Source organism: Vibrio pacinii DSM 19139 (assembly GCF_000711795.1).
GTDB classification, from domain to species: domain Bacteria; phylum Pseudomonadota; class Gammaproteobacteria; order Enterobacterales; family Vibrionaceae; genus Vibrio; species Vibrio pacinii.
On record NZ_KL543977.1, the window covers coordinates 115344 to 173014 of the forward strand.

56 protein-coding genes (2 of these 56 cut by a window edge) are annotated in these 57671 nt (G+C 45.5%); 11 read left to right on the forward strand and 45 right to left on the reverse strand.

All coding sequences use genetic code 11. From position 1 onward, the window contains the following. The 5 genes from tssE to BS19_RS17095 form a co-directional block, all read right to left on the reverse strand. On the reverse strand, window positions 1–10 hold the start of the coding sequence (gene tssE, locus BS19_RS17075) for a type VI secretion system baseplate subunit TssE (RefSeq protein ID WP_038176975.1). Its footprint begins 428 nt before the window's first position; the window shows 10 of its 438 coding nt (coding positions 1–10); the start codon lies at window positions 8–10; the stop codon falls past the left edge of the window. Between the two features lie 5 nt (window positions 11–15). After that, entirely contained in the window at window positions 16–1491 is a 1476-nt protein-coding gene (gene tssC, locus BS19_RS17080; RefSeq protein WP_172953568.1) for a type VI secretion system contractile sheath large subunit, read from the reverse strand. 49 nt (window positions 1492–1540) lie between these two features. Continuing rightward, the gene (gene tssB / locus BS19_RS17085; protein ID WP_038176978.1) at window positions 1541–2038 is read right to left on the reverse strand and encodes a type VI secretion system contractile sheath small subunit; all 498 of its coding nucleotides are present in this window, start codon (window positions 2036–2038) and stop codon (window positions 1541–1543) included. Between the two features lie 311 nt (window positions 2039–2349). Beyond that, window positions 2350–3354 (reverse strand): hypothetical protein, encoded by a 1005-nt coding sequence (locus BS19_RS17090; protein WP_051686571.1) that lies wholly within the window; start codon window positions 3352–3354, stop codon window positions 2350–2352. Then, complete coding sequence (locus tag BS19_RS17095) at window positions 3338–3622, reverse strand: type VI secretion system PAAR protein (protein WP_038176979.1); 285 nt, start codon at window positions 3620–3622, stop codon at window positions 3338–3340. Before BS19_RS17095 ends, BS19_RS17090 begins: the two co-directional genes overlap by 17 nt. A gap of 605 nt (window positions 3623–4227) precedes the next feature. Here BS19_RS17095 and BS19_RS20055 point away from each other — a divergent pair. Further along, the gene (locus BS19_RS20055; RefSeq protein WP_084186063.1) at window positions 4228–4476 is read left to right on the forward strand and encodes a YkgJ family cysteine cluster protein; all 249 of its coding nucleotides are present in this window, start codon (window positions 4228–4230) and stop codon (window positions 4474–4476) included. Between the two features lie 95 nt (window positions 4477–4571). On the opposite strand, the gene recR is transcribed toward BS19_RS20055, so the two are convergent. From recR to BS19_RS17125, 7 genes are all read right to left on the reverse strand, one after another. Beyond that, on the reverse strand, window positions 4572–5171 hold the full coding sequence (gene recR, locus BS19_RS17100; protein ID WP_038176980.1) for a recombination mediator RecR: 600 nt from the start codon (window positions 5169–5171) through the stop codon (window positions 4572–4574). A 14-nt stretch (window positions 5172–5185) separates the two neighbouring features. Next, window positions 5186–5515, reverse strand: coding sequence for a YbaB/EbfC family nucleoid-associated protein (locus BS19_RS17105; protein WP_038176981.1), 330 nt, complete (start codon window positions 5513–5515; stop codon window positions 5186–5188). A gap of 78 nt (window positions 5516–5593) precedes the next feature. Then, window positions 5594–7690 carry a DNA polymerase III subunit gamma/tau gene (gene dnaX / locus BS19_RS17110; RefSeq protein ID WP_038176982.1) on the reverse strand — a complete coding sequence of 699 codons (2097 nt, stop codon included), beginning with the start codon at window positions 7688–7690 and terminating at the stop codon, window positions 5594–5596. Window positions 7691–7719: 29 nt separating this feature from the next. Further along, window positions 7720–8265 carry an adenine phosphoribosyltransferase gene (apt, locus tag BS19_RS17115; protein WP_038176983.1) on the reverse strand — a complete coding sequence of 182 codons (546 nt, stop codon included), beginning with the start codon at window positions 8263–8265 and terminating at the stop codon, window positions 7720–7722. A 176-nt stretch (window positions 8266–8441) separates the two neighbouring features. Next, window positions 8442–8834, reverse strand: a complete 393-nt coding sequence (locus BS19_RS17120; RefSeq protein WP_038176984.1) for a YbaN family protein — start codon at window positions 8832–8834, stop codon at window positions 8442–8444. 23 nt (window positions 8835–8857) lie between these two features. Further along, window positions 8858–8989: a hypothetical protein gene (locus BS19_RS20705; protein WP_157631207.1), complete on the reverse strand. Its 132-nt coding sequence runs from the start codon at window positions 8987–8989 to the stop codon at window positions 8858–8860. Window positions 8990–9146: 157 nt separating this feature from the next. Next, window positions 9147–10247 carry a response regulator gene (locus BS19_RS17125; protein WP_038176986.1) on the reverse strand — a complete coding sequence of 367 codons (1101 nt, stop codon included), beginning with the start codon at window positions 10245–10247 and terminating at the stop codon, window positions 9147–9149. Window positions 10248–10486: 239 nt separating this feature from the next. Between BS19_RS17125 and BS19_RS17130 the strand changes: the two genes are divergently transcribed. Then, on the forward strand, window positions 10487–11362 hold the full coding sequence (locus BS19_RS17130; RefSeq protein ID WP_038176988.1) for a LysR family transcriptional regulator: 876 nt from the start codon (window positions 10487–10489) through the stop codon (window positions 11360–11362). 37 nt (window positions 11363–11399) lie between these two features. Here the strand turns inward: BS19_RS17130 and BS19_RS17135 are convergent, their stop codons facing one another. The 3 genes from BS19_RS17135 to fadI form a co-directional block, all read right to left on the reverse strand. Further along, window positions 11400–11948, reverse strand: a complete 549-nt coding sequence (locus BS19_RS17135; RefSeq protein ID WP_038176990.1) for an NAD(P)H nitroreductase — start codon at window positions 11946–11948, stop codon at window positions 11400–11402. A 100-nt stretch (window positions 11949–12048) separates the two neighbouring features. After that, on the reverse strand, window positions 12049–14172 hold the full coding sequence (gene fadJ / locus BS19_RS17140; RefSeq protein WP_038176993.1) for a fatty acid oxidation complex subunit alpha FadJ: 2124 nt from the start codon (window positions 14170–14172) through the stop codon (window positions 12049–12051). Continuing rightward, complete coding sequence (gene fadI / locus BS19_RS17145; protein ID WP_038176994.1) at window positions 14172–15479, reverse strand: acetyl-CoA C-acyltransferase FadI; 1308 nt, start codon at window positions 15477–15479, stop codon at window positions 14172–14174. The genes fadJ and fadI overlap by 1 nt, the downstream gene beginning before the upstream one ends. Before the next feature lie 682 nt (window positions 15480–16161). Between fadI and BS19_RS17155 the strand changes: the two genes are divergently transcribed. The 4 genes from BS19_RS17155 (at window position 16162) to BS19_RS17170 (ending at window position 20566) form a co-directional block, all read left to right on the forward strand. Continuing rightward, window positions 16162–16668, forward strand: a complete 507-nt coding sequence (locus BS19_RS17155) for a sigma-70 family RNA polymerase sigma factor (protein WP_245609306.1) — start codon at window positions 16162–16164, stop codon at window positions 16666–16668. Further along, entirely contained in the window at window positions 16661–17395 is a 735-nt protein-coding gene (locus tag BS19_RS17160) for a DUF3379 domain-containing protein (RefSeq protein WP_038176998.1), read from the forward strand. Before BS19_RS17155 ends, BS19_RS17160 begins: the two co-directional genes overlap by 8 nt. A 266-nt stretch (window positions 17396–17661) precedes the next feature. Beyond that, entirely contained in the window at window positions 17662–18975 is a 1314-nt protein-coding gene (locus BS19_RS17165; RefSeq protein ID WP_038176999.1) for an outer membrane protein transport protein, read from the forward strand. A 319-nt stretch (window positions 18976–19294) separates the two neighbouring features. Further along, window positions 19295–20566, forward strand: coding sequence for an outer membrane protein transport protein (locus BS19_RS17170; protein ID WP_038177000.1), 1272 nt, complete (start codon window positions 19295–19297; stop codon window positions 20564–20566). A 77-nt stretch (window positions 20567–20643) separates the two neighbouring features. On the opposite strand, the gene BS19_RS17175 is transcribed toward BS19_RS17170, so the two are convergent. The 23 genes from BS19_RS17175 to sixA form a co-directional block, all read right to left on the reverse strand. Then, window positions 20644–21402, reverse strand: a complete 759-nt coding sequence (locus BS19_RS17175; RefSeq protein ID WP_038177002.1) for an MlaA family lipoprotein — start codon at window positions 21400–21402, stop codon at window positions 20644–20646. Window positions 21403–21469: 67 nt separating this feature from the next. Further along, entirely contained in the window at window positions 21470–22687 is a 1218-nt protein-coding gene (ccmI, locus tag BS19_RS17180) for a c-type cytochrome biogenesis protein CcmI (protein ID WP_038177003.1), read from the reverse strand. Further along, window positions 22687–23169, reverse strand: a complete 483-nt coding sequence (locus BS19_RS17185) for a cytochrome c-type biogenesis protein (RefSeq protein WP_038177004.1) — start codon at window positions 23167–23169, stop codon at window positions 22687–22689. The genes ccmI and BS19_RS17185 overlap by 1 nt, the downstream gene beginning before the upstream one ends. Beyond that, the gene (locus tag BS19_RS17190; RefSeq protein ID WP_038177007.1) at window positions 23166–23720 is read right to left on the reverse strand and encodes a DsbE family thiol:disulfide interchange protein; all 555 of its coding nucleotides are present in this window, start codon (window positions 23718–23720) and stop codon (window positions 23166–23168) included. The genes BS19_RS17185 and BS19_RS17190 overlap by 4 nt, the downstream gene beginning before the upstream one ends. Continuing rightward, window positions 23720–25678 carry a heme lyase CcmF/NrfE family subunit gene (locus BS19_RS17195; protein WP_038177008.1) on the reverse strand — a complete coding sequence of 653 codons (1959 nt, stop codon included), beginning with the start codon at window positions 25676–25678 and terminating at the stop codon, window positions 23720–23722. The genes BS19_RS17190 and BS19_RS17195 overlap by 1 nt, the downstream gene beginning before the upstream one ends. Beyond that, the gene (gene ccmE / locus BS19_RS17200; protein WP_038177009.1) at window positions 25675–26160 is read right to left on the reverse strand and encodes a cytochrome c maturation protein CcmE; all 486 of its coding nucleotides are present in this window, start codon (window positions 26158–26160) and stop codon (window positions 25675–25677) included. Before ccmE ends, BS19_RS17195 begins: the two co-directional genes overlap by 4 nt. After that, window positions 26157–26363: a heme exporter protein CcmD gene (gene ccmD / locus BS19_RS17205; RefSeq protein WP_038177010.1), complete on the reverse strand. Its 207-nt coding sequence runs from the start codon at window positions 26361–26363 to the stop codon at window positions 26157–26159. The genes ccmE and ccmD overlap by 4 nt, the downstream gene beginning before the upstream one ends. A gap of 3 nt (window positions 26364–26366) precedes the next feature. After that, window positions 26367–27119, reverse strand: coding sequence for a heme ABC transporter permease (locus BS19_RS17210; RefSeq protein WP_038177011.1), 753 nt, complete (start codon window positions 27117–27119; stop codon window positions 26367–26369). A gap of 98 nt (window positions 27120–27217) precedes the next feature. Beyond that, a complete protein-coding gene (ccmB, locus tag BS19_RS17215) occupies window positions 27218–27886 on the reverse strand; it encodes a heme exporter protein CcmB (protein ID WP_038177012.1) in 669 nt (222 codons plus the stop codon). A 2-nt stretch (window positions 27887–27888) separates the two neighbouring features. Then, window positions 27889–28509: a cytochrome c biogenesis heme-transporting ATPase CcmA gene (ccmA, locus tag BS19_RS17220; RefSeq protein ID WP_038177013.1), complete on the reverse strand. Its 621-nt coding sequence runs from the start codon at window positions 28507–28509 to the stop codon at window positions 27889–27891. Window positions 28510–28696: 187 nt separating this feature from the next. After that, window positions 28697–29191: a DUF2802 domain-containing protein gene (locus BS19_RS17225; RefSeq protein ID WP_038177014.1), complete on the reverse strand. Its 495-nt coding sequence runs from the start codon at window positions 29189–29191 to the stop codon at window positions 28697–28699. After that, window positions 29191–29685: a chemotaxis protein CheW gene (locus BS19_RS17230; RefSeq protein ID WP_038177015.1), complete on the reverse strand. Its 495-nt coding sequence runs from the start codon at window positions 29683–29685 to the stop codon at window positions 29191–29193. The genes BS19_RS17225 and BS19_RS17230 overlap by 1 nt, the downstream gene beginning before the upstream one ends. A gap of 37 nt (window positions 29686–29722) precedes the next feature. Next, the gene (locus BS19_RS17235; RefSeq protein ID WP_038177016.1) at window positions 29723–30760 is read right to left on the reverse strand and encodes a chemotaxis protein CheW; all 1038 of its coding nucleotides are present in this window, start codon (window positions 30758–30760) and stop codon (window positions 29723–29725) included. After that, window positions 30753–31529 carry a ParA family protein gene (locus tag BS19_RS17240; protein WP_038177017.1) on the reverse strand — a complete coding sequence of 259 codons (777 nt, stop codon included), beginning with the start codon at window positions 31527–31529 and terminating at the stop codon, window positions 30753–30755. Before BS19_RS17240 ends, BS19_RS17235 begins: the two co-directional genes overlap by 8 nt. Window positions 31530–31538: 9 nt before the next feature. Further along, window positions 31539–32648, reverse strand: coding sequence for a protein-glutamate methylesterase/protein-glutamine glutaminase (locus tag BS19_RS17245; RefSeq protein ID WP_038177018.1), 1110 nt, complete (start codon window positions 32646–32648; stop codon window positions 31539–31541). A gap of 24 nt (window positions 32649–32672) precedes the next feature. After that, the gene (locus BS19_RS17250; RefSeq protein WP_038177019.1) at window positions 32673–34871 is read right to left on the reverse strand and encodes a chemotaxis protein CheA; all 2199 of its coding nucleotides are present in this window, start codon (window positions 34869–34871) and stop codon (window positions 32673–32675) included. A gap of 9 nt (window positions 34872–34880) precedes the next feature. Next, entirely contained in the window at window positions 34881–35603 is a 723-nt protein-coding gene (locus BS19_RS17255; RefSeq protein ID WP_038177252.1) for a protein phosphatase CheZ, read from the reverse strand. A gap of 37 nt (window positions 35604–35640) precedes the next feature. Then, the gene (gene cheY, locus BS19_RS17260; protein ID WP_038177020.1) at window positions 35641–36009 is read right to left on the reverse strand and encodes a chemotaxis response regulator CheY; all 369 of its coding nucleotides are present in this window, start codon (window positions 36007–36009) and stop codon (window positions 35641–35643) included. 52 nt (window positions 36010–36061) lie between these two features. After that, the gene (locus tag BS19_RS17265) at window positions 36062–36790 is read right to left on the reverse strand and encodes an RNA polymerase sigma factor FliA (RefSeq protein ID WP_038177022.1); all 729 of its coding nucleotides are present in this window, start codon (window positions 36788–36790) and stop codon (window positions 36062–36064) included. Next, window positions 36783–37670, reverse strand: coding sequence for a MinD/ParA family protein (locus BS19_RS17270; RefSeq protein ID WP_038177023.1), 888 nt, complete (start codon window positions 37668–37670; stop codon window positions 36783–36785). The genes BS19_RS17265 and BS19_RS17270 overlap by 8 nt, the downstream gene beginning before the upstream one ends. A 13-nt stretch (window positions 37671–37683) precedes the next feature. Beyond that, complete coding sequence (gene flhF / locus BS19_RS17275) at window positions 37684–39180, reverse strand: flagellar biosynthesis GTPase FlhF (RefSeq protein WP_038177024.1); 1497 nt, start codon at window positions 39178–39180, stop codon at window positions 37684–37686. A gap of 29 nt (window positions 39181–39209) precedes the next feature. Beyond that, complete coding sequence (gene flhA, locus BS19_RS17280; protein WP_038177026.1) at window positions 39210–41303, reverse strand: flagellar biosynthesis protein FlhA; 2094 nt, start codon at window positions 41301–41303, stop codon at window positions 39210–39212. 192 nt (window positions 41304–41495) lie between these two features. Continuing rightward, window positions 41496–41960 carry a phosphohistidine phosphatase SixA gene (sixA, locus tag BS19_RS17285; protein WP_038177027.1) on the reverse strand — a complete coding sequence of 155 codons (465 nt, stop codon included), beginning with the start codon at window positions 41958–41960 and terminating at the stop codon, window positions 41496–41498. A gap of 363 nt (window positions 41961–42323) precedes the next feature. Here sixA and BS19_RS17295 point away from each other — a divergent pair, with 363 nt between their 5' ends. After that, a complete protein-coding gene (locus tag BS19_RS17295; RefSeq protein ID WP_038177030.1) occupies window positions 42324–45098 on the forward strand; it encodes an insulinase family protein in 2775 nt (924 codons plus the stop codon). Here BS19_RS17295 and BS19_RS17300 read toward each other — a convergent pair. Further along, a complete protein-coding gene (locus BS19_RS17300) occupies window positions 45090–45689 on the reverse strand; it encodes a VOC family protein (RefSeq protein ID WP_038177032.1) in 600 nt (199 codons plus the stop codon). The genes BS19_RS17295 and BS19_RS17300 overlap by 9 nt on opposite strands. 247 nt (window positions 45690–45936) lie before the next feature. On the opposite strand from BS19_RS17300, the gene argS reads away from it, so the two are divergent. Next, on the forward strand, window positions 45937–47670 hold the full coding sequence (gene argS, locus BS19_RS17305) for an arginine--tRNA ligase (RefSeq protein ID WP_038177033.1): 1734 nt from the start codon (window positions 45937–45939) through the stop codon (window positions 47668–47670). A gap of 104 nt (window positions 47671–47774) precedes the next feature. Further along, complete coding sequence (locus BS19_RS17310) at window positions 47775–48203, forward strand: HIT family protein (RefSeq protein ID WP_038177034.1); 429 nt, start codon at window positions 47775–47777, stop codon at window positions 48201–48203. A gap of 37 nt (window positions 48204–48240) precedes the next feature. Here BS19_RS17310 and BS19_RS17315 read toward each other — a convergent pair whose 3' ends face one another. From BS19_RS17315 to znuA, 5 genes are all read right to left on the reverse strand, one after another. Further along, window positions 48241–48471, reverse strand: a complete 231-nt coding sequence (locus tag BS19_RS17315; RefSeq protein WP_038177036.1) for a FeoC-like transcriptional regulator — start codon at window positions 48469–48471, stop codon at window positions 48241–48243. After that, window positions 48468–50744 (reverse strand): Fe(2+) transporter permease subunit FeoB, encoded by a 2277-nt coding sequence (gene feoB, locus BS19_RS17320; protein WP_038177037.1) that lies wholly within the window; start codon window positions 50742–50744, stop codon window positions 48468–48470. The genes BS19_RS17315 and feoB overlap by 4 nt, the downstream gene beginning before the upstream one ends. Continuing rightward, a complete protein-coding gene (locus BS19_RS17325) occupies window positions 50744–50971 on the reverse strand; it encodes a FeoA family protein (protein ID WP_038177039.1) in 228 nt (75 codons plus the stop codon). The genes feoB and BS19_RS17325 overlap by 1 nt, the downstream gene beginning before the upstream one ends. A gap of 499 nt (window positions 50972–51470) precedes the next feature. Next, window positions 51471–54776: a helix-turn-helix domain-containing protein gene (locus BS19_RS17330; protein ID WP_038177041.1), complete on the reverse strand. Its 3306-nt coding sequence runs from the start codon at window positions 54774–54776 to the stop codon at window positions 51471–51473. 201 nt (window positions 54777–54977) lie between these two features. After that, a complete protein-coding gene (gene znuA, locus BS19_RS17335; RefSeq protein WP_038177042.1) occupies window positions 54978–55859 on the reverse strand; it encodes a zinc ABC transporter substrate-binding protein ZnuA in 882 nt (293 codons plus the stop codon). A gap of 79 nt (window positions 55860–55938) precedes the next feature. On the opposite strand from znuA, the gene znuC reads away from it, so the two are divergent. Both znuC and znuB read left to right on the forward strand, forming a co-directional pair. Beyond that, window positions 55939–56724 carry a zinc ABC transporter ATP-binding protein ZnuC gene (gene znuC / locus BS19_RS17340; protein WP_038177044.1) on the forward strand — a complete coding sequence of 262 codons (786 nt, stop codon included), beginning with the start codon at window positions 55939–55941 and terminating at the stop codon, window positions 56722–56724. Then, window positions 56717–57502, forward strand: a complete 786-nt coding sequence (gene znuB, locus BS19_RS17345) for a zinc ABC transporter permease subunit ZnuB (protein ID WP_038177045.1) — start codon at window positions 56717–56719, stop codon at window positions 57500–57502. Before znuC ends, znuB begins: the two co-directional genes overlap by 8 nt. 72 nt (window positions 57503–57574) lie before the next feature. Here znuB and purF read toward each other — a convergent pair whose 3' ends face one another. Further along, window positions 57575–57671, reverse strand: the 3' end of a protein-coding gene (gene purF / locus BS19_RS17350; RefSeq protein ID WP_038177046.1) for an amidophosphoribosyltransferase. 1418 nt of this gene lie beyond the right edge of the window; 97 of the gene's 1515 nt are visible here — the last part of the coding sequence; its start codon lies beyond the right edge, outside the window; the stop codon is at window positions 57575–57577.

Below are 57671 nucleotides of genomic sequence, written 5' to 3' on the forward strand. Positions count from 1 at the left end.
AGTACGTCATGATGGTTATGCCTGATCTAATCGGCCAACCAGTGACAATTCAAAGTTTGCACCCATGTACTTGAAGTGAGGACGGACAGAAAGAGAAACTTGGTACCAACCTGGATTACCATCCACATCAGCCACTTCAATCTTCGCTGCACGTAATGGACGACGACTACGAACATCTGCTGGTGGGTTCTCTTGGTCAGCCACAAACTGCTTGATCCAAGTATTCAACTCACGCTCTAAATCTTGACGCTCTTTCCATGAACCGATCTGCTCGCGCTGCAGTACTTTAATGTAGTGAGCAAGGCGGTTAATGATCATCATGTAAGGTAGCTGAGTACCCAACTTGTAATTGGTTTCCGCTTCTTTCCCTTCTTTAGTATTAGGGAAGATTTTCGGCTTCTGGATTGAGTTTGCCGAGAAGAACGCTGCATTATCGCTGCCTTTACGCATTGTTAGGGCGATAAAGCCTTCTTCTGCTAATTCAAACTCTTTACGGTCAGTAATGAGGACTTCGGTTGGGATCTTCGCCTGAAGCGCACCCATTGACTCGAACACGTGGACAGGAAGATCTTCAACAGCACCGCCACTTTGTGGGCCAATGATGTTTGGACACCAGCGGTATTTGGCAAAACTGTCGGTTAAACGTGTCGCAAACGCGAAAGCAGTGTTGCCCCAAAGGTAGTGTTCATGAGACTGAGAAACACTCTCTGCGTAGTTAAATGACTTAATTGGGTTTTCAGTTGGGTCATAAGGTACACGCAAAAGGAAACGCGGCGCTGCCAAACCTAAGTAACGTGCATCTTCAGATTCACGAAGTGAACGCCATTTGGTGTACTTCGGGCTTTCAAAGATAGATTTAACATCTTTAATATTTGGTAATTCTTCGAACGAATCAATACCGAAAAACTCTGGGCCAACGCTTGAGATAAAGGGAGCATGAGCCATAGCTCCGAGTGACCCCATGTATTGAAGTAACTTCATATCAGGTGTTGATGGCGTAAAGCTAAAGTTACCCACAATCGCACCTGTCGGTTCGCCACCAAACTGGCCATAGCCCGACGAATATACATGTTTGTATAATCCTGACTGGGTGGTTTCTGGTGCAAACTCAAAGTCTTCAAGTAGCTCTTCTTTAGTCACGTGAAGAAGATCAATTTTGTTGTTCTCACCAAAATCGGTACGATCAACCAGTAGTTTTAATCCACGCCATGACGATTCCATCTGTTGGAATTTTTCGTCATGGAGAATTTCATCCATCTGAGCGCTGATTTTTTTATCTAACTCAACCAACATTTGGTCAACGAGAGATTTATTCACGGCTTCGTCAGTTTGTTGCGAGCCAATGAGGTTCTCAATAAACGCAGCGACGCCTTTTTTGGCAATATCGTAGCCTTCTTCACTTGGCGCAATTTTCGTTTGTGCCATGATTTCATCTAGTAAGCCGCCTTCAGCTAACTGGGGTCTTTCTAGTACCGTTTCTGTAGACATCAGGTATTTCCTAATCCATTAAATGACGAATGTTGTTAGTTAGTCTCTTGTTCTATTTTGGCTCTTCGCCAACGATGCTGAGCTCTTCAAGTAATTTGTCGCGTGACTCCTGAGAGTGCAGCAGTTCTTGCAGACGTTCGCGGAACGCAGGGATATTGCCAAGAGGACCTTTCAGAGCCACAAGCGCTTCGCGCAGTTCAATCAACTTGTTAAGCTCTGGGACTTGACTTGCAATTGAATCTGGAGAGAAGTCAGCAAGTGAATTGAAACTCAGCTCAACAGGAAGTTCTGCATTTTCGTCGTCGCTTAACTTACTCGCTACCGAGGTAGACAAGCTAAGTTCACTTTCACGCATCACTGACTCAAAGTTGTTTTTATCAACTGAAACGGTACTACGCTCTTCGACAGGTGTTTCTTCGGTATGGCCTTTAAAGTCACCGACTACTAATGTTTTTAGTGGCAGTTCAACTTCAGCCTGAGCATCGCCGGTAGCAGGAATATATTTAATATTAATCCGCTCTTTAGGAGCAACGCTTCCTTCCTTAGACATAATCAAAGTTCTCCGATATTAATTAAATGGATGGTGGTATTTATGACAAAAGAACCCCGAACCTATATTTTCCAATACAGGCTAATTATTCTTTTTATCAAATATTTTTATTTACGCTTATTTGGTCGATAAGATAATCATAATTAAATTATCGATTGCTGATAAAAGTTATGGAATAGACATCACACATAACCCTTAACAACACTAAATGAGGGAATAAGTTATTACGAACCAAGTAAATCAGTCTTTAGGACCACTCTTAAAGTTGATCCTTGCCATAATATCTAACCCTAAATTCATTCTTTTATGACTTAATCAAGCCATAAATAGTCATGATGAAAATACGTTTCTTGTTTAACCAGTTCTGCTTTCATTAACTCGGCCTGAGCAATTTCTTGCTCGGAAAGCGTATCAACAATGTCTTTGTAATCTTGCTCTACTTTCTCGTAGGTTTGCAGCAAACGATCTTGCCCTGCTGTCTCTAGGTAAAGCTCCAAGTACGCTTTGGCTTTGATAAGGTCTCGCTCAATAAACCCATAGCGCTGACTTTGACCACTGTATATCTTAGCTAGTGTGACCAATGACGTCACATCGCCCTGCTCCAAGGCCTTTTGTCGCCATTCAAACGCTCTGTTTAGCTTGCCCTGCTCTTCAAGCAAACTAATGTATTTCTTAGTGGCAGGTATGTACCCAGCCTGCGCTGCTTTTAAATAACTCTGATTCATCGCGGTAATACGATCGCTATCAAAGAAAAACTCACCTTCACCTTGCTCTAAGCGCGCTGCATAAGTCATCTCTGCCTTAGGCAGTTCAAATAGACGGGCTTTATCAAGGTAATATTGAGATAGTGGTCGATCGCTGTGGTAAAAATAGCCAGATAACAACAACAACGCACGACCAGGATCATCTGCTCCCAATTCAATGAGTTGGTCATGATACTGGCGTTGGTAAAGGTCACGTTTCGCCGCACTAATCCAATCACCAAATTGGTAGATATAATTAAGTGCAAATAAACTTTGACCTTCTGCCGCCTTCTCTAAATAGCGCTGTGCTTGTTGATTAATACGTTCAGTGTGTCTATAACCCAAAGAATCAAGGGCGTAAACATACGCAGCATCCGCGTTGCCTTTATCAGCCGCATACTTGAGGTATTGGCGTGCTTCGCTATTTTTAAACTGCGCTCGCAACAGTGCACCCGTTGAGTAGGCTTCGTCAGCGCCCATTTGCTCAATGTGATAATTATTTGATGCAAGAGCGGGATAGCTGAAGCCTATGAAAACCAAAATATAGAGCCTGAACTTAACCAATATTGACACTACTTCCACCTTGTAAAACACCACCACAACTCACGGCATCACCTGCTCTTGCTGCCGGTTTACCATCAATGTTTACTGTCCCTGACCCTGCGGCAATTGTCCGTCCATGGGGAGGGTTATTAGGTTTATCATGCGGAGCGAGTGGATCGCCCTGCCGAGCTGCGGGTATCCCATCGATTTTCACGCTTCCAGAACCAGCAGTCACTGGCGTTGGTGGAAAACCATCATGCTCAGTGCCGATGTGTCCAACAATAATTCCATTACCCATATTGGTATTCTTCTCATTAAATAACTAAGCAGAATTAAATAGCAAATACCGCACCAACATTAATACGGCTAATTATTAATACGAAAGCGATTATTTGTGGTATATCCTTAAGCAATAACCTGTATATATCAAGCAATTTTTTACCACACGATGGGCAATAAGTTGCCAAAAAAATAAATCAGCCAGCTAAATTAGATTAATATAAATTAGATAAATCAAATTCACAAAATTATCACTATTTAATTAATCATGAATTTGCAAACTATCAATAAGCCACCTTAAAAACAATACTATTAATAAGGCGGTGTAATTTCGTTACACTGATTCAGTGAAATTTACTACGAACGCTGTTTACAGTACGGTGTTATTAGTCAACCCTTTATAAGAATATAATGATAGTTCAATAAATAGCTTTAATGCACTCCCATTTTTCGGCTAATAATTTACTGAATTAATCGGATTGTTTAAGTACATTTACCTCAATAAAATACTCATCCGACATCTAATTTTGAGGTGTTTTTACATAGCAATCAGACATAACCCAAGTGACACAGATCACACTCAGTGATAATATTTGGTCTATTATTGTTTGAGGATATAAAAAGATGGACTGTCGTTTAGGTTGTGGGGCTTGCTGTATTGCTCCAAGTATCTCTTCTGCTATACCGGGAATGCCGGATGGCAAACCGGCCGGAGTGAGATGTGTTCAGCTTAACGAGGACAACTTGTGTAAGCTGTTTGGTAAAGCAGAAAGACCGAAGGTTTGTCACCAGTTTAAACCGTGCATCGAGCTTTGCGGAACTTCGAACCAACAAGCTTTGGCCAATATTATTGAGTTAGAGAGCCTCACCTAAAACGAGTGGCAAGCCAATGCATGTCAGCTACTCATTGTAAATTAATAAAAAAAAGCGATGCTCAGTGGCATCGCTTTTTACTCTGTATTGAGGCGCTATAGCTTTAACCTGCCCAGCAGTGAGTGAGACAGTGTAGTGCCGTCAACCAATTCCAGCTCGCCCCCTACCGGAACGCCATGAGCAATACGACTCGCTTGCACCTGATGTGCACGGCATAGTTCAGCGATGTAGTGAGCGGTCGCTTCACCTTCTACGGTCGGGTTTGTCGCAAGGATGACTTCGTTAACATCACCTCGGCGTAACCGATAGTCTAATACATCAAGACCGATATCACTGGGGCCAATACCATCTAGGGGTGACAGGTGGCCCATCAACACAAAATAGCGACCAGAAAACTGGCCCGTTGCTTCTACTGCTGCAATATCTGCAGGGCTTTCAACGACACAAATCTGGCCATTTTCTTGCCGTTTCGGGTTGGTACAGATGTGGCAAGTCTCTTCTTCTGTAAAAGTACGACACTCATTACAATGACCAATTTCTGTCATCGCTTGACTCAGAGCATCCGCCAGTTGAAGGCCGCCTTTTCTATCACGCTGTAACAAATGAAAGGCCATACGCTGCGCCGACTTGGGGCCAACCCCAGGTAGACAACGTAAGGCCTCCATCAATTGCTCCAGCATATGACTGGTGCGCATTATTTTTTACTCGATTAGAATGGCATTTTCATGCCTGGCGGAAGTTGCATACCACCAGTCACACCAGCCATTTTCTCTTTTTGTGTTTCTTCAACACGGCGAGCAGCATCATTGAACGCCGCAGCGATCAAATCTTCAAGCATTTCTTTGTCATCTTCCATCAAGCTCTCATCGATCTCAACGCGACGAACGCTATGGCTACCAGTAATGGTTATTTTCACTAGTCCAGCGCCTGACTCGCCAGTGATTTCCATATTTGCGATTTCTTCTTGAAGCTTTTGCATGCGATCTTGCATTTGCTGGGCTTGCTTCATCAAGTTACCCATACCGCCTTTACCAAACATGTTTATCTCTCTGGTTATTTTATTTAGCTTGTTTTGTTATTAGATGGGGCCAAATCACTTAAGTTCAACCCCAGTAAATTAAATCGGTCGTACGCTGTCTTTGTCGAGTTGAGCACTAAAGCGTCGCTCGATAAACTGTACATTTTGATCGTTATCCAAACTGTTAAATGCCTGTTGAAGTCGACCTTGATAAAGTCTGTCTCGTAATTCCAGCGGGGTTTCACCGCTTTCTCCCACTTCAACACTCAAGTGACACTCTTCACCCAGCACACGATTAAGTTCTTCAAGAAGTTCACTTTGTGCCTTGTCGGTATCTAAGTGTGCTTGAGACGATCTCAATGTCAGCGCAATAGATGCACCGTTTTTTTGATAGCTAGAGTTCAGCGCAAGTTGCTCGGTGAGTTTTGCCGTATTAAGTTGGCTGATCAATTTAGCCCACTCATCTAAGGCTAAGCTCTCATCGACCAACTTCTGTGCCATTTCAGGGGTCTTTTCATGTTCCAATGCTTTTTTTAGTAGCGTTGGCGTCAGCTGTGACACTGGCTTTTGTTTTGGAGGCTGTGTCGGCTTCCACTGATAAGGTTCATCCTTAGCTGACTCAGAGACTTGAGCAGATTGCGTGGAAGACGGTGACGACACCTGCCCTGAACCGGCGTGCTTTTTCGCAACGCGCTCAAGAACAGACTCTGTTTTTTTTGCAGATGCCGTATTAGCCTTTTTTGGCGAATTACTCTGTCCTGGGGTCAACCCTTTACGTTGAGAACGTAATTGGTGTCGCAGGCCACTTATTGGCGATGAAGAACGCGGCTCCTCAGGTTGTACTGATGGTGGAGCTTGAGGCGCCATCTGATTGGGTGGCTGTGACTCATTAGTCGCAGGCATAGCATAATCAGGATCATCATATTGAGGTGGCCCAGACATATAGTCCGGAACAGGTGGAGCCTGGTCATTGTTAACAAATGGCGCCGACTGAGGGACTGGAGGCGTGTCAACTCGGGCAACTGTTTGAGCCTGTGGCGCTGACGCTACAGGCGCACTTGGCGCAGATATCGCAGGGGCTGCCTGAGTGGAAATCATCGCCGCTTGCGGCTGAACGGGTCTAAACGCCATCATGCGCAAAATAACCATCTCTAAACCAATTCGTTCAGAAGGTGCCAAAGGTAAATCTTGACGTCCTTTCAATACGATTTGGTAATAGAGCTGAACATCTTGTGGCGTTAATGCTCGACTGAGTAATTCAATTTTTTCGGCATCTGGCTGAGTCATATCAAGCGTGGCAGGCAATGCGTGGTACATAGCAAGACGATGCAGTTGAGTAGCTAACTGTTGTAGTAAACCATCCCACTCAACCCCATTTTGTGCCAATGAAGAGAGACAATCCATAGCAACTTGGGGTTGCTTTGAACTGATCGCTTCGAGTAAATGTATTGCTTGATCGGTATCGAGTGTTCCCAACATATGGGTAACACTGTCAGTCATCACCTTCCCGTTACCCAATGCAATCGCTTGATCAGTCAAACTTAATGCGTCACGCATACTGCCATCAGCGGCATGGGCAATCATACCAAGGGCGCGCGTCTCTGCTTCGACCTGTTCTTTTTGTAATGTTTGCTTAAGCTGTTCATGAATCGTATCAACACTGATCGGTTTAAGATGAAACTGTAAACAACGAGACAAAATCGTCATTGGTAACTTTTGCGGATCCGTCGTCGCAAGAAGAAACTTCACATACTCCGGTGGCTCTTCAAGCGTTTTCAACAGTGCATTAAAACTGTGACGCGAGAGCATGTGCACTTCATCGATCAGGTAAACCTTAAATCGGCCACGCGCTGGTTTGTACTGCACGTTGTCGAGTAATTCACGAGTATCTTCAACTTTGGTACGCGATGCTGCATCTATCTCTAGCAGATCAACGAAGCGACCTTGATCGATTTCCTGGCAAGTATCACAGACACCACAAGGGGTAGCAGTAATCCCCGTTTCACAATTTAGCCCTTTCGCAAATAATCGACCAATGGTCGTTTTACCCACACCACGCGTACCACTAAATAAATAAGCATGATGAAGACGATTTTGAGCCAATGCATTTTCTAATGCAGTTAAAACGTGGGCTTGACCGACGACTTGATCAAATTTAGTCGGTCGCCACTTTCGCGCTAAAGCAAGATAACTCATGAAACTGTACCCATATATAGCCTAGCCGATTAGTGACCTTCAAATTCACAGATGCTATAGACGTTGAGGCCAAGGCCTTCAAGACGTTTATCACCACCAATTTCAGGAAGGTTAATCACAAATGCAGCGTGTTCCACCACACCACCGAGTTGTCGAATTAGCTTAGTTGTGGCTTCAATCGTGCCGCCTGTCGCTAGTAAGTCATCAACAACCAACACTTTGTCGCCTTCACGGATTGCATCGACGTGAATTTCTAGTGTATCTGTACCGTACTCTAACTCGTAAGATTGAGCGATGGTTTTACGTGGCAGTTTGCCTGGTTTACGTACTGGGACAAAACCGACACCGAGCTCTAGCGCAAGCGGTGCACCAAAAAGAAAACCACGCGCTTCGGTACCAACAATTTTAGTAAACCCCATCTCTTTATAGCGGTCTACGAGCAGTTGAATGGTGGCCTGATAAGCCTGGGCATCTTCCATCAAGCTAGTCACATCACGAAACAGAATGCCTGGTTTTGGGTAATCGGCAATGCTTTGGATGCTAGATTTGATTTGCGCAATAGTTTCAGTTGTCATAACTCTTTACTTAGATTGGCTAATTTATCCATCGATTTGGTCAACAAATGACTGGAGGCGTTAGCACAGTTCTCAGCACAACCTAACCTAGGGTTTCACCAGAAACAGCGACCAAGGTTTATTGTGCCTAAAAAAACAAACGCCCACTATAAAAGCAGGCACACTTCTCAGCAATCTTAGTGATTTTCTTCGCTATCGGCAAGGTACTCAATCACAGGCAAACGAATAAACCAACTGAGCAGAACCACAAGCATGGCCACTAGACCAATCTTTAGCCAGAAATGGGGAACAATCCAAATCGAAAATGAAAAACTTAACACCATACACACCGCACCGCGTGCTTTTACTTTGCGTGATATGGCGCGGTGTTGATGCCAATGTGTGATGATAGGCCCGAAGGTATTGTGTTGATGAAGCCAACGGTGAAAAACAGGGCTGCTGCGCATAAAGCATGCACTGGCTAATAAGATAAAGGGTGTAGTTGGTAAGAGAGGAAGAAAAATACCAATGACGCCTAACACTAGGCTGAGCATGCCAACAAAACTCAGAGCAATTCTACGAATGATGATGGCATACTCCTATCGCATGAGTATTAGAAACCCGAATATCCATTCATTACGCGGATCCAAGTCAGCGTCGCTGGAAGCGTCGGGATCAGTAATACCGCGATAAATCCAAGAAAGTAGAAAATATTATAAGGTTCTTTAAAGTCTTTGTCTGCCATGAGCTTGCTTCTCTAATATAAAGGTGACGAAACGTATGCCCAATTGATTAATCAGATGTTAATAGGTTGGGCTTTTTTTGTTTGTCGCGACTATACCTTAATCACTCGGTGAAAAACACCGGGTGATTATAGGGTTATTAAAGTGCTCATAAAACGTTTAGGCATTTGCTGCACGTCGAATATCGAGGCAAAAACTGCTCGAACCAAGACAACTAAGTGTCAATTGACAAGCCGAGTGAATTGGCAAATCTGTAGTGATAAAGTTCTTCATACAGTTGTCACCAAGAAACACTCCTGCAGGGATGTGCTGAGAAAAGTAACCATTGGCCCATTGCGCATCAAGACCAGCAGGCAGCAGTTCTAACGTGCCTTCAGACAAGTCTGCGACACCAAAAAGTGCCTTGACTGGCGTACTACAATCAGAACACTTGATGCCTCTTTCAAGTAGAGTGGCAAGATCTTTCAAGTCGGCATTAAAAGACTTGAGGTTACGCAAATAGTCATGGAATAACGCTCTGACCAGCAAGGTCGTTGCCGCACCGTGCTTTTCTTCGCTCGCAGAGTCGACCAGATAAAAAACAAACTGTCCGTTTATCAACCATGCGTAGTCAAAAACCAAGGGCATGACGTCCGTTGACTGCAACAGACGGTAGCTGCACTTCCAATCACCTTGGGTGGTATCTTTATCAGGCAATAGCGCATGCAATAAGTCTGTTGCAGCGCTTGGATTATCATCTAAGTACTCTAAGTGCCAATGCAACTCTTGTTCTTCTGGCACATCACCACTATCGATACGAAACCATTGACTAGAAAAATCCCGCTGGTCACTGAGGTGGTTATCAGAGTCATCTAACGTGTTCTCAATAGCACAAGCCAAGTGTTGATGATTGCTAATGGGCTTAGCGAGAAAGTCTTTGATGCCATATCTGAGTGCTCTGGCCACATCGGCTATCTCATCAGTCGCAGACACAACAATAAGCGGCAGCGAGGGGTACTCTAAGCTGACTTCTTCGACGAACTCGATACCATCAAGAATGGGCATCGAAAGATCGCACAAAACCAGATCGGGTTCATTGGTCCTTAATTTCTGTAAGCCATCTAATCCATCGTGAGCTTCGACGACTTGATAGCCTTGTGCCAATAGAAAACCCGACGTTATGCGACGAAAAACCGGGTCATCATCTACCAACATAATCATTTTTTGACCCGCATTAGCGAGTGTCGTCGTGTTAGTCGCAACGTCAATTGTTTTATGCATACATCTTCGCCTCACACCTAAAAAGAACGACTGCTTATATTATTATTGTTATTTGTAGTTAAATCGCTCTTTAAAAGTAGCCCCGAAAGCTAATTTATACAAATCTTCCACTTTTGTTCTAGGTTGCATACTATATGTATGGAATATCAAATTTCGCCAAAGTTGTTGATGTGACTCAAGCTTTGACATTTGATATAGATATAAATTAATCAAATTGGTAAAAGTGTGTGTCGAACGCAATGAAATTAGATGATCTCAACCTGTTTAGATTGGTGGTAGAAAATGGGAGTTATACCGCAACTTCCCGTAAAACCATGATTCCTGTCGCTACTATCACGCGACGTATTCAAGCTTTGGAGGAGTCGCTCAATCTACGACTGCTCAATCGTCATGCGCGTAAACTGTCTTTAACAGAAGCTGGCGAACGTTTTTATAGCGAGTGTTCTCCACTACTCGACCGCCTCACCTCTGCCGCAGAAGAGATTACCGACGAATGTCGTGGGGCTGCGGGCAAAATTCGCATTAACTCGCCATCGAACTTAACCAAACGCATGATGATGCCGATGTTTAACGCTTTCATGTGCCAATATCCCGATATTAACATCGAGCTGACCACCAGCAACCACGCCGATCAACTCGATCCCACCGAATGGGATGTTATTTTCCGAGTCGGGCCACAACGCGACTCAAGTTTAATTGCACGTAAGATTAGCTCGGTGGTAGACATTCTGGTCGCAAGCCCAGACTATTTGAACAACAAACCAGCGCTAAGACACGCCGAAGAGCTACACCAACACTCATTACTCAAAGGCGCACCACTGCTTAAATGGCAACTGTCGAATAATAGTGGTGAAACCGTCATTAATAATGACAAAGGACGCTTTCAATCTAATACACTCAATGTGGTAAGGAGCGCCTGTTCTGACGGTTTAGGGATTACTTTGATGCCAGATGTGATGATAAAAGAGTACATCGACGATGGTAGCCTAATCCAAGTACTTGAAGACTGGATCGCCAACCCTCGTGATATCTATATGCTCTACAATCACAAAGATCACCTCCCCGAGAAGGTACGTCTTTTTATCGACTTTGTTATCGCATACAACCTTCACTAAAAAAAAGAGCTTGGCAGTTAGCCAAGCTCTTTTTCCGTTATAGGTATTCAACAAATTGGCTTAAATCTCTTTCAGGTACTTTCATTGGAGTACAACCCGGCGTCCCCAAATACAAAAAGCCAACAATTTGGTCTTCGCCTTGCAGGTTAAACGCTTGATGGACTTGCGGGTGGAACATCCACTTTCCTGAGCGCCAAAACGCCTGAAAACCTTGAGCAACTGCGGCCATTTGCATCGCTTGGACAGCGCAACCCGCCGATAAATGTTGCTCAAACGCTGGCACTTTGTCATGTTCAGTCACCTTGGCAATCACGGTGATCACCATTGGTGCGCGAAATGGGGCATTTTTGACCTTTTCTATCAGGCTCACATCACTGCTTTCAGACTCTGCAGCTGTCACTAGAATTTTCGATAGCTTATTCAGCCCTTCACCTTGTGCAATTGAAAAGCGCCATGGTGTGAGTCCGGCATGATCAGGAGCGCGTAAACCAGCGCGAATGATGTTTTCTAGTGCTTTACCTTCTGGCGCTGGCTCAGACAATTTTGCAATTGAGCGACGGTTGAGCAAGAGATCGAGAGCATCCATTTGGTATCCTTTTGAACGTATTGTTGTTATTTCTTCTTGATAATAACTCTCATCAACAAAAAAGGCGAACCGATTGGCTCGCCTTTGTCTTTAAATGTGATTATGAATAAAAGCGTGCATCAACCCCAGCTCGAGTTAACAAGCCATCACAAGGGGCAAAACGATCACCGTACTTCTGTGCATGCTCGTTCATGATCTCAACAAGTTTCTTGATGCCTATCTGATCCATATACCGGAACGGACCACCTAAGAACGGCGGGAAACCAATACCGAATATAGCACCGATGTCGCCATCACGTGGGCTACGGATAATGCCTTCATCAAGACAGCGAACCGCTTCATTGAGCATTGGTAATACGCAGCGCATAGCGATCTCTTTCTCTGCCATCTTTGACTCAGGCTTCAAGCCTAGCAGTTTGTAAACCGACTTATCGACATCTTTCTTCTTGCCTTTATAACTATAAAAGCCTTTGCCGCTCTTACGTCCTTTACGACCATCATTAAGCAGCTTGTCGAATACATCTGGCCCTTGGAATCGTTCACCAAGCTCTGCAACCAAGATAGGCATAATTTTAGCACCAATATCAACGCCCACTTCGTCGAGTAGCGTTATCGGTCCAACAGGGAAACCGAAGTTGAGCAGCGCAGTATCGAGTTGCTCAATGGGCTCACCAGTCATCAACACTTGAGCGGCTTCATTCATATAAGGCGCCAGAATGCGGTTAACATAAAAACCTGCACAATCTTTGACCACAATCGGCGTTTTGCCTTGCTTACGCGCAAACTCAACCACGGTTGAAATGGTTTCATCAGAGGTACCTTGATGAGGAATGACTTCGACCAATGGCATCTTTTCTACAGGGCTGAAGTAGTGTAAACCGACCACATTTTCAGGACGCTGTGCTTTCTCAGCAATCTGATGAATTGGCAGTGACGACGTATTAGTCGCAAAAATGGTCTCGGGCTTGGCGTTTTGCTCAACATCGGCCACCATCTGCTGTTTAAGCGCTAAATCTTCAAATACCGCTTCAATCACCATATCGGTATGATTAAACGTCGTAAAATCAGTCCCTCCCGATAATTGCATCATCTTATTTTGCAACTGCACTTTTGAGATAATGCGGCGTTTTCTTTGTTTCTCAAACAACTTGAAGTTGTACTTGAGCGCGTTTAAAACACCGTCATTGGACACATCTTTAATGCGTACCGGTACTTTGGCTTTGGCTACGCTGACATGGCTTATCCCTGCCCCCATTAAACCACCACCGAGTACGGCCGCACGCGCAATGGTTCTTGGCTCGGCGTCACTGCCGTTGTCTTTCTTCATTTCAGTAGTAGCAAAGAAAATTGATCGCAGCGCTTTTGATTCTGGCGTCATAACTAGCTCACCGAAACGCTCTGCTTCTTTCTGCAGACCTTTCTCGAACCCTTTTTCAAGACCAAAACGAATAACATCTAAAATCGCGTCTGCCGCTGGGTAATTACCTCGCGTTTTTTGACGCGTTTTCTTCGCCGCTTGCTCAAAAATCACTTTGCGTCCGAGCCCAGTGTTAGCCATCAACTTCTCTTTGGTTGAGGCTTTAGGCTTGGCTTTGTTGCTATGTGCATTTTTCTCGACAAAGCTTTTCGCAACATCAAGTAGCACAGTCTGAGGAACAACGGCATCCGCCACGCCCAGTTTTTTGGCTTTCTTCGCACGCAATTGTTTACCGGTCAGAATCATATCTAGCGATGGCAATAAACCAATCAGGCGAGGTAAACGCTGAGTCCCACCCGAGCCTGGCAGCAAACCAAGCTGAACTTCTGGCAGACCAAGACGCGTGTTGTCGGAGTCGGTACATACTCGGAAATCACAGGCCAACGCTAACTCTAAGCCGCCGCCTAAACACGGGCCATGAATTGCTGCAACCACCGGGTAAGGCAAGTCTGCCAGCTTCTGGAACATTTGCTGGCCTTTTTCTGCCAATGCTTGCGCTTCTTTAGCACTGGTACACGCATCAAGCATGCGAACATCTGCACCAGCAATAAAGTTGTCAGGCTTTAACGAATGAACGATCAACCCTTTAAGCGCAGATTTTTGCTCTGCTAACTGAGCAAAAATAGCTTCCATTTCATCGGCAAATGCCGCTTGCAAAGTGTTCATTTTCTCGCCAGGCACATCAATAGACAGCCAAGCAATCTGTTGTTCATCAATCGATAATTTAAATGCTGTTTGCTCGCTCATTACTCAACCTCCAATACCATTGCTGCACCTAGACCACCTGCTGCACATGCGGTATTTAATCCCAAACCGCCGCCTCTGCGCTTAAGCTCTCTTAAGGTCTGGGTGATCATACGTGCGCCAGTGGCTGCAAATGGGTGACCATAAGCAATCGAACCCCCTAGCACGTTAAATTTATCCATGTCGATTTCACCAATTGCTTTCGAACGACCCAGTTTTTCTTGAGCAAACTTATCGCTAGCAAACATTTTTACATTCGACAGAGCCTGCGCCGCAAACGCCTCATGCATGTCAATAAGCGTCAGATCAGACAGGGTAATGCCTGCTCTATCAAGTGCCATTGGAGTTGCATAAGAAGGCCCCATCAACATATCGCTTTCAACGCCGATCGCCGAAAAAGCGTATGAGCGGATATAGCCCATAATTTCAAGACCAAGCTCTTTTGCCTTACCTTCACGCATTAACATGATCGCGGCAGCACCATCAGTCAGTGGCGTACTGTTGGCCGCGGTGACACTACCGTATTGGCGATCAAACGCTGGACGCAACTTGGCGTAACCCTCAATGGTAGAATCTTCACGTACGTTATTGTCTTTCGCTATCCACTTTTTATAAGGTTCAGGGAAAGCGGTCATCACCTCCCCTTCAATCTTACCTTGGCTCCACGCTTGGGCCGCTAAGGTGTGAGAGCGATGGGCCAACTCATCTTGGGCTTGGCGAGTAATGCCATGGGACTTCGCCATTTGCTCGGCGGTTTGCCCCATTGATAAACCAGTTGAATACTCAGCGACAGCGGGTGGAACCGGCATTAAGTCTTTTAATGACAGCGTTTTTAAAATACTGAGTTTTTGGCCGATAGTTTTGGTCTTACTGAGCGCCAAAAGGTTTGCAGCAAGCTTTTTCGTCACCCCAATCGGTAACACAGAAGAAGAGTCTGCACCGCCAGCGATTCCGATATCGATGGTGCCCGACATAATGCTTTCAGCAACATTGACCGCAGATTGAAAACTGGTCGCACAAGCACGAGTGACACTGTACGCATCGGTGTGAATGTGCATACCGGTACCTAAAACAATTTCTCGTGCAATGTTTGGCGCTTCTGGCATTTGCACCACCTGACCAAAAACCACTTGCTCGATCAATTTCGGGTCAATGTCTGTGCGAGCAAGCATGTCACTCACCACCATTTTGCCAAGGTCCACGGCTGGCACTTGGCTGAATTCTGTACTTTGACGCGCAAACGGTGTACGCAAACCAGCGACAATCGCGATGCGTTCTCCTGAGCGAGTTTTCACTTCCTGCTTGCCCATTGTTGCTCCTTAATATTTAGAGGTCTGACCACGCCATTGTAACGAGAATGTTAATTCAATCAAACGCTCGTTTGAATAAACGTGACTTATGGCAGATTACCATTACTCGCAATCCCCTCGCGACTTATCGAGAAGGAAAATAACAACAAAAGCGTCGAATTTTTCGGTGGATGCTTACTAGTTTTCGGTGGGTACTGACTAGCTTACTAATAGAGGGGGCAAAAAAAAACCACACAAAACTGTGTGGTCGGAATATATAAAGCAATTAACTAACGCCAATTGAAATAATCAGTTTCCTGATTAGGAGAAAGTAAAGTCAGCCTTCAAAAGGAAGTGTCATCTTGCTCAACTCGCCAGTGAAAACACTGACTAGATGACAGGTGTTACTATAACCGTTAGAGTTTGTTAGATTTTGAAGTAGATCAATTTTAAGTGGATTTGTGCGTTGCGACTGATGATTAAATTGTGCGGCGCTTTTTTCAAGCACTGAAAGCTTGAACCTAATGTCATTTAGCGCAGTCAAACTTAGGTGGTACGCATCCTACTAGGACGCACTGTAAATGGTAACTAAGATAAATAAAAAATATTCAATCAATAGAAGTGACGGATCCATGAGGGAAGCCAAGTGTCTATTATAAATTTTTTTGGAAAGAAAAAGTCCCCCGACCCGGTCAACTCGGATATGGACAGACAAAGAAAATACGAAGCGCTTGTAAGAGCCTATCATAGAGACTTGTTCCGCTACGCTTATTGGCTATGTAAAGACCAAAGCGTTGCTGAAGATCTGGTGCAAGAGACCTGCCTTAGGGCATGGAAATCTCTCGATAGTTTGCAAGATGAAAAGGCCGCCAAATCTTGGCTAATTACGATTTTGCGTCGCGAGAATGCGAGACGCTTTGAACGTAAGCAGTTCGATTTGGTAGATATTGACGATCACGGCAATGATGCCAAGGTCTCCGACGACCCACATCATCAAACCGAATGGATTCAAGCCCAGATCATGAAATTAGAACAAGAGTATCGCGAACCGCTGTTTCTTCAAGTGGTCGGCGGCTTTAGTGGTGAAGAGATCGGCGCGATCTTGGATCTCAATAAAAATACTGTGATGACTCGCTTATTCAGAGCCAGGAATCAACTCAAAGAGATGTTAGATACAGATAGCCAACAGAGAGGGCAGCAAAATGGATGAGTTAGAATTCCGTCGACGCATTATGTCCGATCCAAAATGTCGCGACCAACACATCACCGCGGCCATTAAAGCCAACGACAAAAACAGTCAGTTTGCAGACGAAATTTGCGAACTCGACAAAAAAATTGCCAAAGCGATGACGGTAGATGTTCCTGACGATTTAGCTGATCGAATTTTGTTTAACCAAACCTCGTCAATAAAAGACGATGATAAGGTGGTAAGACCAAATTTTGCGCGCAAAGCGATGGCGATGGCAGCATCGGTTGCTTTTGTCGCGGGTCTATTAGTTGGTCAACTCAACTGGGGCAATGTCGTTATCGCCCCCGCACAAGCCAGCTTGGTTAACACTGCGATTAAACATGTGATCGATGAGCAGCCTTTTGTCGATAAACTCGATGAACAAGTGCCCTCTTCGCAGATAAACGCCAAGATGGTTCCGTTCGAACATCAGCTAGCAGAAAATTTTCCTTATCACGTTTATTACTTGAACCATTGTGGCTTTGGCCAATCGAATGCCTTACATATGGTATTCCAAGGTGAAAAAGGCAAAGTCACCTTGTTTCTCACTGGTATCGCAACAGATAAAACGGTCGACTTTAATGAGCAGGGAATGTCAGGGGTGGTGGAACCGATGGGCAACAACAGTCTGATCTTGGTCGGTGAAGAGGGCGAAAATGTCGCTATCATCGCTCAAAACCTATCAACGATCATCAAAGCCTCAAATTAACAAATCAGTAACATTTTGTGATCGAGGTCATGGCTTGGAAACTCTATCCAAGCCATTTTTTTAGCATAAAATTAGAGTCAACACTCTAAAAAGACCATTTTTGCAACACTTTCCTGCCAGATAGCCATCATTTCCATAATTTTACCCTCCAAGTTGGCAATGGTCGGATTTCTATATTCTATACTTGGGTCTAGTATCAGCCACCACTGAGCTTTTGCTCAAATAATATCGCCCATCAGAGGCGAAAGAAGAAGGAAAAAGCAAAAATGAACAAGACGCGTCTGTTTAAAAAAACACTTTTAGCAGTAACCATTACATCCGCTACACTCGCTTCGCAGCACGCTCTCGCTGCAGGCTTCCAACTTAACGCTCAATCTGCAACTGGTATTGGCCGCGCATTTGCTGGCGATGCGGTTATCGCGGATAACGCCGCGGTTATGTCTCGTAACCCAGCGGCAATGGCTCTTTTCGATAAGATGGAGCTATCTTTAGGTTTCGAAAGCATTACTTCAATGATTGAAGTTAAAGATGCAACTTACAGTAAGACTTTCCTAGATGCGACGGGAAGCCCTGTAGCACCCTCTACAACTCAGTCTGCAAACGTAGATGACGCTGGTGATACCTCTATTGCGCCAAATATTCACTTAATCGTTCCAGTAAATGAGAAGTTCGCATGGGGTGTCAACGCCTACTCTAACTTCGGTACTAAAACTGAGTTCGATGATAATTATGTAGCGTCAGAATTCGGTGGTCTTACCGATGTTAAGAGCTTTAATCTAGGCCTAGCTGGTTCATACCGTATCAACGAACAATGGAGCATTGGCGCGGGACTTGACCTAGTCTACGGTCAGGGTACATTTAAGCGCGCAGTACCTGGCACAAACAGTGCTGCTTACTTGTTGAACGTAGACAAAGCTGATGGTTGGGCAGTAGGCTTCAACCTTGGTTCTGTCTATGAGCTAGATGAAAATAATCGATTTGGTTTGGCTTATCGTTACAGCCCTGAGTTTGAAGCTGAAGACGATGCAGGTCAGAAAGTAACCCTACCGCTACCGGATATGGCAGAGTTTTCAGGCTTCCATAAAATCGAAGACACAAAGTTTGCTGTTCACTACAGTGTTCAATGGATTGGTTGGGGTAACTTCGATAAGATCGATTTCGACAATTTAGATGCAACTAAGTCTGGTTTGGCTGCTAACGGTCCTTTATATCAAAAAGATTATAAGTGGCAAGATGGTTGGCGCTACGCAATTGGTGGTACTTATTACCTAAATAACGATTGGACTGTGCGTGCTGGTTATATGTATGACACTAGCGCACAAGATAGTCTGACATCGATCTCTGTACCTGATTCAGATCGCCAATGGTTATCAGCTGGTTTTACTTACCATATTGACAGTGCATCGAACATAGACTTTGGCTTTACTTATTTAATGGGTGATGACACCCAAGTAAATGAGTCAGTAACTCTACCTACTGGCCTATCTGCTCCAAACCCTGTTTACCAAAATACCGCTGTATCAGGAACTACACACGCAGATGCTATCCTAATGGGTCTGCAGTACAGCCGCAGCTTCTAAGCTCAGCGAACAAACTAACGATTAAAAGGTCAGCCTCTGCTGACCTTTTTGCTTTCTAAATCTCTGCCTTACCAACACATTTAACAAAGCCATCACTCAATTCGAGCTTACAACTGTACTCGCAACGGTTTATATACCGCACAAGTGTACGCTCAAAAAAACACACACTTCATTAACATCCAGTTTATTCAACCAATAAATGTGATATTTTCTATATATAATTTCAAACATAGGCGATACAGTGTTTTTTATTTTTAAAGTAATAACTCTAACCTTATCATCTCGCCATGGATATAAAATCAATTCAGCGAACATTATAATGAAAAGCAATAAAACACTTCTCTCTATCGCAGTGGCTTGCGGTTTAATCACCACGTCAGCATCTGTTAATGCGGCCGGCTTTCAACTAGCAGAATACTCAGCCACCGGCCTTGGCCGCGCATACGCAGGCGAAGCAGCCATGGCTGATAATGCCAGTGCACAGTGGCGCAACCCGGCAATGTTGACGTATTTGGAAGGTACTCAGATCTCAGTGGGTGGTATTTATGTTGATCCGAATGTCGATGTAAATGGAACTAGTACTTATTCCGGTAATAAAATTGCTGCAAATTCTAGCGACTTTGCTCATGATGCCGTTATTCCTAATTTCTATGTATCGCATAAGTACAATGATAAGTTTGCCCTAGGTTTCGCTCTGGGTACCAACTATGGTATGGAAACTAATCTCGGTAACAACTTTGCAGGCGCTAACCACGGCAATGAAGCAAGTGTTTACTCTGTTGAAGCAAACCTAAATGCAGCATATCAGTTAACTGATACTCTGAGTATTGGTGCAGGCTTGCGCTACATAGAGGCAGACGGCAGTTTCGGTGCTATTGCGTCACCACAAAGTGCAGTCCTTCCAGCAGGTACTCCTCTGAAGTATATGGAAGGGGAAGATTCTGCATGGGCGTGGCAAGCGGGTGTCGCTTGGCAGCTAAACGAATCAAATAGAATTGGTTTCACATACAAATCTGAAGTAGACCTTACGTTAGAAGGTTATGCAAACGGCTATGGTTTCAATCCAGCGAATCCTAAAGCTCATAAAGCGGGTTCAATGAACCTTGTTCTTCCTGCTACAGCTGAATTCGCAGCCTTCCACCAAGTTAACGACGCTTTAGCTATTCACACTAGCATCAACTGGACTGATTGGAGCAGCTTTGAAAAGCTTGTTGCAGATTTTCCTGGTGAAGCATCCAACACGATTAAACACGAAAACTGGGATGACAACTTCCGTTACGCTGTTGGTGCTACTTACCAAATGGACTCTAAGCTAACTCTACGCACTGGAATTGCGTACGATGAATCAGCAGTGAGCGAAGAGAACCGCACAGCAACCATCCCTGAGACTGACCGTCTATGGCTGAGTCTAGGTGCTGGTTACCAATGGTCAGAGAAACTTAGCTTAGACGCTGGTTTCACCTATATCTTTGCTAAAGATGCACGTATGCATGAAACTGACGTTGCAGCAAACCTTGCTGGTGGTAGCTTCGAAGGTGAAGTAACAGGTAACATCTGGCTAATCGGTGTCCAAGCTAACTACACCTTCTAACAACGATTGGTTAAATGATAAAGGCTTGGTCGAGACCAAGCCTTTATTTTATTCGTGGCTAAACAAGCGATTGCAACCTAAAAATCATCTAAATACTCATCTAAATAAGCTTCTTGTTCGGCATCGTAATTGTCTGTTTGAATTTCTGCTTTAAAATCCTGGTGCTGAATATAGATATCGCGCGTTAAGGCATATGGATCTGGTGAGTTTTCTAACATCGACTCTTGATTAACAATAGCGGCGCGAGTCTCCATACCTTCGAACGCCCACTTGCTCAGGCTTGCCCAAAAGTTCAGTAGCGATAATGGCACATAAGCACTGTCTACTAAATCTGCCGTTTCGCGTACTGTCCACGGGCCATAACCAGGTACCATCACATACGGACCATTTCCAACACCATAGTGCCCTATTGCATCGCTGAATGCTTTTTCATTATGATCGGTGATGCCAGCCTCAGAGGCGATATCAATTAAACCACCTAAGCCAAGAGTGGTGTTAAGCCAAAAACGATTGAAGTGGTCTAACGCCTTTTCACCATTACCCATCAGTAAGTTGTTTACCATACTAGCAGGCTCATCTAAATTGCCAAAAAAGTTACTGATCCCAGTACGGATGGGGACGGGTATATAATTGACGTACGCTAGGGACACGGGACGAACAAAATATGGGTCAAGATAATCGTAGTTGATTGTCCACATCGAACGATTAAAGCTTTCGATAGGGTCGTATACCTGCGGCTCGTTAAGCCCTTCTTGCCCGGTAGGTGTCGTTGCACACCCAGCCCCCACTAACATTGAGCACAGCAATATCCAGCGCTGCAGTTTAATACTTTTCATTATTATAATATCCATTAAAAAAGGCCGATGTTTCCACCAGCCTTCGTCATCCTATAACCAGCAGTTATCAATACTGGTTATCAATCACCACATCAACGGGTTCGCCCATTCTAACGGCTTCGCTCTCACCAAACCAGTCCCCTTGTTTGGTTGCAACGTTACCATCACTATCTATACGGACACGAACCAATAGTGAATCAAGTGATGAAAGCTTACGATCTGCTAGCATACTATTGCCATCATCGAGCACAACAGTACGTGGGAATGTGCCAACAGGGTATCGCGCAGCAGCAACAGGCATAGGTGAACCATCAGCGGAGTGAATAGATACAATCAGTGCAGCATTGCTGTCGACAGGGACTTGATCGCCAAGAGAAATCGTCACCGCGACAGATTTGCCTTCTCCAACTTGCTGACCCATTTGCTTTTGCGCATTTTCGATACTGCGGGAAAGCATCTCGTAACGGCTGTCTTCGGCACCAATCATCTGCTGCATGATGCTCCAATAGCGCACGGCGGCAGAGTAATCTTTACGTTCGTAAGCATCAAACGCTAACAAAGAGAACACTCTCAAGTCGACATAATCTTGTTGAACAAGCTTACCTAGTAGGCTGCGGGCTTTGTCTTGGTCAACGTCGTCTTGTGATAACATCAAAGCTTGCGCGTAACCCAACATCACATCGGTATTGTCCGATTCAATATTATAGGCCTTTTTCATCGCGCCAATTGCCGTATCAACATCACGATTAGCTAAAGCAATACGACCAAGTAACAACCAACCCGTGGAATCGTCCGGCTGATAATGCAAGCGAGTACGAAGCGCAAGCGTCAGATCTTGCATTTCATCATCGCTAAGTGCAGTACCTTGTGGCGACATTAGCTTCTTCGACAACGCAGGTAAGTTGGCGTTTACTTGTTGCCACTGCACCACTTCATCAGACGCGCCAAATTTAAAGTATAGGCCATACGACAGACCAACCACTAATAGCGCAGAGGGAACAATAATCGACCAAGATGAGGTATTGTTTTCTACTTCGCTCGACGTATCGCCAGGGATGTCATCAAGCAACGATTGCTTCAAATCATCAATAAGTTCTTGCTGATTTCCCACTAAGCCTTCGTCACTTTCTTCTGCGAGTTCTTCGAGACGATCTTTGTAAAATGCTTTATTCAGTTCATCTCGAAGCTGCGCGTCGTTGTTCGACTTCTGCTTGATAAACGGCAGTGCAATCACCACCACACTGATTGCGACAAGAATGATTGAAGCGATCCAAAATAGTGCCATTACTGCTTATCTCCATCATTCTTTTCATCAAGTAGCGCTTTGAGTCGCGCTTCTTTTTCTTCATCCCATTGCTGTTGGCTTTTGCTTGACTGCACGCGCGCCTTGCGGCTGCGAATAACAATAAAGCCAAAACCAAACAGGACAACGGCAACTGGCCCCAACCATAAAATTGACGTTGCAATAGTAAATGGCGGGTTATAAGTCACGAAGTTGCCATAGCGAGCGATCATGTAGTCAATGATGTCTTGCTTTGACTTACCCTCTTTGGTCATTTGATATACTTTATGACGTAAATCAACCGCCAGTTCTGCGTTAGAATCGGCAATGGTGTTGTTTTGACATTTTGGACAACGCAGGGTACTGCCGAGTTCTTTGAACTGCTGCTCTTGCTCTAAGCTATCAAACTCATACACTTCAATCGCCGCATGAGCAGATAACGCCAACATCAAGCTTGCCGCGAATGTAAGTAACCACTTTCTCATTGGTTCGCCTCCGCGAGTAAGGCCTCATACATTGGCTTAAGTGTCGCGCCCCAATTATTTGGGTTGACGTCGCCAACATGACGATAACGGATAACGCCATTAGCATCGATCAAGAAAGTTTCAGGCGCACCATACACGCCCAAATCAAGACCAAGCATGCCGTTGCCATCAAACAAGCTAATTAAATAGGGATTACCTAAGTCGTTTAACCAGCCAACCGCTTTTTCGCGATCGTCTTTATAGTTCATGCCAATGATTTTGACCCCTTGTTGAGCCAACTCATTTAAGTATTGGTGCTCAGCGTAACAAGTTGGGCACCACGTCGCCCACACGTTAAGCAGCAAAGGTTCGCCCTTAAAAATAGCCTGATCGTAAAGCTTGCCAGGTTCGGCTAAGTCTTCGAGTCGGAAATCTGGCACATTTTTTCCGACCAGAACCGATTCCAATTTGGTTGGGTCATCACCATGCTGGTTTTTGATAAGTTGAGTGGCAAATACCGCCACTAAACCTAGAAACATCACCAGAGGAATAAACAAAAGTTTCTTATTCATTATGCCTCCTCCAACTTAGTCTTCTTTCTAAAACGATAGCGTTTATCACTAATGGCTAGAGCGCCACCTAACGACATCAATAAGGCACCAGCCCAGATCCAACGGACAAACGGTTTGTAATAGATACGCACTGCCCACGATTTATTATCGTCAAGGCGCTCACCCATCGCGATGTAAAGATCGCGTGTCACGCCTCTATCTATCGCCGCTTCGGTCATCATTGAACGCGCTGTGGTGTAGAAACGCTTTTCTGCATGTAAAGTGTTGACGTAACGGCCGTCTAACGTGACTTCAAAGTCAGCGATATAGCCGTCATAGTTCGGACCATCTTTATCACGAACCCCTGAGAAGAAAAAGTCATACCCTTGAATTTCAAACGTCTCACCGGGCGCCAAACGTACATCACGCTCAATGCTGTAGTTTTGCACCATCGCAATACCAATCACACTCACCGCAAGACCAACATGACCTAACATCATTGCCCAGTGACTGCGTTGAAGCTTTTTCACCCCTTCAATGAAGTTGTGTCGGTGAGTGGCTCGTTGATGCAGTTCAAAACCGTGCATTGTCAAAATCCACAGCGCCATCACCCAACCTAGGTACGCCATAAATTGGAAGTAGTCTGAGAACAGGTGAACAAATACCGCCGCAAAAACTAGCGAAACAACCCCTGACACAGCCATTGGTTTGATTAAGCTGGAAAGTTGATCGCGTTTCCAACGAATCAATGGACCGATACCAAGCAAGAAAGCAAACGGGATCATCAACCAAGCAAATAGCATATCAAAGAAAGGGGCACCAATTGATACCGAGCCTAAACCGAGCTGTTTATGAACCAGTGGTAATAATGTACCAACCAGAACCACCACCAACGCGGCAATTAACAATACGTTATTGGCCAACAACACATTTTCACGCGAAACAAGCTCGAAGTTACCGCGCACACGCACTGCCGCACCTTTAACCGCGAACAATAGCAGCGAGCCACCAATAACAAACACTAGGAAGCCAAGGATAAACATACCGCGTGCAGGATCAGATGCGAACGCATGCACCGAAACCAAAATGCCTGAGCGTACTAAGAAGGTACCTAACAAGCTCAATGAAAAGGCCGAAATCGCCAATAATACCGTCCACGCTTTGAACGTACCGCGTTTCTCTGTCACGGCCAGTGAGTGCATTAATGCCGTACCAGCCAACCATGGCATAAATGATGCGTTTTCAACTGGATCCCAGAACCACCAACCGCCCCAGCCAAGCTCATAGTAAGCCCACCACGACCCCAACGCGATGCCGAGTGTCAGGAATAACCATGCGGCAGTTGTCCATGGACGAGACCAACGCGCCCATGCAGTGTCGAGTCTACCTGTCATCAATGACGCGATCGCAAACGAGAACGCCACTGAGAAACCGACATAGCCCATGTACAACATTGGCGGGTGAATGATCAAACCCGGATCTTGTAGTAGTGGGTTCAAATCTCGGCCATCTACCGGGAAGAAAGGTAAAGTACGTAAAAATGGATTCGATGTGAGGATAATAAACAGCAAGAAACCAACCGTGATCATCCCCATCACCGCAAGCACGCGCGCGACAGATTCTTGCGGCATGCCACGGCTAAACGACGCAACCGCGACCGTCCAACCTGCTTGTATCAGAACCCAAAGAAGTAGCGACCCTTCGTGTGCTCCCCAAACTGCCGTTAAACGGTAGTACCAAGGCAACTGACTGTTAGAGTTACTCGCGACATAATTGAGGGTGAAGTCATTGGTGTAAAACGCCCACAATAGCACCGCAAATGACAACGCGAGCAGCAGGAACATTCCCCACGATAGAGGCCTGGCGCTATTCATTAGTAGCGTATTATTTTGCGATGCTCCGACTAATGGCAAAATGCTGAGTAGCACGGCCAGAGCCAAAGAGATGATCATCGCAAAATGACCGATTTCCGCAATCATTGGTCGCTTCCTTGTATCTGTGTTTCTGAGTACTGAAGTGGCTCATGCGTTTTTTTCATCGCTTCTGCAATTTCTGAAGGCATATACTCTTCATCGTGTTTTGCAAGCACTTCAAATGCTTCAACTGTTGTCGCATCTTTTAAGACGCCCTGAGCGACGATCCCCTGCCCCTCACGGAACAGATCAGGAAGAATACCGTCATAGACGATGGTGACGGTTGGCCCAACATCACGCAGTTCGAATGAAACACGCAGTGACTCAGAGTCACGTTTAACTGACCCTACCGTAACCATACCGCCAATACGTAGTCGTTGACCGACTTCAGGCTTTGTCCCGTCAGGCTTGCCGTTGACCAGTTCGGTCGGCGTGTAGAATAGATCCATGTTTTGATTAAGAGCATAAAGCATTAAACCAACAGTGGCACTGATACCAATAAAGACCGCAAGAACAATGCCGAGCCTCTTTTTACGTCTTGGGTTCATAACGTATTCTCCAAATTTTTCGCAGCATCAATACGCGCTTGCCTATCAACCTTAGCTTGAACTTCATTGAGTAAGCGACGCCCACGGCTTACGCTTACCCATAGTAAAATCAACATCGCGCCAAACGTAATGCCAAATGCGCTCCAGACATAGCCGGCGTAGCCGCCCATCGCAATAAAATCACTCAAAGATTCAAAATACATCGCTTAATCCCCTCTCTGAGATGTCACTTTGGCTAGCGTCATCACCCAAGGACGGTGACTCTCTTTATTAATGATTTCATTGCGTAAGCGAATCATTGTTAGTGCGCCAAAGAAAAATGCAAAACCAAAGATATTGAGTAGCAACGGCCACAACATATCATTCGAGATAGACGGTTGTTCAAATTTAGTAATCGTCGCGCCTTGGTGCAGTGTGTTCCACCACTCGACGGAAAAGTGAATTATCGGTAGATTAACCACACCAACAATCGCTAAAATGCCAGCCGCTTTTGACGCTGTTTTTTGATCGTCAAATGCGTGATAAAGCGCAATAACACCCAAATAGAGAAATAGAAGAATCAGTTCAGACGTAAGGCGAGCATCCCAAACCCACCACGTTCCCCACATAGGTTTGCCCCATACCGCACCCGTTACTAGCGCAATAAAAGTGAACACTGCGCCTATAGGTGCCATGGCTGCGGCGGCCATATCCGATAAGCGCAACTGCCATACGATGCCAATAAACGCCGCAATCGCCATCGACATATAAACACCCATCGACCAAATTGCCGAAGGAACATGAATATAAATAATTCTGAAACTGTCGCCTTGTTGATAATCTGATGGCGCGAAGGCAAGCCCCCACACAGTACCAACAGATAAACACAACAGCGCCAGTATGGAAAACCAAGGCAGTAACTTACCGCACAACTGATAAGTCGATTCTGGTTTGGCATAAGGATGAAGCCATTTCCACATTGTCGTTCTCACTCTCACTTCAGTTTCGTTTAACTTGGGCTAAACAATTTTTCGTTATTGTATTTTATAAAGGGTAACTATTTGGTTGGCCGTAGCCATTAATTGACGCTAACTCGCAACGCCGCACTAATAGCAAAAGGCGTTAAGGTCATTGCGCCCATTAACATCGCACCTAAGACGGCCAGTTGTCCGTTATACGCCATTCCTAAAGATGCCGCATCAATGGCTGAGGTCGCAAAAATCAAAATTGGGATGTAGAGGGGTAATACTAACAAGCTAAGTAATACGCCACCCTTTTGTAATCCAACCGTCAGCGCCACGCCTATTGCCCCAATAAAGCTCAAGGTTGGCGTACCAATGAGTAGGGTCAGCACGACACCAAGCCAGGAATTAAAATCGAGCGATAGCAGCACCGAAAGCAGCGGACTGATAATAATTAACGGCAACCCCGTCAGTAGCCAGTGCGCAATCACTTTCGAGATCACGACCACAGGTAAAGGCACGGGCATCAACATCATCTGCTCTAAGGCACCATCTTGGAAATCGTCTCTAAATAGACGTTCAAGTGATAACAGGGCGGAAAGCAGCGCGGCGACCCACACAATACCGGCCGCAATACGTGCTAACAAGTTAGGCTCAGGGCCGATACTAAGCGGAAACAGGGTAATGACGATAATAAAAAACCACAAAGGGTTAAAAATATCCGCTTGTCGGCGAAAAGCGATGAGAAGCTCTCGTCTGATAATACTATTGATGGTCCCAAACATGGTTAGTCACCCAGTTTAATTTTTCTAAGTTTTGGGTTGTCAGCAAACATGTCTTGGTGCGTGGTTAGCATCACAATGCCCCCGCTTTCAGCATGTTGCAAAAACAGTGATTCAAGAACTTTAACCCCCTGCTTATCAATCGCGGTTAAGGGTTCATCAAGTATCCATAGCTTATGATCACTCAACCATAACCGCGCTAAGGCAACACGACGCTGCTGGCCAGCAGAAAGCTGTGCAACAGGAACATCTTCACGCCCAGCAAGGCCAACTTTGGTCAACGCTTGATAAACTGTTGCTTTATCAACGCGCTTTTTGGCATGAATGCTGAGGTAAAAACGGAGGTTTTCGTACGCGGTCAGTTCACGCTTAACACCGGTTTGATGGCCTAAAAACAACAACTCTTGATGAAAAGCATCGCGATTAGACTCTATCTGTTCACCATCCCAAAAAATATCGCCATTGTCACGGTCACCCAGCCCTGTAATGATGCGCAAAAGGGTGGTTTTACCGGTGCCGTTTCGTCCTTCAATCTGAACTAATTCGCCTGAATCTATAGTAAAAGACAGAGATTCAAACAAAATTCTTTCATCTCTAATCGCGGTCAGTTGAGATACTTCTAACATTTGGGATCACTAGATAAATTTCGAGGCTGTATCTTACCACAGCCTATTGATGGCAAAACAGAAATAGACCTATACGAATCACGAAACTAAGTAAGAATCTGTTAATATCTAACCACAAACCTTAGTAACTACCACTAAATGATTACAACCAGACATAAAAAAAGTGCCCTTAGGCACTTTTTAGCAATTATTTCTTACTGGTTGTTCTTCGACGAGAAGCTTGGCGACGTTCAAAGCCGCTCTCTAAAGGGGGGATTTTTTCTTTGCCCGTGATTTTGTTTTGCAGCGACATCATCAGCTCGGCCTCCGCTTTAGGCAATTCACACTCTTCAATCAACTCTTCCAGATCGGCCCCTAATTGAACCATCTTGGTGGCTCTAGAATAAAGTCGCCCATCACTATCGACTTGTTCTAATTCAGTAATACGCTCACCTAAGTGTTGGATCAAATCCTGCTGTTCACTGACTTTCTGCCCAAGCCCAACCACGACCGAGCGTACTTCTAACAGTTGCTTATTGGCTTTTTGCAGTTCTTTATCTAAGTGGCGATTCTGTTGACGAATATGTTCAGAAGCGCGAACTTGTCCTTGCTTGAATCGAAAAAGTGCCAAAAAAAACAGCAGTATGACTGAAACAATAGCCCCAGCGATCACCGGAGCATTTGTCATCCAACTCGCATCCATTACAGATGAGCCATATCATCCCACTCTTCATCAGTGAGTAGTTTATTAAGATCAACCAGAATGAGTAGCTTGCCATCGCGGTTGCTGACACCTTGAATGAACTTAGCACTTTCATCGGTACCGACACTTGGTGTTGTATCAATTTCAGAAGAACGTAAGTAAACCACTTCAGCGACACTATCCACCAAAATACCAATCACTTGATGTTCAGACTCAATCACGATAATTCGTGTATTGTCGGTGATCTCACCTTCCATCAAACCAAAACGTGAGCGAGTATCGATGACAGTGACTACGTTACCGCGAAGATTAATGATACCTAAAACATAGTCAGGCGCACCAGGTACAGGGGCAATCTCTGTATAACGCAACACTTCGCGCACTTGCATGACATTAATGCCGTAGGTTTCTTCTTCTAGCTGGAACGTCACCCACTGAAGCACTTCGTCACTTGACTGGTCTTTTCTTACTTCAACTTCATTAGTTTGAGACATACCTTATCCTCTCTAAGCCTAAATCGGCATAAATGTTCTAATTATCTAATGCTTTAACATCAAGTCCTGCATTAAGCATAGCTATCAATGCTTCAACGTGGATCAAAGCACACATTTTTTCTTTCACCATGCCAGCAAGCCACGGCCTTTTCCCGGCAGTTTCTCGCCAGCGTACCATTGCTGGGTCTAGGGCTTCGGTTCCCTTCAATTGAGTTGAGGCCAATCCCCACATACTCTCACCCAACATCACAATATATTGGTAATTTTCTTTATAAGTGTCGTCGTTGAGCTTTTCACTCATCACCCACTTCGCGGTATCGACCACATCCAGCTGGGCCTCACGACTGGTTTGCAAGCCGAGATACCAGTCAGGCCGACCGATAAGATGGTTCATTTCCGCAATACGGTGAATACCGCCAAGCTCGTCAAGAGGGACCGCAAAAGTGACGCCATTAACGTCAAAGTAAAGTACCGGAAACTCAACATCGCGCTGTGTAGAATGCCAATCACCCAACTTATGGCTTGGTTGTGTCGCTAATTCGGCGTCAGTGGTCAGATTGGTATCAACGAATGTCTCACCCTCGGTGACCACCTCAAGCTCAGTGTCCAACGACTGTGCGACTTGGGCAATAGGCTCGATTGACTCAGTGACGGTTTCTACGCTTTGCTCGACGTCAATATCGAGCTCAGGCTCTACTAAGTCCCACTCTTGAATTTCCTCAACCGCAGTTACTGTCTCTGGCTGTACTTGGGCGATCTCGAGCGTGTTTTGCACCATTACCTGCTCTAAATCAAGCTCGGCAACGGGGTTGTCAGTTTCTAGCTGCTTAAGTAGACGTTCCACATCTTCAAGATTTGGCACTTCGACTTCAGTAGCCGGTGTATGAAAATAACTTTTTTCTTGCACCGACTGCATCATTGGTTCAAGTTCATGAGTTTCGGTTTTAGCCACAATGGCTAGCGTTGCGTCACTCTCTAGCGGTTCTATCTCATCTTGCTCGACTTCCTCTGCAAGTAATGCTGAAAAGTAATCGTCGAGGGCTTGTTCACTCGATAGCAATGATTGGCTAGTCATCAATGGCTAACCTCTCTATATGAATAAGTAGTTGCTTGTAAGCAAACACACCACGACTTCCCGATGCAAAGTGAGAGACGGGTAAATGCTTTAAGCTGGCATCTCTAAATTTAGTATCGATCGGAATCGCTGATGACCAGACTTGGTCAGGGTAATCTTTCTTCAATTGCTGTAGCGTTTGCAAAGAAGCACGCGTTCTTTTGTCGTACATCGTTGGCACTACGGTCACTTTGAACGGCTTATTGCGTGATTTTTGCATGATAGCCAACGTGCGTACCATGCGCTCTAAACCTTTCATCGCAAGAAACTCTGTTTGCACAGGAATAAGAATTCTATCACTCGCCGCCAACGCATTGACCATCATCACACCTAAAATAGGAGGACAATCGATCAGTACATAATCATAACGGTCACGAATGGCCAACAAAGCGCGCTTAAGAATCAGACCCATGCCACTGCGATTGCCCATCACTCGATCTAGAGTGGCTAATGACATATGCGCGGGGATCAAGTCGATACCTTCAATATCTGACTTCATCACCAGAGGCATCACCGTTTGCGCGGTGTATTCTCTTAGTTGGAAGAGATCAAAAAGGCTTGAGGACACCGTATCCGAGTCATAACCAAGATAAGTGGTCAATGAAGCGTGCGGATCGGTATCGACCAAGAGTACACGCTTTCCTTGCTTACTAAGCAAACCCGCAAGGGTAATGGTCGTGGTTGTTTTACCCACACCGCCTTTTTGGTTTGCTATGCTCCATACAATCATGTGAAACCTCTATGCTAGACCGACTTCGACTAACATACGTTCAGCGATTCTATCTAGCGGCAAATCTTCTGTAGAAATGCCTGCTTTAGCAACAGCTTGCGGCATGCCATAAACGACACAACTCTCTTCATCTTGCGCCCAAATCGTCGCACCCGAATTTTTTAGCATCCGAGCACCTTCGCGCCCATCAGCGCCCATTCCAGTCAGCACCATTGAGAGTACTTGATCGGAATAGATTTTAGCGGCACTACCGAAAGTCACGTCGACACAAGGCTTATAGTTCATCCGTTCACCACCATCGATGATGCGCAATTTTGCTGAGCCCGGCCTACCATCAATCATCATCTGCTTGCCACCTGGCGCTAAGTAAGCGACGCCCGGCTTGAGTAGATCACCATCTTGCGCTTCTTTCACTTGAATTTTGCACAGTGAGTTAAGTCGACTAGCGAAGGCTGCCGTAAACGTGGCCGGCATATGTTGAATGAGCACAATAGGATGCGGGTAGTTTGACGGAAGCTTAGTTAAAATTTTCTGCAATGCGACAGGGCCACCCGTTGATGTACCGATCGCAGTCAGTTGGTATTTCTTACCACTGGCTTTAAATCGCGTTGTTACAACAGGCTTGGCTGCTGTAGGTCGGATGGGGGTACGGTTTGGCGTAGTAGCAGTATCTGAACGAGCAGATGCGGCCGGCCTTACGATAGCGCGGCGCATTGACGCTCGTTTTGATGCGATTTGAATCACGCGCTGTTGCAATAAGGTAACCGCTTCATCACGATTACGTGCGATATCTTCAAACTTCTTTGGTAAGAAGTCTAACGCACCAGCTTCAAGCGCATCTAAGGTTGCTTTAGCACCATCGTGGGTTAACGATGAGAACATCAAAATTGGCACAGGGCTTTTCGCCATGATTTCACGAACGGCAGTAATGCCGTCCATGACCGGCATTTCGATATCCATAGTGATGACGTCAGGCTTGATTCGTAGTGCTTTTTCAACGGCTTCTTTACCATTAGTCGCCACATCAATGACTTCTAAACGCGGCTCTGCGTTAATAATTTCACTCACTCGGCGGCGGAAAAAACTCGAATCATCTACAACTAGTACTTTGATCGCCATATGCGTCCTTCTTTATCTCACGACTTAGATTCGTGAAGCAGCAGCATACTGCTTGAGCAAATCTGCCACATCTAAAATCAGAGCGATGTGACCATCACTGGTAATTGTCGCACCAGCCATACCGGGTGTACCTTGCAATAGGTTATCAAGCGGTTTGATGACCACTTCTTCTTGTCCAATTAAGGTATCAACTACAAAACCAACACGTTGATTACCAATTTGGACAATGACCACATGGCCATGGCCTTTACCACGTTCTACTTGACCCATTTGAGGGGCAAGCCAGTTCTGCAGATAGAACAGTGGTATCGATTTGTCGCGTACTATGATGGTTAACTGGCCATCAACGACATTGGTACGACCTAAATCTAGGTGGAAAATCTCGCTAACACTGGCAAGAGGCAGTGCAAATGGGTGATTCGCCACACCAACCATAAGAGTTGGCAATATAGCTAATGTCAGCGGCACCTTGATGGTTATCTTGGTCCCTTTACTAAGCTCAGAGTCGATGTCAATAGAGCCGTTTAGGGTATTAATCGCGGTTTTAACCACATCCATACCTACACCACGGCCAGAAATGTCGGAAATCTTTTCTTTGCTTGAGAAGCCAGGCATGAAGATAAGGTTAAAACACTCTTTGTTGGTCAAACGAGACGCGGCGTCTTCATCCATCATCCCGCGTTTCACCGCAATAGCGCGGAGCTTGTCTGGGTCCATACCACCACCGTCATCGACGATAGCTAACTCGATATGGTCACCCTCTTGAGATGCCGATAAAATAACTTTACCAGTTCGCGGCTTCCCAGCGGCCACTCGGTCATCTGGCATTTCAATGCCGTGGTCAACCGAGTTTCGCACTAAGTGAATCAATGGATCAGCAAGCGCTTCGACCAAGTTTTTATCAAGATCGGTCTCTTCACCACGCATTTCAAGAGTAATGTCTTTGTTAAGGCTTCGCGCCAAATCACGAACAACGCGAGGGAAGCGACCGAAGACTTTCTTAATCGGCTGCATACGCGTTTTCATTACCGCGCCTTGCAAATCGGCAGTGACTACATCTAAGTTGGAAACCGCTTTCGACATTTCTTCGTCGTTGCTGTTAAGCCCTAAGCTTAACAGGCGGTTACGCACCAGAACTAACTCACCCACCATGTTCATAATGGTGTCTAACGTTGAGGTATCAACACGAACAGTTGCATCCACTTGTGGCTTTTTCGCTTGTGTTGCTGGTGGCGTCGCTTCTTTTTTAGCTGGCGGTTGAGGCGCTGCTTGCACAGGTGCTGGCTTTGCCTCAGGTTTTGGTTGTACAGGCTCCACAGGTTCAGGGTTAACCGCAGCAGCTGGCTTAGTAGCCGCTTCGAGCTCCTCCACTGAAGGACCTTTACCAGAACCATGCAAGTCATCGAGGAGTTTTTCAAACTCTTCATCACTCATTAAATCACTGTCGCCCATCGCAGCAGAAGTTGGAGCGCTTGGCGTGACAGGTGGTGAGGCAGGAGCAGCCGCTTCGTTCTTGCCAGGCGCTTTACCTGAGCCGTGAAGTTCGTCAAGAAGCTTCTCAAACTCATCATCGGTAATGTCGCCGCTGCTTTGACTACTTGGTGCCGATGCTGGCGGTGTAGCGGGAGCCGCCGGAGCTGCTGCCGCGCCAGGAGCACTACCAGAACCATGCAGTTCGTCGAGCAATTTTTCAAATTCGTCTTGGCTTATTTCGTCAATTGAACCAGCAGAGATCTGTTTAGATTCAGCAGGTTGTTCAACTTGTGGTGCTTCAACAGGCGTTTCGTCAACAACAGGTTGCTCAGCGATAACAGAGTCTGCGTCATCAGGCGCGGAAGGGTCACTGAGTCGATGCAGCTCGTCGAGTAGTGCTTGTTCGGCTTTGGGTAGAGGCTGATGATCTTGTACAGCTTGGAATTGTTCGTTAACCGTATCAAGCGCCTTTAACATGGTATCCATCAAGCCAGAACTGACTTTACGCTGGCCATTGCGCAAAATATCAAACACGTTCTCTGCACCGTGACAGGTGTCAACAAGTTCAGTCAACGCTAGGAAGCCCGCGCCACCTTTTACGGTGTGGAAACCACGGAAAATAGCATTTAACAGATCTTTATCATCAGGGTTATTTTCTAGCTCGACTAATTGCTCAGAGAGAAGTTCTAGTATCTCTCCTGCTTCGACTAAAAAGTCCTGAAGAATGTCTTCGTCTAATTCGTAGCTCATATGTTACCTCTAAAACCCAAGACTCGAGAGTAAGTCGTCGACTTCGTCTTGTGATGAAACGGCATCTTCCCTTTCTTGAGGGTTAAGAATAGGACCTTCTGGATCCGTTGCTGATTTGTTGTTTTTATTTGCACTGTCATGTTCTGAATGGCTAGAACCAAATGCGGTCAGTATTTCAACTAGCCTACCCTCAACTTCATTAACAAGGTTAATCACTCTACTAATGATTTGCCCAGTTAAGTCTTGGAAATCTTGAGCCATTAGGATTTCAGTCAATTGCCCTCTTAATTCCGAACTATCGCCTTCGACTTCTGTTAATAGTTCATCGATATGATGACATAACGCTTTGAATTCAGAGAGTTCAATGCGACCACGCATCAACTCGTTCCATTGCGGACGCACTTTGAGTAACCCTTCATGCAAGTTGTCAGCAATAGGCATACATCGATCGACAGCGTCCATGGTTTTATTCGCGGCGACTTCGGTCTTGTCAATAACGTACTGGAGGCGATCCCTAGCATCAGGGATTTCGTCCTTGGCTATCTCGCTAATACGCTCATCCACACTAAAGTGTTTAATCGACTCGTGTAAATCACGAGTCAATGCACCAATCTCTTGTAGCATTGGGTTTGAAGCGTTTTCGTAGATGCCTTTAACAAGAATATTCGCGTCTTGTTGCTGACCACTTTCTAGCAGTGCTACGAGTTCTTTTGCCTGTTCTAATGAAATCATTCTGAATTGGCCTTTTAACTTATAATCAATCCCTTGACTATAAACGCTCAAAAATTTTGTCTAGTTTTTCTTTCAATGTCGCAGCAGTGAATGGCTTAACGATATAGCCATTAACACCCGCTTGCGCAGCTTCGATGATCTGCTCACGTTTCGCTTCTGCAGTGATCATTAATACTGGTAAATGCTTCAACCCATCGTCTGCACGGATGTGCTTGAGAAGGTCAATACCTTGCATACCTGGCATATTCCAATCTGTCACGACAAAGTCGAATTCACCTTTCTTGAGCATAGGTAACGCCGTTAAGCCGTCGTCTGCTTCTTGGGTGTTGTTAAAACCCAAGTCACGAAGTAAGTTCTTAACGATACGTCGCATTGTTGAGAAATCATCAACAATAAGGATCTTCATGTTTTTATTCAAAATTGCCTCCACTGAGTTCGAGATCAGTGATTTTTACTCATTATTTTGTCCAAGCACTTAACTTTGTGCGTAGACGCTGCATTGATTGGCTCAATATTTGGCTAACGCGTGACTCGCTAACACCAATTATCTCACCGATTTCCTTTAAGTTTAACTCTTCATCGTAATAAAGCGAAAGTACTAGTGCTTCTCGTTCTGGCAGAGTTTTGATCGAGTCGACCAAAGCTTGACGAAAATACTCGTCGGCAACGCCTTGAAAGGGTAAATTCTCTGCTTCGCTATCTCCAGATGAAATGACATCTTCGGAAACGCCAAGATCTTCAATCCCCACCAAACGTGAACAGCTAATATCGGTTAAAATCGTATGGTATTGCTCTAAGCCAATTCCCATATGCTGGGCGACTTCTGAATCAGTCGGGTCTCGATTCAACTCACCTTCGAGAGCAGATATCGCTTGGCTAACTTCACGATTGTACTTATGTACTGAACGTGGTACCCAGTCACCGCGACGAATATCATCTAGCATAGCACCTCGTATTCGGATGCCTGCATACGTTTCGAAGCTCGCTCCTTTACTACCATCATAGTTCTTTTGAGCTTCAAGTAGTCCAATCATGCCCGCCTGAATAAGATCTTCCACCTGCACGCTTGGCGGTAAACGCCCGAGCAAATGGTGAGCAATACGCTTCACAAGCACCGAGTATTTCTCTAAAAATACACGTTGACTGTTTTGGTTGGCGTACTGGTCATAGGTCAAGGCCTTATTCACCAAATGGTTCCTCTAACATCTCTGGTCTGTTAAGTAAGCGTTCGACAAAAAACTCAAGATGTCCACTCGGTGTTCTAGGTATTGGCCAAGTAAGTGCCTTACTTGCCAACGAACCGATTGCTAACGCCGCTGGAGATCTTGGGAACGCGTCGACAACAATTTTTTGTTTTTTAACTGCTTGTCTAACTTTATCATCCAACGGAATACATGCGACGAGCTCAAGGCTCACATTCAGGAATCGCTCTGTGACCAAGGTCAACTTTGCGAACAATTCTCTACCTTCGCGATAACTTCTGACCATATTTGCAACAATTTTGAAGCGTGGGACTTGGTGGTCTTTGCTCAACAACTTAATCAAAGCATAGGCATCGGTGATTGATGTTGGCTCATCACACACCACCACTACCACATCTTGAGCCGCTCGTGAAAAGCTCACCACCATGTCGGAAATCCCTGCGGCCGTATCAATAATCAATACGTCCATTTCATCTTCTAAACTACCAAACGCACGGATAAGACCGGCGTGTTGCGCATGGGAGAGCTCAGTCATAGATTGAGTTCCGGATGTCGCGGGAATAATGCGAATACCGTGTGGTCCTTCAACAATAGCATCTTTCAGCTCGCATTCGCCGGCTAAAACATGACCTAAGTTACGTTTTGGTCGAATACCCAACATTACGTCAACGTTCGCCAAACCTAAATCGGCATCAAGAACCATTACTTTTTTGCCTTGACGCGCCATTGAGATCGCCATACCCAAAGCTACGTTTGATTTACCAACACCGCCTTTACCACCCGTCACCGAGATAACTTTAGTCAAAGAAGGTTGTGTTAAGCGGCGTAATCCGCTTGCTTGGTCTTGTATCATATTATTCGTCATAATCGTCCGCCGCCTAGAACCTCTCCGCTTCACTATTCCAGTAGTGAGGTTCATCATCTGTCGACTTCTCAAGTAATTCATTTGCTTTAGCGACCATATACTTTGGTTGCGCTATCACAATATCTTCGGGAACTCGTTGTCCATTCGCGATGTAAGCCACTGGCAGTGCATTCTGCACCACTACACTGACGAATTCACCTAAACTCAGGGATTCATCCAGTTTAGTCATAATGCATCCAGACAGTGGAATACGCTTAAAATGGTCGATAGTCTCTTGCAGTACTTTGCGCTGTGCAGTGGCAGGAAGCACTAAATAACTGTGGATGACCTCACCACTCTCATGCATAAGCGTGTCTAATTGTTCAGACAGCCTTACATCACGCTGCCCCATACCTGCTGTATCAACCAGAATTAGGCGACGATTTCGTAACTGATATATTACATCGGCTAACTCATTGGAATCTTTAGCGACTTTTACAGGACATCCCATAATTCGTCCATAAATCGCTAATTGCTCATGTGCACCAATACGATAAGTATCGGTAGAAACGAGCGCGACGTTATCAGCGCCAAACTCCATCGCCGCGCGTGCGGCCAGTTTTGCAACCGTGGTTGTTTTGCCTACCCCTGTCGGGCCAAGCAGCGCAACAACACCGCCACGTTTTAAAATATCTTGCTTAGAAATTGGGATTTGGTCAGACACTAAACCCAACAGCGCTTTCCACGCTTTAGTCGGAGGGGTGTCTTCTGGGATATAGCACGCCAGTTGGTCGGCGAGATCGGAAGAGACCCCCATGCGTTCAAGGCGCTTAATTAACATCGCTCTAAGTGGTTCGCGTCGCTCGACCTCTTGCCACATTAAGCCCGAAACTTGATGTTCGAGCAGGCGACGAATCGATGTCATTTCTTCTTTCATCTCTTCGAGATCGTCACTCGACATGCTTGGTTCGTTTTGTCGCGAACGCTCATAGCGTGTGGGATCAAGTTTGGCCGCAGGTTTGTCAATACGACGATCTTCTGCAATAAGGCGCGCTAACGGTGAGTCTTCTTTTACTCGAACATTTTCTTGGCTGTGAGGACGAGACGAGGCTTGACGTTTTAACAAGGCCGATAAAGAGTCTGAACTCTCTTCCTCCTCTCGACCACCTGCATCAGTTTGACCATAACTGTATTGCTTAAGCATGTTCGCAAAGCGTTTGGTCATTGAACGTCCAGAATCCGCTTGTGACTGTAGGCTCACACGGTCATCGTCGAGCGCTCGCTTAGGCGTGCTCGGCATTGAGTTAGAAGCCTGACGAGGCGGCGTATTTCTTGGGGCCGAGTTATAACCTTGACTATTGCTATTGCCAGCACCAATGCGATTTGCACCTTCGCCATCGACAGCAGCAACGATTTCAACTCCGCCCGAAACTTTTTTATTTGACATGATCACGGCATCGTCACCCAGTTCAGCTTTAACCTGAAGCAAGGCGGTGCGCATGTCTTTGGCAAAAAATCGTTTAATCTTCAAATTGAGTACCGTATTTCAACGCATTAGAACTAGTTGCCGACAGCTTGAACAATGCGAATTTGTTTCTCGTCAGGGATTTCTTGGTAAGAGAGAACTCTTAGCGAAGGAATCGTATTCTTAACAAATTTAGCCAACGTTGAACGTAACACACCGGATGTCAACAGAACCGCGGGTTCGCCTTTGAGCTCTTGCTCTTGCGTTGCATGACTTAACGACGATTGAAGTCGCTCTGCTAAACCAGGTTCAATTCCCGCGGATTCGCCACCAGAAGCTTGCATAGTTTGATGCAATATTTGTTCCAGCTCAGGAATTAGGGTGATAACTGGTAGTTCTGGCTCTATCCCATTGATTTCCTGAACAATTAATCGTTTCAGTGAAATACGAACTGCAGCAGTCAAAATGTCAGGTTCTTGACTCTTACTTGAGTATTCGGACAAGGTTTGAACAATGGTGCGAATATCTCGAATAGGCACGGCTTCATTGAGTAAGTTCTGCAAGACTTTAACCACCACACCTAACTGCAATTGCTCAGGGACAAAACTCTCCACCAACTTCGGAGTGCTACGGCCGAGCATTTCAATCAGGTTCTGCACCTCTTCGTGCCCAATCAGCTGTGAGGCGTTGTTGGTCAGTAGTTGACTCAAATGGGTCGCCAGTACTGTCGATGAATCCACCACTGTGTACCCCAATGCTTGTGCGTGCTCGCGCTGCTCTTCACGAATCCATACCGCTTCCAAGCCAAAGGCGGGATCTATTGTTGGCTCACCTTCGATCAGACCATAGACCTGACCGGGGTTAATCGCTAACTCCATATCTGGACGGATTTCTGCTTCGCCCACCGCGACTCCCATCAGAGTAATTCGGTAGCTATTTGGCGTTAATTCTAAATTGTCGCGAATGTGTACGGCAGGGATTAGAAAGCCAAAGTCTTGTGAGAGCTTTTTCCGTACCCCTTTAACCCTTTCTAGCAATTCGCCCCCTTGATCTTTATCGACCAAAGGAATCAAACGATAGCCCACTTCTAAGCCAACAATATCAACGGGTTGGACATCATCCCAAGAAAGCTCTTTCGGTGTCGGTGAGTCTTGATCTGTGTTGGCGGGTAAATTCGGTTTCTCAGCCGCTTTTTTCTGCTTACGCTGAATCATATACGCACAGCCCGCGGCGATAGCAGCCAGCAGTAGAAAAGCGAAGTGAGGCATTCCAGGAACAATACCCATCACACCAAGAATCACCGCAGTGATCATCAATGCTTTCGGGTTATCAAACAGTTGGAACACCACCTGCTGTCCCATATCTTCATCTGTGTTTTGACGCGTGACCATGATCGCCGCACCAATCGAAAGCAACAGCGAAGGAATTTGTGCGACCAAGCCATCACCTATGGTTAGCAAGGTGTAGATTTCGACGGCTTCACCAAAACCAAGATCGTACTGAACCATACCGATGGAAAGACCACCGATGATGTTGATAAAGAGAATCAAAATACCGGCGATAGCATCGCCTTTAACAAATTTCGACGCACCGTCCATTGAACCGTAGAAGTCCGCTTCTTTGGTCACTTCCTGACGGCGGGTACGTGCTTGGTCTTGATCAATGAGGCCGGCATTCAAGTCGGCATCAATCGCCATTTGCTTACCAGGTAAAGCGTCGAGGGTAAAGCGCGCACTCACTTCAGAAATACGCCCTGCACCTTTGGTCACTACCATAAAGTTGATGATCATCAAGATGAGGAACACCACTAAACCGACGGCGTAATTACCACCAATCACCACGCTACCGAAAGCTTCAATTACGCTACCTGCAGCATTCGCGCCTTCATGACCATAGAGTAGAACCACACGCGTTGAAGCAACGTTCAATGCCAAGCGTAACAAAGTCGCAATCAACAGTACGGTAGGGAACGCCGCGAAATCTAGTGGACGTCGTGTATAAACCGTTACCAGTAACACCACCATTGACAGCGCAATGTTGAAGGTGAAAAACAAGTCGAGCAAAAACGGCGGGATGGGCAAAATGACCATCGCCAACGTCGACAGCACCATAATAGGTGCGCCAATCGCTGGCATCGCGCGTTGCGGGATCGGCGGTAATTTATGTGCAAACGGCAGAGTAAACTTCATCGTTGAGCAGCTACAATATTGGGTAAAAAGAATGACTTGTCAGGCACATGCAATATCCAGTCCAGCCACAATGTCAATTTTATGGCTATCTAGAGGCAAGAAGAGTCATGGTCAACGCCATGCTTACGAAGCCGCTATATGATTTAGTATTAATGGCAAAAAAATGGCACACCTGAAGTATGCCAACACTTTTTAAGGGTGGATATTAAACCGCACTTCTCCGGCTCGTGTTTGCGAGGAGTAATCGATACAAATCAGCCCCGACGTTGGGAACATCGGTGGCACCATATCAATGACGAACTCAGCCGTCAGATAGCCGACCAATGGTAGGTGCGAAACAATGAGTAGATTTTGATAATGGTGCACATCGACCAATGCCGATACATATTCGGCGACTTGGCCTGCTTCTCCATATGGCGTAATGTCATCACATATCTCTACTTGATCAGCAGCAAAGTATTGTGAGATGGCTTTCCAAGTTTGCTGCGCTCGAACATAAGGGCTAACCAGCACTTTGTCGAATTTCGCAAACCCTTTCTCTGCACAAGCGCGCGCCACCGCCAGTGACGCACTTTGACCATGGTCTGTTAATGCTCGATCGGCATCACTTTGCGCAAAATGCTCGGCTTCCCCATGGCGCATGATGAAAATATTCATGGTGTATTCCTGATACTATCCCGCTTTTCGTCAGCAGCGGTTTATTATGTTTGTAATGACGTCAATGCAGTTTCAAACTTCGGTCGTCACTTTGACAACCGCACTTTATCTTGAACTATCAATAATTATATCAACTCTCAAGTGAAAGACTCAGACTTTCTTAACACTCTTTGATGCACAACTTAGATTGGCGCTGATCTATGTTTTGCTCATATTTCTCAAACAGATAGTTTGCAGTCAGCGTTATCCGAGTCATAATTACTTTATTATCTATAATCCCAACCACTTGCGCTTGTGCCTTTCTACTTGCGAGTAGGCTTTGATCCAAGCGTTTATTTATGATCATTTTTGGAGTACTCAAGCGTGCATATCAGCCCTAATGACACCAACCAGTATCGATACCTCACGCTTAGTAACGGTGTCAGGGTGTTGTTAATTCACGACCCAAGTGCACAGAAGTCTGCAGCCGCTTTAGCGGTCAATGTCGGTCATTTTGATGACCCTGACGATCGTGAAGGTATGGCACACTATTTAGAGCACATGTTGTTTTTAGGCACAGAAAAATACCCGAAAGTGGGTGAATTTCAAAGCTATATAAATCAACATGGTGGCGGTAATAATGCTTGGACCGGAACAGAACACACCTGTTTCTTTTTTGACGTTGCACCCAATGTCTTTGAGCAGAGCTTAGACCGCTTTAGCCAATTTTTTACCGCACCGCTGTTTAATCCAGAAGCGCTTGACAAAGAACGCCAAGCGGTCGAGTCGGAATACAAACTCAAGCTTAGTGATGATTCTCGACGTCTGTATCAAGTCCACAAAGAATTAATTAATCCAGCCCACCCGTTCAGCAAGTTTTCCGTGGGAAATTTACAAACCCTCGGAGACAGAAACGGCGAGTCAATACGCGAAGAGATTGTCGAGTTTCACTACCAGAAATACTCAGCCGACTTAATGACGCTCTCTTTAGCCGGTGCGCACAGTCTTGATGAGATGGAAAACTGGTGCCACGACATGTTCTCGGCTATCCCTAATCATCAGTTAGCAGGAAAGTCGGTTTTAACGCCTTATTGTGATAAAAACTCGACGTCGATCATGGTCAATGTTGAACCAGTCAAAGAGATTCGCAAGTTAATCCTCACCTTTCCAATGCCAAGCATGGATGAACACTATCGCTCAAAACCGCTTTCATACTTTGCTCATCTGCTCGGTTACGAGGGCGAAGGTAGTTTGATGTTGGCACTGAAAGACCAAGATTGGATTACGTCACTGTCGGCCGGTGGTGGCACCAGTGGCAGTAACTATCGTGAATTTACTATTAGTTGCGCCCTGACTCCGGTTGGGCTCGAACATATAGACGACATTACGCAAGCCATTTTTAGCTATATTGCACTCATTCAACAGCATGGGCTTGATGAGTGGCGCTACCTTGAAAAGCAAGCGGTGCTTGAATCTGCATTTCGCTTTCAAGAGCCCGCTAGACCACTCGATATGGTTAGCCACTTGGTGATTAACATGCAGCACTACGAGGAAAGTGACGTCATCTACGGTGATTTTATGATGACACATTACGACGAAGCATTGCTTAAGTCATTGTTAGGCTATTTTACTCCGGAAAATCTGCGCACCACGCTGATCGCCCATGGCTATCAATACGATCGCACCGCAAAGTGGTACTTCACGCCTTACTCTGTGACGCCTTTTTCATCCGAGCAAATCGAACGGTTCCGTCAACCTAGCTCTTTGCCCTTTGCTCTGCCGGAGACAAATCCATTTATTTGCTACGATCTCGACCCGAAAGAGCTAGAGATACCTCACGACACACCGCAAGTACTTGAAGAGTTACCGGGATTCAAATTATGGCACCTACAAGATACTGAATTTCGTGTCCCCAAGGGGGTGATCTATGTTGCGATTGATAGCCCTCACGCCGTTGCTAATCCGCGCAATATCGTCAAAACACGCCTGTGTGTAGAGATGTTTTTAGACAGCTTAGCCACCAGTACTTATCAAGCCGAAATCGCGGGTATGGGCTATAACATGTATGCCCATCAAGGCGGAGTTACGCTTACTCTTTCCGGCTTTAGTCAACAGCAACCGGAACTGATGAAGCTGATTCTCGACCGTTTTGCTCAACGAGATTTTAGCCAACAACGCTTTAGCACCATTAAACAGCAATTGCTGCGAAACTGGCGAAATTCAGCACAAGACAGGCCCATCTCCCAACTATTCAATGCACTAACGGGAGTTTTACAGCCCAACAATCCCCCCTACTCTGTGTTGTTAGATGCGTTAGAGTCGATTGAGGTCAATGAACTCGCCAGTTTCGTTGATAGCATTTTGGCTGAGCTGCATGTCGAAATGTTTGTTTATGGTGATTGGACCAAAGCGGATGCGCTGTCACTAGGCAATACAGTCAAAAATGCTTTGCGTGTCAAAGATCAGCAATATGAAGAGGCATTACGTCCGCTAATCATGCTTGGCAAAAGTGGGACTTTCCAACGCGAAGTGTTATGTGACCAAGAAGACTCTGCAATCTTAGTTTACTACCAATGTGACGATTCCAGCGCACGCAACATCGCACTTTATTCGCTCGCGAACCATTTAATGTCCGCAACGTTTTTTCATGAAATACGCACCAAACAACAACTCGGCTACATGGTCGGTACTGGTAACCTACCGCTCAATCGTCACCCTGGTATTGTTCTGTATGTTCAATCTCCCAATGCCGCGCCGGTCGACCTGATTCGATCGATTGATGAGTTTCTCAACGCCTTCTATATGGTGCTACTTGAGCTCAATGAGTACCAATGGCACAGCAGTAAACGTGGACTATGGAATCAAATCGCTACGCCAGATAGCACCTTACGCGGACGTGCTCAGCGCCTTTGGGTTGCCATTGGCAATAAGGACAGTGAATTTAACCAAAAAGAAGTGGTACTCGCCGAACTGAAAAAGCTCACCCGCACCGATATGATTCGTTTTGTGGTTAACGAGCTTAAGCCCAGAATGGCCAATCGACTGATCATGCATGCTCAAGGTAATGCTCATCACGAGTCACAGCCACTCGACCTTGGCCAAGAGATAGGCTCAATTGAAGAGTTTCAATTGAGACCTAAAGATATCGAGTTAGGCTGATTGCTCAGACTCAACAATACGTTTTAATGAATAAGGATGGAGCTTGATACAAACCCCCTGATACTTAAACGCAACAGTCGGGTTATTCAAGCGCTCTCCTTCGCCTTTCGGACTCGAGAGCTTGGTCTTTACGCCCAAGGCAGAGAGTTTGTCCCAGCGCTTACCCAAAGAAGGAAAACGCGAGATCAGGTCGGTTAGGTAATCTTGCGCGGCCTGAGCCGGCGAAGGTACAACAAATTCTACGTGCTCCCAGCCCTGCACTGGGTAGTGTTTACCTGCAGCTGGATAAGGTAGCTCTAAGCACTCAATCGTCCATCCACCAGCTTTGAGCGGACAGTCAAACAACAGTACGATAATCGGACGGCCATTGATTTGTGCTTGTGAAATCACTTTAGCTTGCTTTTGCCATTGATGATGCGCTTGTTTCGCCAATTCGACATCATTGATTCGCAACGCGATATGATCGGCTTGAAAGTCAGTAAGATTAATATCCAAAATCTCGCTTAGACTTTGAATTTTATGCATAAAGTCATCGAGATTAGCGATCATTTGATCTGGCATTAGTTGAGCATTTATCAGCTGTTGAGACATTTTTATCTATCCAAAATGTTGATTTCTCCGCAATAGTATCAAGATCGCTAGTAAAAGTAGAAAATTTCCCAGTTAACTCCCTATGTGCGCGCCGATAAAATTGCTATTATGTGCGCCAAATTTATCAACTAAATCCAGGTATGCATTGATTCCACTCCGTGGATAATATTCAGCACTTATCCCTGTAAGAGCCTGAGTAAATCAGAATGCACACCTAGCCAATTCCCAAGAATTGAAGGAACCGCGTGTGAATATCCAAGCACTTATTAATGACAAAGTATCTCAGGCTTTAGAAGCCGCTGGCGCACCTGCAGGCAGCCCTGCTGCTGTTCGCCAATCAGCAAAACCACAGTTTGGTGACTACCAAGCCAACGGTGTGATGGGCGTTGCGAAAAAACTAGGTACTAACCCACGTGAGTTTGCCCAAAAAGTACTGGATGTTCTTGACCTTGATGGAATCGCAAGCAAAACAGAAATTGCAGGTCCTGGCTTCATCAATATTTTTCTTAGTGAAGAATTCTTAGCAAAACAAGCCGAAGTGGCACTGCAAGATGCCCGTTTAGGGGTGAGTGCGGCTGAGCAACAAACCATCGTCGCAGACTACTCGGCACCTAACGTTGCGAAAGAGATGCACGTTGGCCACTTACGCTCAACCATCATCGGTGATGCGGTTGTCCGTACACTTGAGTTTTTAGGCCACAAAGTGATTCGTGCCAACCACATCGGTGACTGGGGTACTCAGTTTGGTATGTTAATTGCCAACCTTGAACGTGTTCAGCAAGAGTCAGGCGAAGTTTCAATGGAGCTTTCAGACCTTGAGGCTTTCTACCGTGAATCGAAAACACTTTACGATGAAGATCAAGAGTTCGCGGCAAAAGCACGTAGCTATGTGGTTAAACTTCAAAGTGGTGATCAGTACTGCGCAGATATGTGGAAGAAGCTGGTTGACGTGACGATGATCCAAAACCAACGCAACTACGACCGTCTCAATGTCTCTCTAACTCGCGATGACGTCATGGGCGAAAGCATGTACAACGATATGCTGCCGGGTATTGTTGCGGATCTAAAAGAGAAAGGCATCGCTCAAGAAGACGATGGTGCTCAAGTCGTCTTCCTTGAAGAGTACAAGAACAAAGATGGTGAGCCAATGGGCGTTATCATCCAAAAACGTGACGGTGGCTACCTATACACCACCACAGATATCGCGTGTGCCAAATACCGTTACGAAACGTTAGGCGCGGATCGCGTACTGTACTTCATCGACTCTCGCCAACATCAGCATCTAATGCAAGCTTGGAGCATCGTTCGTAAAGCAGGTTATGTGCCTGAAGAAGTGACTTTAGAGCACCACGCGTTTGGTATGATGCTAGGTAAAGATGGTCGTCCATTTAAAACTCGCGCAGGCGGCACGGTTCGCTTGGCTGATTTGTTAGACGAAGCGCAAGAGCGCGCTATCAAACTGATCGAGTCGAAGAACCCACAACTGGATGCCGATGAAAAAACCAACATTGCGACCACTGTTGCAATGGCTGCGGTTAAATATGCCGACCTTTCTAAGCACCGTACTACCGACTATGTTTTCGACTGGGACAACATGCTTGCTTTTGAGGGCAACACAGCACCATACATGCAGTATGCTTACACTCGTGTTGCGTCTATTTTCGCTAAAGCTGGCATCGCGATGGATGATCTGCAAGGCGGCATCAAAGTAACTGAAGAGAAAGAAAAGGCCTTGATTGCTAAATTGCTTCAGTTCGAAGAGGCCGTACAGTCTGTTGCACGCGAAGGTCAGCCACATATTATGTGTAGCTACCTGTTTGAGCTTGCAGGTCAGTTCTCAAGCTTCTACGAAGCATGCCCTATTTTGAGCAGCGAAGACGAGTCAATCAAACTAAGTCGTTTGAAGCTTGCAGCACTCACAGCGAAAACCATTAAACAAGGTCTATCGCTACTGGGTATTGAAACCCTTGAACGTATGTAAGTAATTCGAGATTCGAGATAAATTAAGAGGTTGGCGTGAGAGCGTCAACCTTTTGTTTTATTTGACGTATACTCTCCACATTACTCTCTAATTGGAACACTATCATGAGCTTTGAACTTCACCCTCAACTCGCGCAAGATACGACCGTGATCGGGCACTTCCCGCTTTGTGTTGCTCTGCTGCACAAAGACAATGCCGTGCCTTGGGTAATACTGGTACCTAAGCGTGAACAGCTCAAAGAGTTACATCACCTGCCAATGCAAGAGCAGCAGCAATTTTTGTACGAGTCACAAGCGGTTAGCCAAGCGCTTGAAGCAACGTTTCGTCCTGATAAGTTGAACCTTGGCGCACTAGGTAATATGGTGCCACAACTGCATATCCATCATATTGCACGCTTTAAGGACGACATCGCCTGGCCTGGCCCAGTGTGGGGCAACACTCGTGGTGAACAGCGTAACGAGCAAGAACAAGCACAGCTGCAGACTCGTATTCGCAATGTTCTGTCACTCAGTTCTCTGTTTACTCCCAGTTAAACAAAACCGCTCATCAAGAGCGGCTTTTTAATCCTTATTACATGGTGACGGTCAACGAGATCGCATTGCTATCAATACAAGTGTAGCGCACCCTAATCACTTTCTGTTTCTCATTGGTATCGACCAAACGAGAAATTCGCCCCTTTCTGATCCATACCGAAAGCATCGCATCAACTCCATCTTCACTAAGGTGAAACTGTTTCGCTAGCTCTTTTCGGCTGACACTCGCGTGTTGATCCAGATACGCTTTCAATTGAGCAAGAATCATAGTGCAGCAACCTCTATCAGCTCAGACTGACGAGCACCACGAGATTTAAGCATGCGGTAAGTTATCAGCCCAATAGCGACAATCGCCACAATCCAACCAACACTTGAGAGCGGATGGTCCATAAAGTGGGTGACCTGATAGAACAGGGTCGCTCCACCATACGCTAAGCCCATCGTCCAAAGAGCAATAAATCTGGCATAAGTCGAACCAAACTCGCGCACATAGGCTCCCATTGCTGCGACACACGGTGTGTAGAGTAAGATAAAAATCAGATAAGCGAATGCGGCACTGCTTGAAGCGAAGTAACCTTTAAGATTGCCAAAGATCGAACTGTCGACATCTTGTTCCGCTGCCACGGTTTGACTATCAGAAAGATCGCCAACTTCAATCCCGAGCGGATCGGAGTAGCTTAGATTGGCTAAGTTGTCAGGAATTGACATCACAGCTTGTTCTAGACTTGCCAGTAAATCATATTCTTCTGCTTCACCTTCACTAGGTGCGTACAGGCTATTTAGTGTGCCCACTACCGCCTCTTTGGCAAAAATACCAGTAATGATACCAACCGTAGCAGGCCAGTTGTCTTCTTTAATCCCCATAGGAGCAAACACAGGTGTGACCATTTGCGATGCTTTGGATAAGACAGAATTCTCGCTGTCTTCATTACCGAAGCTACCATCGGTACCTACTGAGTTTAAAAAACTCAAGATAGTAACAACCACAACTATGGTTTTACCCGCACCAAGAACGAACCGCTTAAGTTTTTGCCAGGTTTTGAGTACGACATTACGCAGAGTTGGTAGCTCATAATCCGGCATTTCCATCACTAAGCTATCACTTGAACCCGGATACAAGGTTTTCTTCAGTACAAACCCGGTAAATACCGCGGCGGCAATACCCAATAAATACAAAGCAAATACGATATTTTGACCACTTTGTGGAAAGAAAGCCGCAGCGAATAAAGCATAAACAGGTAAACGTGCACCACACGACATAAAGGGCGCCATAGAAGCGGCAAGTTTACGCTCACGCTCTTGATCTAGAGTTCGCGTCGCCATAATAGATGGCACATTACAACCAAACCCAAGAACCAACGGCACAAATGCTTTACCAGGTAAACCAATCTTTTGCATCACTTTGTCGAGAACGAAAGCCGCGCGCGACATGTAACCTGAACTTTCCAATACCGCTAAAAATAGGTACAGACAAGCAATCACAGGAATAAAGGTTGCGACCGTTTGAACACCGCCGCCTACACCGTTAGCAATCAGCGTAACTAACCAAACAGGCAAATGGTCATCGAGTAGATAATGACCGCCATCAACCAAAATGGCCCCGACACCAATATCGAAGAAATCGATAAATGCACTACCAATATTGATTGAAAACATGAACATGCAGTACATAACAATAAAAAAGAAGGGAACGCCAACCCATTTGTTAAGGATGACATTATCGACTTTTTCGGTAAAGCTATGACTCAACTTACCTTGTGACCGACGTACACGTTGACATAACTGATGCAAAAAAGTGTATTTAACATCGGCCACCAACAGGTCGATATCAAGCCCTACTCGATTTTGGGTCGCTTGAATCGTTTCACGTTGTGGCTGGGTCAAGCGATTTAAAACCAATAAATCGTTTTCCAACGCTCGAATTGCTAATGCGCGCTGCGCCACTTGCGTCGGCTGATCAAAACTCGTTTCCACTTGTGCGATGGCGGATTCAAACTCGTGACCATAGTCGAGCTGCAATTCGTCCAAGGCCACACCAAGAACAAGCGCTTTATGCAAACGCTCTTTAAAATACGCCACTTGTGACTTGTTGTTGGCTGAAATCGCCACCACTGGACAGCCCAAGGCTTTTTCTAGCGCTTTAACATCGATGCTTTGACGCTCGCGCTTGAGCGCATCCATCTTATTTAAAACCACCATCATTGGTCGTCCAAGCTCACGCAGTTGCAATGTCATATACAGGCTGCGTTCTAAGCAAGTCGCGTCGACAACGTTAATAATCAGGTCGGCCGGATGCGTTAATACCGCGCGTGATGCGATCGATTCATCGATACTATTGCCATCATTACCACTATCGAGAGCATAGATACCCGGCAGATCCGTCAATGAAAATTCGTCTCCCGCATGAGTATAACGCCCGGTTTTTTTCTCGACCGTAACCCCCGCCCAGTTCCCCACTTGTTGCTTAGCGCCCGTTAAACCGTTAAATAGGGTCGTTTTACCACTATTCGGGTTACCTACGGTTAAAATTGAATATTGCATCAGCTCATCTCCACAACAATTGAATCGGCGATATTGGTGCGTACTGCAAGTGAAATACCACGTACTTCAACTTGAAGCGGATCTCCCATTGGAGCCCGACGGACTAATCTCACTGGCGTTTGTGGCAATAAGCCCATTACCATCAATTTCTTTCTGACATCATTTGACAGTTGTTCAAAGCCAATGATCGTCGCTTTTTGCCCTTGCTGTAGCTGTGATAGTTTCATAAACAAGCCATTTAGATATAAATGAGAAGTATTTCTATTATTGATTGCAATAATAGCGATATACCTAGCGAATAATCTTGTCTGAAATCAATGTTTGCAGGTATAGAAGGGTAAAAAACGTCAAAAAAATCTCCGTTAATTACGTCAAAGACACGCTAATCTAGGTGGTTTCTTTACTTGGAGTGATATTGATGAAGAGAAATATAGAAATAAAACATTAAAAATCAGAAACTTAAAATGATGTCGTTTTTCTTATACTAACTTGGCGTTAATTTTATAAATAAAAAAAGCAAGTCCGATTATAGTTAATCCCGTCGAGAGGCTACAACCTTAAGGCAACAACATTTAAATTCCAGAGGTGGTGCAAACAGCACCACTCCGGCAGCAAGCGAAGGTGTCATTGGCACCCGTGGTATGGTCCCCCCGGCTGTACCACGAAATTTTTTTTCTTCTCTCTCCTACTTTTCGATTAATTCCACTAACCACACTAACTCACGCATTAAACATCATCTTGTTGCTCGACAAACTGTGTGGGTGACATTCCAAACCGATGCTTGAAACGTTGGCTAAAGTAAGAAGGATCATTAAACCCGCACTCAAATGCGACATCCGAAACCTTACCGCCAGCTAATAATCTGCGGCAAGCGTGATCTAAACGCGTATCGTTGAGGTGTTCAGTAAAGGTTTTATCAAAAGCCGACTTGACCCGACGTTGCAGACTGCGTTCTGAGATGTAGAGCATTTTAGCTGCAACGGAAGTACTGAACTCAGGGTCCGTGTACTGCTTTTCAACCAAGTCGACCAATTTGTCTAACCACGGGTCGTGCTGCAGTCGGCTATCTTTTGGCACATCCTGCTGTGTAGTGGCCGTCGATTTCTCTTCAAATACTTCGCTGGTTGGCCAAGATAACTCAAGCAAGTTGCGTTCTGCTGAAGAGTGGCTATAGATTTTACCGCCGCTTTGCGCCACCAAGTCCACTAAGCCGTAGGTATTGGTTGACTCGCTTTGCTCGGGTGCGGCGCCTTGGTCGAGCATAGAAAACGTGACCCAATCATCTCTTCGGTTCAACTGTATCACAACAGTTTGGTTGCGATAGCAACGCTTGACGATACCATCGAAGATAAGATTAAACATCTCATCAAGGTTGAAGACTTTAAGACTGATATAGAAGCCATCACTCACTTCTATATCGACATGGACGCCCGCTCTATCGAGCTCTTTTTGCCAGCCACGCAGTACCGATTGAACGATCAAACTGAGATTATACACAGGTAACGCCTGACCATTAGTCGAACGTATGTTGACCAACAGATCAAGTTGTTTCACTAAGTAGTCTACCGCAGCTTGACTGATCTCTTGTCTATCAGTTTGATTCAACAACTTGTCACGCAACGCATGGATAGACTCGATATAAATTAAGCCTCGCACCTGCAGTTGTTTACGTAACTGTTGATTGTTATCGACCAGAACACGGCTTTGATGGCGAAGCTGATTGGTTTTCAGTGCCACTTGTGCTCGCAAATCACGATTTGACTTAGCCATAATACGTGAACGCCAAAAGGCGATGGCAGAAACAATGACCATCGTGAGTAACACATACATCAACCCAGCATAAGATGACGTATACCATGGCTCATTAACCGTAAAATCAAAATGCTTAATGTCACTCTGTTCAATCCCATTGCGCAGTGCGCGCACTTCGAGGGTGTAACGACCAGGCTTTAAGTGCTCAATCGAGAGTGTTGCCCCATCAAGCATCGTCCATGTTTCATCACGAACGAGTCGGTACTCAAGATCGAGATTACTTGAACTCGGTACAATACCAAATTGGAAAAATAACGACTCTCCATAGCTTATTTCCAACGGAGATTGAACAGTGTTACCGAGTGAATACAACTGTTGATTTTGTTTAATTTGACTAAAGATAACTTCGGCTTTTGGCAGCACGCTGTCACTAAGTTGGCGGGTATCAATTTCGACGAATGTGTTGCGGGCACCCAACAATAATGCCTCTTTACTGCCACTACTGTAGCTACACAGCGCTGAAATAAACTCATTGTTAATCAGGCCTAGAGGTTCGCCGTAATGACCTTCAAGTCTCCCTGAGTCTGAGTATCTAGATAACCCACTCGACGAGGTTAACCACACTCCCGTCTCGTTCTTTAGTAAACACTTGGGGGTAACATGCCCATCCACCATAGTTAGCGGTTGAGTCTGCTGGCTGTCGATGTCGAACCTATAAGCACCATAACGACCGACAACCCACAACTCACTCTCCGAGATCTGTTCAATATCAATCACCTCACCATAGGTCACACTTTCTCCGACAAATCGTACCTCACCATCACGCAATAGGTAGATACCGTGTTCAGTTCCCAGCGTCAGATAGCCTTGATGGGTGACAAACATATGCGTCAATTGCGCAGGTAAGTATTGGTCGATCATCCACTCCGAGCCAAATGAGGTGTATTGTCTACTCGTCAGGTGATAGCTCCATAACTGGTTATTGCTTGCTCCCCACAATAGATTCTGCTCATCGAACTCAATAAAGCGCACATCGCTCTGTTGTAGTGTTTTAGGTAAATCAGTGTCGACCCTCTCTCCGGTAATGGCATCAATACCGACAATACCCTGCCCGGTGGCGAGCCATAAAACCCCGTCACGCTGCTCAAAGTCATTCACTTTACCTTGGTAAACTAATTTTCTAGGTTCAAGGTCAGTGGCCCCAAGACGATAGATGCCACGATTGGTCAACATCCAATAGCCGTCTTGCGTCGAGGCGCTTTGCAGTTTTATCGCCACTTCACTATTTCGACCATAACTGCTGGGCAAGTATGCATAGCGTACAAAGTGACGTGAAAAGGTCGAGAAATAGCGTACTCCCCGATCCGTGGCTATCCATATCCCACCACGATGATCATTGAGCAACGCATAGATTTTCTCACCAGTGAGTTTATTTCCAGCCCAAAAACCTTGATCAAATTGACGAGTTTCATCGCGACTAAAGGTATAGATGAACAAGCCTTTCTCGGTACCAATCCAATACTCTTGTTCGGTTTCAGTAATACTCAATACATGGTTATTGGAAATACGCTTGACTGGTTTATGTGGGTTATAAATATCGAATACCAGCGCACCATTTAAGCTTCCTACCACCAGTTCATTGCGCGCTGAAGAAAAATAGAGTGTCTCGGCGTAATGACTGCCAGAGCTAGTGACATGTTTAAACGTCTGCTGCTGAGAAAGAAACACGCCAGAATTGGTCGCTAGCACCCACTTTGAATGGACAAGTTTGGCATCGTTTATCGTAATTTTCGCAGACTGATTATATTGATAGAGCTCAGTGAGTGAGTATTGGGTTAGTTCACCAGTATCAATAAGATAGGTATAAAAATTGTGCTGATCGGAGAGCCAAATAAAGCGTTGTGAGGCGCCAATAGAAAGGATTTCCGTTCCAGGAGTCAGGTTTAAAACCAGCTGCTTTTCCTGATTAGGTACCGTTCGATAGAGTTCGTTTTGAAAAAAGGTCCAAAAAGCATTATCAGCAAAGGCGATCTGCTCTGCTTCGTGCTCAAGGGCTGACCCCCACTCCGGCATGATATGCTGGCCATCAAAAAACAGCACTTGATTACGTACATCCTGCAACCAGATGCCGCCGCCATCGGCACGAAACAAGTTTTTAGCCGCAAAGACTTTTCCCTCTGCCAAACTGGGGAGGGGATAAAAAACTTTGGGCGAGGTATTCAATGCCTGAACCTCTACACTAAATAGCAACATGTAGAGTATCAGCAATAGTTTCTTCACTTATTTCCGTCCTGGGCTACAACCAAAGGGCGATGATAGCGCGACCAAAGGTAACAAAGTAGCTTAGTGTTATTTTGTGACGATAAATTACCTAAGAAATAAGTCGATTAACAAGTGATGTGAAGCAATTAGTGCCGACTTTCTCGGTAGCTTCACAGATAGTGAATCAACCGAGAAAGTAAAGCTATCTTTGGTCGTCAATCAGTCAGAACTCAAACAGTGGCTAAAGCTATCTGCCAATTGCTGTTTAAACGTAAAATAACCACCTGGTTTTACTTCAATATCACTCCCAATAGGATCCAATACGCCGATATTGGTGTCGCTACCTCGAGTAACAGACTGGACAACAGCAGGTGTAAACTGAGGCTCAGTGAACAAGCAGTAAACGTCATTACCAGAGAGCGCTTTGCGAATCGAAATCAATGTTTTAGCCCCTGGTTTTCGGTCTGGGCTAATGGTGAAGTAACCAAGATGGTTGAGGCCATAATCTTGCTCGAAATAACCATATGCGTCATGGAAAACATAGTAACCACGGGCTTTTATTGGCGCGAGTTGCTGCTTGATAGCTTGATGCTGCTGTTCTAGCTGACGGTTAAATGAGGCTAAATTGGTCAGGTATTGCGAGCGATGTTGAGGGTCTGCATCAGCCATAGCCAGCGCAATAGCTTGCGCGACTTGTTTTGTCGGTAGATAACCAAGCCAAAAATGCGAATCATAACTTCCGTGATCATGGCCCTCATGGCTGTGGTTACCCTGCACATATTCACGTAGGGCTAAATCTGGAATCTGGCTTAATGTCAGTACCTTTGCTCGCCCATCAAGGATTTTACCCAAAAACGGTTCAAGATCTTGTCCATACCATATGACCAAGTCTGCAGAATGGATGCGTTTGACATCAGACGGGCGTAATGCGTAATCATGTGGTGAAGTATTTGAGGACAACAGCACATCAGGTGTATTAATACCCTTAGCGATTTCAGTCGCAATCAACTGAATGGGTTTAATACTGGTTAACACCGTAGCGGCTTGGGCGGTACTTATCGTGGCCAAAAAAATGGCACACGCCGAGAAAAATTGTTTCATGACGAAGGACTACTGACTGGTTTAAGTGAGGAACAAATGTTACATTATAACAATAAACAATTGCAAATGAGTTCCATTCATGTCGACTCTAGTCGAACTAAATGATATCTGCGTTCACTTCGACCAACGTAAAGTGCTTGATAACGTCAGCTTACGTCTAAACCGTGGTGAAATTACCACCTTGATTGGCCCGAATGGTGCTGGAAAGTCGACCTTAGTCAAAGTTCTACTGGGACTGCAACGTCAATTTAGTGGTCAAGTGACAAAAACAAAAGGGTTAAAGATAGGTTACGTTCCGCAAAAGCTTAAACTGAACGACTCTCTACCGCTTAACGTTGACCGATTTTTACAGCTGGCAGGGAAATACAGCCGTCAGGAAATCAACGATGCGCTCAAACTCGTCGGCGCAGAGCACTTAGCCCATAGCAATATGCATTCACTGTCAGGTGGAGAGACTCAACGTGTACTTCTTTCGCGTGCACTTTTGCAACGTCCCGATCTGCTTGTCCTTGATGAACCTGCTCAAGGGGTCGATGTACAGGGGCAAATCGACTTGTATGATCTGATCGATACCATTCGTCATCGCTTCAATTGCGCGGTATTCATGGTGTCACACGACCTACACCTAGTGATGGCTAAAACCGATGATGTGGTTTGTCTCCATCATCATATCTGTTGCTCTGGTGCCCCCGCAGATATTGCTCAGCATCCGAGTTATATTGCTCTGTTTGGTCACAATCATCAACAATCACTGGCTTTTTATCATCACCAACATGATCATCACCACCACGACTTGGCAGGCCAACCAGTGACTGGCGAAGCCACTGACTGTTCACATCATTCTCACGGGCATCATCATGATTGAGTTTCTCTTGCCTTCAATTTTTGCTGGTTTGGGTATCGCCGCCATTGCCGGCCCGCTAGGTTCATTTGTTGTCTGGCGCCGTATGGCTTACTTTGGCGACACACTGGCGCACGCCTCTTTAATGGGCTTAGCACTTGGTTTCCTACTCAATATTAACTTATACCTAGCTCTGACGGTTTGCTGCCTTGCATTAGCTATCTTGTTGGTCACGTTACAAAAGCAGCAACTTGTCGCGACAGATACCCTACTTGGCATATTGGCCCATAGCTCACTTTCACTCGGACTTGTTGCCGTTAGCTTTCTCGATAATGTGCGTATTGATTTGATGAGTTACTTATTTGGTGACTTGTTAGCGGTATCACCAAGCGATCTGATCTACATCTATTCTGGTGTGGTTTTAGTCGGCTTAGTACTTTTTGCCTTCTGGCGCCCGCTTCTATCAACCACGGTAAACGAAGAACTTGCTGCCGTTGAAGGGCATAACATTGATTTAATGCGATTAATTTTAATGCTGTTGGTTGGCTTAGTGATCGCCATCGGCATGAAGTTTGTTGGCGCACTGATCATGACCTCGCTACTGATCATTCCCGCTGCGACCGCACGTCGACTAGCTCGAACGCCTGAACAGATGGCGATGTTTGCCGCACTGATTGGTGCAATCGCGGTTCTGATTGGCTTATCGATGTCATGGCACTATGACACCCCAGCAGGGCCTTCGGTTGTATTGAGTGCAACGGCCATGTTTATGCTGTCACAAATGACCAAGTCGAGAAGTTAAGCGACCAAAAAACAAATAAAAGGGGCGGATTCACATCCGCCCCTTTTATTATTGTTACTCACGATTGGTCACTTAAGCGCCTTCGTTATGCAGCTCAAGGTTGGCTAAATCTTGTTGTATTTCACGTTGAACCTTTGCGTCATCACTACGCAGCGACTCTAGAAAGTCG

Coding starts and splice junctions, on each gene's coding strand:
- ccmA (WP_038177013.1), bottom strand. CDS start 28,509: ATGTTAGAAGTATCTCAACTGACCGCGATTAGAGATGAAAGAATTTTG.
- BS19_RS17310 (WP_038177034.1), top strand. CDS start 47,775: ATGAGCTTTGAACTTCACCCTCAACTCGCGCAAGATACGACCGTGATC.
- BS19_RS17250 (WP_038177019.1), bottom strand. CDS start 34,871: ATGAGCTACGAATTAGACGAAGACATTCTTCAGGACTTTTTAGTCGAA.
- flhA (WP_038177026.1), bottom strand. CDS start 41,303: ATGAAGTTTACTCTGCCGTTTGCACATAAATTACCGCCGATCCCGCAA.
- BS19_RS17195 (WP_038177008.1), bottom strand. CDS start 25,678: ATGATTGCGGAAATCGGTCATTTTGCGATGATCATCTCTTTGGCTCTG.
- apt (WP_038176983.1), bottom strand. CDS start 8,265: ATGACAACTGAAACTATTGCGCAAATCAAATCTAGCATCCAAAGCATT.
- BS19_RS17135 (WP_038176990.1), bottom strand. CDS start 11,948: ATGGATGCTCTCGATCTCTTGCTCAACCGTCGCTCAATTGCAAAATTG.
- tssB (WP_038176978.1), bottom strand. CDS start 2,038: ATGTCTAAGGAAGGAAGCGTTGCTCCTAAAGAGCGGATTAATATTAAA.
- znuA (WP_038177042.1), bottom strand. CDS start 55,859: ATGAAACAATTTTTCTCGGCGTGTGCCATTTTTTTGGCCACGATAAGT.
- fadJ (WP_038176993.1), bottom strand. CDS start 14,172: ATGAGCGAGCAAACAGCATTTAAATTATCGATTGATGAACAACAGATT.
- BS19_RS17160 (WP_038176998.1), top strand. CDS start 16,661: ATGGATGAGTTAGAATTCCGTCGACGCATTATGTCCGATCCAAAATGT.
- BS19_RS17255 (WP_038177252.1), bottom strand. CDS start 35,603: ATGATTTCATTAGAACAGGCAAAAGAACTCGTAGCACTGCTAGAAAGT.
- dnaX (WP_038176982.1), bottom strand. CDS start 7,690: ATGAGTTATCTTGCTTTAGCGCGAAAGTGGCGACCGACTAAATTTGAT.
- BS19_RS17210 (WP_038177011.1), bottom strand. CDS start 27,119: ATGTGGAAATGGCTTCATCCTTATGCCAAACCAGAATCGACTTATCAG.
- BS19_RS20055 (WP_084186063.1), top strand. CDS start 4,228: ATGGACTGTCGTTTAGGTTGTGGGGCTTGCTGTATTGCTCCAAGTATC.
- BS19_RS17235 (WP_038177016.1), bottom strand. CDS start 30,760: ATGACTAGCCAATCATTGCTATCGAGTGAACAAGCCCTCGACGATTAC.
- BS19_RS17105 (WP_038176981.1), bottom strand. CDS start 5,515: ATGTTTGGTAAAGGCGGTATGGGTAACTTGATGAAGCAAGCCCAGCAA.
- BS19_RS17170 (WP_038177000.1), top strand. CDS start 19,295: ATGAAAAGCAATAAAACACTTCTCTCTATCGCAGTGGCTTGCGGTTTA.
- znuB (WP_038177045.1), top strand. CDS start 56,717: ATGATTGAGTTTCTCTTGCCTTCAATTTTTGCTGGTTTGGGTATCGCC.
- BS19_RS20705 (WP_157631207.1), bottom strand. CDS start 8,989: ATGGCAGACAAAGACTTTAAAGAACCTTATAATATTTTCTACTTTCTT.
- BS19_RS17185 (WP_038177004.1), bottom strand. CDS start 23,169: ATGAGAAAGTGGTTACTTACATTCGCGGCAAGCTTGATGTTGGCGTTA.
- ccmI (WP_038177003.1), bottom strand. CDS start 22,687: ATGGCACTATTTTGGATCGCTTCAATCATTCTTGTCGCAATCAGTGTG.
- BS19_RS17095 (WP_038176979.1), bottom strand. CDS start 3,622: ATGGGTAATGGAATTATTGTTGGACACATCGGCACTGAGCATGATGGT.
- BS19_RS17130 (WP_038176988.1), top strand. CDS start 10,487: ATGAAATTAGATGATCTCAACCTGTTTAGATTGGTGGTAGAAAATGGG.
- BS19_RS17240 (WP_038177017.1), bottom strand. CDS start 31,529: ATGATTGTATGGAGCATAGCAAACCAAAAAGGCGGTGTGGGTAAAACA.
- BS19_RS17125 (WP_038176986.1), bottom strand. CDS start 10,247: ATGCATAAAACAATTGACGTTGCGACTAACACGACGACACTCGCTAAT.
- ccmD (WP_038177010.1), bottom strand. CDS start 26,363: ATGTATTTTGAATCTTTGAGTGATTTTATTGCGATGGGCGGCTACGCC.
- BS19_RS17155 (WP_245609306.1), top strand. CDS start 16,162: ATGGACAGACAAAGAAAATACGAAGCGCTTGTAAGAGCCTATCATAGA.
- fadI (WP_038176994.1), bottom strand. CDS start 15,479: ATGGGCAAGCAGGAAGTGAAAACTCGCTCAGGAGAACGCATCGCGATT.
- BS19_RS17325 (WP_038177039.1), bottom strand. CDS start 50,971: ATGAAACTATCACAGCTACAGCAAGGGCAAAAAGCGACGATCATTGGC.
- BS19_RS17225 (WP_038177014.1), bottom strand. CDS start 29,191: ATGGATGCGAGTTGGATGACAAATGCTCCGGTGATCGCTGGGGCTATT.
- znuC (WP_038177044.1), top strand. CDS start 55,939: ATGTCGACTCTAGTCGAACTAAATGATATCTGCGTTCACTTCGACCAA.
- BS19_RS17230 (WP_038177015.1), bottom strand. CDS start 29,685: ATGTCTCAAACTAATGAAGTTGAAGTAAGAAAAGACCAGTCAAGTGAC.
- BS19_RS17190 (WP_038177007.1), bottom strand. CDS start 23,720: ATGAATAAGAAACTTTTGTTTATTCCTCTGGTGATGTTTCTAGGTTTA.
- BS19_RS17300 (WP_038177032.1), bottom strand. CDS start 45,689: ATGTCTCAACAGCTGATAAATGCTCAACTAATGCCAGATCAAATGATC.
- ccmE (WP_038177009.1), bottom strand. CDS start 26,160: ATGAACCCAAGACGTAAAAAGAGGCTCGGCATTGTTCTTGCGGTCTTT.
- feoB (WP_038177037.1), bottom strand. CDS start 50,744: ATGCAATATTCAATTTTAACCGTAGGTAACCCGAATAGTGGTAAAACG.
- BS19_RS17245 (WP_038177018.1), bottom strand. CDS start 32,648: ATGGCGATCAAAGTACTAGTTGTAGATGATTCGAGTTTTTTCCGCCGC.
- BS19_RS17175 (WP_038177002.1), bottom strand. CDS start 21,402: ATGAAAAGTATTAAACTGCAGCGCTGGATATTGCTGTGCTCAATGTTA.
- ccmB (WP_038177012.1), bottom strand. CDS start 27,886: ATGTTTGGGACCATCAATAGTATTATCAGACGAGAGCTTCTCATCGCT.
- sixA (WP_038177027.1), bottom strand. CDS start 41,960: ATGAATATTTTCATCATGCGCCATGGGGAAGCCGAGCATTTTGCGCAA.
- BS19_RS17315 (WP_038177036.1), bottom strand. CDS start 48,471: ATGATTCTTGCTCAATTGAAAGCGTATCTGGATCAACACGCGAGTGTC.
- cheY (WP_038177020.1), bottom strand. CDS start 36,009: ATGAAGATCCTTATTGTTGATGATTTCTCAACAATGCGACGTATCGTT.
- BS19_RS17270 (WP_038177023.1), bottom strand. CDS start 37,670: ATGACGAATAATATGATACAAGACCAAGCAAGCGGATTACGCCGCTTA.
- recR (WP_038176980.1), bottom strand. CDS start 5,171: ATGCGCACCAGTCATATGCTGGAGCAATTGATGGAGGCCTTACGTTGT.
- BS19_RS17165 (WP_038176999.1), top strand. CDS start 17,662: ATGAACAAGACGCGTCTGTTTAAAAAAACACTTTTAGCAGTAACCATT.